Origin of the sequence: Thermodesulfatator indicus DSM 15286 (assembly GCF_000217795.1) — a bacterium.
In the GTDB taxonomy this organism is placed as follows: domain Bacteria; phylum Desulfobacterota; class Thermodesulfobacteria; order Thermodesulfobacteriales; family Thermodesulfatatoraceae; genus Thermodesulfatator; species Thermodesulfatator indicus.
The window spans coordinates 2227317-2284987 of record NC_015681.1; the positions used below are offsets into that span (position 1 = coordinate 2227317).

Annotated in this window: 50 protein-coding genes and 2 pseudogenes (2 of these 52 cut by a window edge); 15 read left to right on the forward strand and 37 right to left on the reverse strand. The window is 42.5% G+C overall.

Annotated elements, in window-relative coordinates; translation table 11 throughout:
• The 8 genes from THEIN_RS10955 to THEIN_RS10990 all read left to right on the forward strand — a co-directional run.
• Positions 1-261: the end of a divergent polysaccharide deacetylase family protein gene (locus tag THEIN_RS10955; protein ID WP_169311179.1), read on the forward strand. The gene continues 621 nt to the left of window position 1, outside the view; the window shows 261 of its 882 coding nt (coding positions 622-882); its start codon lies off the left edge, out of view; its stop codon occupies positions 259-261.
• Positions 233-1321 (forward strand): histidinol-phosphate transaminase, encoded by a 1089-nt coding sequence (hisC, locus tag THEIN_RS10960; RefSeq protein WP_013908736.1) that lies wholly within the window; start codon positions 233-235, stop codon positions 1319-1321. The genes THEIN_RS10955 and hisC overlap by 29 nt, the downstream gene beginning before the upstream one ends.
• Positions 1311-2000, forward strand: a complete 690-nt coding sequence (gene cmk, locus THEIN_RS10965) for a (d)CMP kinase (RefSeq protein ID WP_013908737.1) — start codon at positions 1311-1313, stop codon at positions 1998-2000. The genes hisC and cmk overlap by 11 nt, the downstream gene beginning before the upstream one ends.
• Positions 1987-2943 carry a glycosyltransferase family 2 protein gene (locus THEIN_RS10970; protein ID WP_013908738.1) on the forward strand — a complete coding sequence of 319 codons (957 nt, stop codon included), beginning with the start codon at positions 1987-1989 and terminating at the stop codon, positions 2941-2943. Before cmk ends, THEIN_RS10970 begins: the two co-directional genes overlap by 14 nt.
• A complete protein-coding gene (locus tag THEIN_RS10975; RefSeq protein ID WP_013908739.1) occupies positions 2940-3845 on the forward strand; it encodes a lysylphosphatidylglycerol synthase transmembrane domain-containing protein in 906 nt (301 codons plus the stop codon). Before THEIN_RS10970 ends, THEIN_RS10975 begins: the two co-directional genes overlap by 4 nt.
• A gap of 328 nt (positions 3846-4173) precedes the next feature.
• Entirely contained in the window at positions 4174-5079 is a 906-nt protein-coding gene (locus THEIN_RS10980) for a DMT family transporter (RefSeq protein ID WP_013908740.1), read from the forward strand.
• An 11-nt stretch (positions 5080-5090) separates the two neighbouring features.
• Positions 5091-6041 carry a methionyl-tRNA formyltransferase gene (gene fmt, locus THEIN_RS10985; RefSeq protein ID WP_013908741.1) on the forward strand — a complete coding sequence of 317 codons (951 nt, stop codon included), beginning with the start codon at positions 5091-5093 and terminating at the stop codon, positions 6039-6041.
• 467 nt (positions 6042-6508) lie between these two features.
• Entirely contained in the window at positions 6509-7855 is a 1347-nt protein-coding gene (locus THEIN_RS10990) for an FAD-dependent oxidoreductase (RefSeq protein ID WP_013908742.1), read from the forward strand.
• Here the strand turns inward: THEIN_RS10990 and uvrA are convergent.
• The 7 genes and pseudogenes from uvrA to THEIN_RS12580 form a co-directional block, all read right to left on the reverse strand.
• A complete protein-coding gene (gene uvrA, locus THEIN_RS10995; RefSeq protein ID WP_013908743.1) occupies positions 7852-10329 on the reverse strand; it encodes an excinuclease ABC subunit UvrA in 2478 nt (825 codons plus the stop codon). The genes THEIN_RS10990 and uvrA overlap by 4 nt on opposite strands.
• A gap of 63 nt (positions 10330-10392) precedes the next feature.
• Positions 10393-11166, reverse strand: coding sequence for an alkaline phosphatase family protein (locus THEIN_RS11000; protein WP_013908744.1), 774 nt, complete (start codon positions 11164-11166; stop codon positions 10393-10395).
• Positions 11166-12014, reverse strand: a complete 849-nt coding sequence (locus THEIN_RS11005; protein WP_013908745.1) for an ABC transporter permease — start codon at positions 12012-12014, stop codon at positions 11166-11168. The genes THEIN_RS11000 and THEIN_RS11005 overlap by 1 nt, the downstream gene beginning before the upstream one ends.
• Positions 12011-12859 (reverse strand): ABC transporter permease, encoded by an 849-nt coding sequence (locus tag THEIN_RS11010; protein WP_013908746.1) that lies wholly within the window; start codon positions 12857-12859, stop codon positions 12011-12013. Before THEIN_RS11010 ends, THEIN_RS11005 begins: the two co-directional genes overlap by 4 nt.
• Entirely contained in the window at positions 12840-13874 is a 1035-nt protein-coding gene (locus tag THEIN_RS11015) for an ABC transporter ATP-binding protein (protein ID WP_013908747.1), read from the reverse strand. Before THEIN_RS11015 ends, THEIN_RS11010 begins: the two co-directional genes overlap by 20 nt.
• 55 nt (positions 13875-13929) lie before the next feature.
• Positions 13930-14991 carry an extracellular solute-binding protein gene (locus tag THEIN_RS11020; protein ID WP_013908748.1) on the reverse strand — a complete coding sequence of 354 codons (1062 nt, stop codon included), beginning with the start codon at positions 14989-14991 and terminating at the stop codon, positions 13930-13932.
• 157 nt (positions 14992-15148) lie between these two features.
• Positions 15149-15398, reverse strand: a pseudogene (locus tag THEIN_RS12580) (transposase); the annotation flags it as partial.
• A gap of 28 nt (positions 15399-15426) precedes the next feature.
• On the opposite strand from THEIN_RS12580, the gene THEIN_RS11025 reads away from it, so the two are divergent.
• Together THEIN_RS11025 and THEIN_RS11030 are read left to right on the forward strand one after the other, a co-directional pair.
• The gene (locus tag THEIN_RS11025) at positions 15427-16188 is read left to right on the forward strand and encodes an SAM hydrolase/SAM-dependent halogenase family protein (RefSeq protein WP_013908749.1); all 762 of its coding nucleotides are present in this window, start codon (positions 15427-15429) and stop codon (positions 16186-16188) included.
• The gene (locus THEIN_RS11030; RefSeq protein WP_013908750.1) at positions 16172-16900 is read left to right on the forward strand and encodes a tRNA1(Val) (adenine(37)-N6)-methyltransferase; all 729 of its coding nucleotides are present in this window, start codon (positions 16172-16174) and stop codon (positions 16898-16900) included. Before THEIN_RS11025 ends, THEIN_RS11030 begins: the two co-directional genes overlap by 17 nt.
• On the opposite strand, the gene THEIN_RS11850 is transcribed toward THEIN_RS11030, so the two are convergent.
• The 4 genes from THEIN_RS11850 to THEIN_RS11050 form a co-directional block, all read right to left on the reverse strand.
• Positions 16864-17343, reverse strand: a complete 480-nt coding sequence (locus tag THEIN_RS11850) for a DciA family protein (RefSeq protein ID WP_013908751.1) — start codon at positions 17341-17343, stop codon at positions 16864-16866. The genes THEIN_RS11030 and THEIN_RS11850 overlap by 37 nt on opposite strands.
• Complete coding sequence (locus tag THEIN_RS11040) at positions 17343-18707, reverse strand: phosphomannomutase/phosphoglucomutase (protein WP_013908752.1); 1365 nt, start codon at positions 18705-18707, stop codon at positions 17343-17345. The genes THEIN_RS11850 and THEIN_RS11040 overlap by 1 nt, the downstream gene beginning before the upstream one ends.
• A gap of 367 nt (positions 18708-19074) precedes the next feature.
• On the reverse strand, positions 19075-20574 hold the full coding sequence (locus tag THEIN_RS11045; protein ID WP_013908753.1) for a methyl-accepting chemotaxis protein: 1500 nt from the start codon (positions 20572-20574) through the stop codon (positions 19075-19077).
• Between the two features lie 125 nt (positions 20575-20699).
• Positions 20700-20945 (reverse strand): DUF4911 domain-containing protein, encoded by a 246-nt coding sequence (locus tag THEIN_RS11050; RefSeq protein ID WP_041434740.1) that lies wholly within the window; start codon positions 20943-20945, stop codon positions 20700-20702.
• On the opposite strand from THEIN_RS11050, the gene recJ reads away from it, so the two are divergent.
• On the forward strand, positions 20944-22647 hold the full coding sequence (gene recJ / locus THEIN_RS11055) for a single-stranded-DNA-specific exonuclease RecJ (protein WP_013908755.1): 1704 nt from the start codon (positions 20944-20946) through the stop codon (positions 22645-22647). The two genes, THEIN_RS11050 and recJ, sit on opposite strands and share 2 nt — an antisense overlap.
• 40 nt (positions 22648-22687) lie before the next feature.
• Here recJ and THEIN_RS11060 read toward each other — a convergent pair whose 3' ends face one another.
• The 4 genes from THEIN_RS11060 to nrdR form a co-directional block, all read right to left on the reverse strand.
• Positions 22688-22987, reverse strand: coding sequence for an HU family DNA-binding protein (locus THEIN_RS11060; RefSeq protein ID WP_013908756.1), 300 nt, complete (start codon positions 22985-22987; stop codon positions 22688-22690).
• Positions 22988-24253, reverse strand: coding sequence for a phosphopyruvate hydratase (gene eno / locus THEIN_RS11065; protein ID WP_013908757.1), 1266 nt, complete (start codon positions 24251-24253; stop codon positions 22988-22990).
• 61 nt (positions 24254-24314) lie between these two features.
• Positions 24315-24872 (reverse strand): isochorismatase family protein, encoded by a 558-nt coding sequence (locus THEIN_RS11070; RefSeq protein WP_013908758.1) that lies wholly within the window; start codon positions 24870-24872, stop codon positions 24315-24317.
• 90 nt (positions 24873-24962) lie between these two features.
• The gene (gene nrdR / locus THEIN_RS11075; protein ID WP_041435467.1) at positions 24963-25424 is read right to left on the reverse strand and encodes a transcriptional regulator NrdR; all 462 of its coding nucleotides are present in this window, start codon (positions 25422-25424) and stop codon (positions 24963-24965) included.
• 174 nt (positions 25425-25598) lie between these two features.
• On the opposite strand from nrdR, the gene THEIN_RS11080 reads away from it, so the two are divergent.
• Positions 25599-25802, forward strand: coding sequence for a rubredoxin (locus tag THEIN_RS11080; protein WP_013908760.1), 204 nt, complete (start codon positions 25599-25601; stop codon positions 25800-25802).
• Positions 25803-25811: 9 nt separating this feature from the next.
• Entirely contained in the window at positions 25812-26129 is a 318-nt protein-coding gene (locus THEIN_RS11085; RefSeq protein ID WP_013908761.1) for a hypothetical protein, read from the forward strand.
• 92 nt (positions 26130-26221) lie between these two features.
• On the opposite strand, the gene THEIN_RS11090 is transcribed toward THEIN_RS11085, so the two are convergent.
• From THEIN_RS11090 to THEIN_RS11185, 19 genes and pseudogenes are all read right to left on the reverse strand, one after another.
• Positions 26222-27190 (reverse strand): IS110 family RNA-guided transposase, encoded by a 969-nt coding sequence (locus THEIN_RS11090; RefSeq protein ID WP_013907477.1) that lies wholly within the window; start codon positions 27188-27190, stop codon positions 26222-26224.
• 599 nt (positions 27191-27789) lie between these two features.
• Entirely contained in the window at positions 27790-30315 is a 2526-nt protein-coding gene (gene fdhF / locus THEIN_RS12395) for a formate dehydrogenase subunit alpha (protein WP_342606930.1), read from the reverse strand.
• Between the two features lie 117 nt (positions 30316-30432).
• Positions 30433-31878 (reverse strand): annotated as a pseudogene (locus tag THEIN_RS12400) (FAD-dependent oxidoreductase); the annotation flags it as partial.
• Between the two features lie 34 nt (positions 31879-31912).
• Entirely contained in the window at positions 31913-33544 is a 1632-nt protein-coding gene (gene pstS / locus THEIN_RS11855; protein WP_013908763.1) for a phosphate ABC transporter substrate-binding protein PstS, read from the reverse strand.
• Positions 33545-33747: 203 nt separating this feature from the next.
• The gene (locus tag THEIN_RS11115) at positions 33748-34644 is read right to left on the reverse strand and encodes a dihydropteroate synthase (RefSeq protein ID WP_013908042.1); all 897 of its coding nucleotides are present in this window, start codon (positions 34642-34644) and stop codon (positions 33748-33750) included.
• A gap of 2 nt (positions 34645-34646) precedes the next feature.
• Positions 34647-34742 (reverse strand): hypothetical protein, encoded by a 96-nt coding sequence (locus THEIN_RS12500; RefSeq protein WP_342606928.1) that lies wholly within the window; start codon positions 34740-34742, stop codon positions 34647-34649.
• Positions 34720-35064: a nucleotidyltransferase substrate binding protein gene (locus THEIN_RS11120; RefSeq protein WP_013908764.1), complete on the reverse strand. Its 345-nt coding sequence runs from the start codon at positions 35062-35064 to the stop codon at positions 34720-34722. The genes THEIN_RS12500 and THEIN_RS11120 overlap by 23 nt, the downstream gene beginning before the upstream one ends.
• Positions 35055-35348, reverse strand: coding sequence for a nucleotidyltransferase family protein (locus tag THEIN_RS11125; RefSeq protein WP_013908765.1), 294 nt, complete (start codon positions 35346-35348; stop codon positions 35055-35057). Before THEIN_RS11125 ends, THEIN_RS11120 begins: the two co-directional genes overlap by 10 nt.
• Positions 35349-35352: 4 nt before the next feature.
• Positions 35353-36705 carry an acetyl-CoA decarbonylase/synthase complex subunit gamma gene (acsC, locus tag THEIN_RS11130; RefSeq protein WP_013908766.1) on the reverse strand — a complete coding sequence of 451 codons (1353 nt, stop codon included), beginning with the start codon at positions 36703-36705 and terminating at the stop codon, positions 35353-35355.
• Positions 36706-36737: 32 nt separating this feature from the next.
• Positions 36738-38960, reverse strand: coding sequence for an acetyl-CoA decarbonylase/synthase complex subunit alpha/beta (gene acsB, locus THEIN_RS11135; protein ID WP_013908767.1), 2223 nt, complete (start codon positions 38958-38960; stop codon positions 36738-36740).
• A gap of 20 nt (positions 38961-38980) precedes the next feature.
• Positions 38981-41659, reverse strand: coding sequence for an acetyl-CoA decarbonylase/synthase complex subunit delta (locus THEIN_RS12405; RefSeq protein WP_013908768.1), 2679 nt, complete (start codon positions 41657-41659; stop codon positions 38981-38983).
• A 16-nt stretch (positions 41660-41675) separates the two neighbouring features.
• A complete protein-coding gene (locus THEIN_RS11145; RefSeq protein WP_013908769.1) occupies positions 41676-42353 on the reverse strand; it encodes a methylenetetrahydrofolate reductase C-terminal domain-containing protein in 678 nt (225 codons plus the stop codon).
• The gene (locus tag THEIN_RS11150; protein ID WP_013908770.1) at positions 42353-42736 is read right to left on the reverse strand and encodes a hydrogenase iron-sulfur subunit; all 384 of its coding nucleotides are present in this window, start codon (positions 42734-42736) and stop codon (positions 42353-42355) included. Before THEIN_RS11150 ends, THEIN_RS11145 begins: the two co-directional genes overlap by 1 nt.
• Positions 42729-43298, reverse strand: coding sequence for a 4Fe-4S dicluster domain-containing protein (locus THEIN_RS11155; protein WP_013908771.1), 570 nt, complete (start codon positions 43296-43298; stop codon positions 42729-42731). Before THEIN_RS11155 ends, THEIN_RS11150 begins: the two co-directional genes overlap by 8 nt.
• A 6-nt stretch (positions 43299-43304) precedes the next feature.
• On the reverse strand, positions 43305-44057 hold the full coding sequence (locus tag THEIN_RS11160; protein WP_013908772.1) for a hydrogenase iron-sulfur subunit: 753 nt from the start codon (positions 44055-44057) through the stop codon (positions 43305-43307).
• A gap of 26 nt (positions 44058-44083) precedes the next feature.
• Complete coding sequence (locus THEIN_RS11165; protein ID WP_013908773.1) at positions 44084-47149, reverse strand: CoB--CoM heterodisulfide reductase iron-sulfur subunit A family protein; 3066 nt, start codon at positions 47147-47149, stop codon at positions 44084-44086.
• Between the two features lie 16 nt (positions 47150-47165).
• Complete coding sequence (cooS, locus tag THEIN_RS11175; protein ID WP_013908774.1) at positions 47166-49190, reverse strand: anaerobic carbon-monoxide dehydrogenase catalytic subunit; 2025 nt, start codon at positions 49188-49190, stop codon at positions 47166-47168.
• Between the two features lie 69 nt (positions 49191-49259).
• Positions 49260-50162 carry a bifunctional methylenetetrahydrofolate dehydrogenase/methenyltetrahydrofolate cyclohydrolase FolD gene (gene folD / locus THEIN_RS11180; protein ID WP_013908775.1) on the reverse strand — a complete coding sequence of 301 codons (903 nt, stop codon included), beginning with the start codon at positions 50160-50162 and terminating at the stop codon, positions 49260-49262.
• Between the two features lie 179 nt (positions 50163-50341).
• Positions 50342-52105, reverse strand: a complete 1764-nt coding sequence (locus tag THEIN_RS11185; RefSeq protein WP_013908776.1) for a formate--tetrahydrofolate ligase — start codon at positions 52103-52105, stop codon at positions 50342-50344.
• A gap of 421 nt (positions 52106-52526) precedes the next feature.
• Between THEIN_RS11185 and THEIN_RS11190 the strand changes: the two genes are divergently transcribed.
• On the forward strand, positions 52527-52853 hold the full coding sequence (locus THEIN_RS11190; RefSeq protein ID WP_013908777.1) for a PilZ domain-containing protein: 327 nt from the start codon (positions 52527-52529) through the stop codon (positions 52851-52853).
• 369 nt (positions 52854-53222) lie between these two features.
• On the forward strand, positions 53223-54005 hold the full coding sequence (locus THEIN_RS11195) for a C-GCAxxG-C-C family protein (protein ID WP_013908778.1): 783 nt from the start codon (positions 53223-53225) through the stop codon (positions 54003-54005).
• A 49-nt stretch (positions 54006-54054) separates the two neighbouring features.
• Here the strand turns inward: THEIN_RS11195 and THEIN_RS11200 are convergent, their stop codons facing one another.
• The 3 genes in view from THEIN_RS11200 to glnD are tightly spaced (at most 53 nt apart) and all read right to left on the reverse strand, a layout consistent with a single transcriptional unit that may run on beyond the window.
• Positions 54055-54696 (reverse strand): class I SAM-dependent methyltransferase, encoded by a 642-nt coding sequence (locus THEIN_RS11200; RefSeq protein ID WP_013908779.1) that lies wholly within the window; start codon positions 54694-54696, stop codon positions 54055-54057.
• A gap of 53 nt (positions 54697-54749) precedes the next feature.
• Positions 54750-56162 (reverse strand): type I glutamate--ammonia ligase, encoded by a 1413-nt coding sequence (gene glnA / locus THEIN_RS11205; protein ID WP_013908780.1) that lies wholly within the window; start codon positions 56160-56162, stop codon positions 54750-54752.
• Between the two features lie 38 nt (positions 56163-56200).
• On the reverse strand, positions 56201-57671 hold the 3' portion of the coding sequence (gene glnD / locus THEIN_RS11210; RefSeq protein WP_013908781.1) for a [protein-PII] uridylyltransferase. Its footprint extends 998 nt past the window's final position; only the last 1471 of its 2469 coding nucleotides appear in the window; its start codon lies beyond the right edge, outside the window; the stop codon is at positions 56201-56203.

The window sequence follows — 57671 nt, forward strand, 5'->3', positions numbered from 1 at the left end:
GCCAAAAAATTAGGGCTTCCTTTTGCCGAAAGAAATATATTTCTGGATGATAGCACAGACTTTAAAAGTATTTGCCGTTATCTGGACAAACTTATAAAGGAAGCCCAAAAAAGGCCGGTGGTGGCCATTGGGCATCCACATCCCAACACCCTTAAAGCCCTAGAGGCTTACGAAAACAGACTAAAAACCCAGGTCAATCTGGTGCCAATAAGTGAATTTTTGAGGGAAAAATATGATAAAGCCGTACTTGAAAGATTTTAAACCCTATCCGCCAGGTAAACCCATTGAAGAACTCAGACGAGAGCTGGGAATAGAAGGCCCTATTGTTAAACTGGCCTCAAATGAAAATCCCTTTGGCCCTTCGCCCAAAGCCATAGAGGCCATAAAGGAGGCCGCTAAAGACGTTCACCGTTACCCAGATCCTTCTGGCTATGAACTAAAAAAGGCTCTGGCGCAAAAACTTGGCGTCAAACCTGAAGAAATAGTCCTGGGAAACGGCTCAAACGAAGTTATCGACCTTCTGGTAAAGGCCTTGCTCGCGCCAGGGGATACAGCCCTTATGAGTGAGCCTTCATTTTTGATGTATGAAAAATTCGTCCAGGCCGCTGGCGGAAACATCAAAAAGATTCCCCTGAAAAACTTAAGGCATGATCTCTTTGCTTTAGCCGGAGCCATAGATGAAAAAACGCGGCTTTTATTTCTTGATAATCCTCACAACCCCACAGGAAGTATTATCAAACACCATGAATTTGAAAGCTGGATTAAAGACTTACCAAAAAATATTCTGATTGTGCTTGACGAGGCTTATATCGAATTCAATGAAGACCCTGAAATAATAAATGGCCTTAAATTTAAGGACCATAAACCTCCTGTGGCCATTCTCAGGACCTTTTCAAAGGCTTACGGTCTTGCTGGTTTAAGGATTGGCTACGGAATAATGAATCAGGCGCTGGCTGATGTTTTAAACGCCATAAGACAGCCTTTCAACGTAAATAGCCTGGCCTTAACCGCAGCTAAAGTGGCCCTTGAAGACGAAAAATACTTTAAGCAAGTTTTGAATACCTTTCTTGAAGAAAGAAAGCGGCTGACCGAAGCCCTTAAGCGTTTTGGCTTGAAGCCCTACCCTTCACAGGCCAATTTCATTTTAGTAGAAGTTGGGCAAAGTGGTCAAAAGCTCTATCAGGCCCTTTTGCGAAAGGGAGTAATCATCAGAAACACTGAAGCCTACGGTTTCTCCACCTGTGTGCGCATAAGCATTGGCACACCAGAAGAAAACGACTTTTTCCTGGCCAAACTGAAGGAGGTCTTAAATGAGGCCTAGAGGCCTTCTTATTACCATAGACGGGCCTGCGGGGGCGGGGAAAAGTACCGTAGCCAAAAAGCTGGCCAAAAAACTTGGTTATCTCTATTTAGATACCGGGGCCATGTATCGGGTAGTGGCCCTGGCTGCCCAAAGATTGGGCCTTGACTTCCAGGACAAAGAAAAACTTGGAGAGCTTGCCCGAACCCTTGACTTTAAGCTGGTGCCTGCTGAAAACGGAGTAAAAGTATTTTTAGGCCACGAAGACGTTAGCGAGGCCATTCGTACGCCAGAAATAGACAGACTTTCTTCAGTAGTAGCCAGAATTCCCAGTGTACGCGAGGCTCTAAAGATAAGGCAACAGGCTATGGGAAAAGATGGCGGCGTTATAGCTGAAGGAAGAGATATGGGAAGCGTAGTCTTTCCCGATGCGGAAATTAAGTTTTTTATCACCGCAAGTTTAGAGGCCCGCGCCAAAAGACGCTATGAGGAACAAAAGCAAAGGGGCCTTAAAGTTTCTTTTGAGGAAGTGCTTTCAAATCTTCGCGAACGAGACGAAAGAGACAGCAAGCGCGAAGTGGCTCCTCTGGTTGTTCCCGAAGGGGCCCTTGTGATTGATACTTCAGGTCTCACTCCAGATCAGGTGCTAGAGATAGTCCTTAAAGAAATAGAAAAGGTGAAAAAGAATGGAAAAAGCTGATGCCCCTTATCTCTCAATCGTTATCCCGGTGTTTAACGAAGAAGAAAACATACCCCTTCTGTTGGAAAACATAGAAAAGGCCTTAAAAAACTTTAAAAAAGCTTTTGAAGTAATCATCGTTGACGATGGCTCAACGGATAATTCTTTAAAAATACTAAAAGAACTTAAACCTAAGTACCCTTGGCTAAAAATTGTGGCTTTAAGGCGTAATTTCGGTCAAAGTGCGGCCTTTACCGCGGGCATTGACCACGCCAAAGGCAAAGTCATCGTCACCATGGATGGAGACCTGCAAAATGACCCTCGCGATATCCCCAAGCTTTTAGAAAAAATAGAAGAAGGATACGACGTAGTCTCTGGCTGGCGTAAAGACCGCAAGGATCCTTTTATATCAAGACGCCTGCCTTCTATGATGGCCAACGCCCTTATTTCCCGTTTCACCCATGTAAAGCTCCATGATTATGGCTGTTCCCTTAAAGCCTATCGCGCCGAAGTAATCAAAGGGGTAACCATTTACGGCGAACTTCATCGCTTTATACCGGCTCTGGTAGGGCTATCAGGGGCCCGAGTGGCCGAAGTTGAAGTAACGCATCATCCCAGGCGTTATGGCCGTAGTAAATACGGCATTTCCCGTACTTATAGGGTTATTCTTGACCTTTTATTGATGATCTTTTTTAGAAAATTTGCCACTAAACCTTTACATATATTTGGTTTAACTGGTGGTACCCTCTTTTTACTTGGCCTGGGCATAGAACTTTATTTAAGCTTTTTGAAAATTTTTATGGGGCAAGATATTGGCCAGAGGCCCCTTTTAATTTTGGGTGTTCTTTTGATTCTTACAGGCATTAATCTTTTGGGAACCGGACTTTTGGCTGAGTTGGTAATAAGAACCTATTACGAATCATCTGGTAAAAGGATCTATAGCGTGCGTGAGGTAATTGAGTGAAAAAATATCTTTCTTTTTTTCTCAAACTGGCCGTAAGCGCAACCCTTCTCTTTTATCTTTTTAGACAGACTAATTTTGATCTCTTATTCCAGACATTTAAACAAGTCTCTCCAGAATGGCTTACTGCGTCAATAATGGTCTTTTTTGTGTTTCAGTTAGTAAGTGCTTTTAGGTGGTATGAAATTCTTAAAGTGCTTGGGTTCAAAAAGAATGTATCTTTTATTTGCCGTGTTTATTTCATAGGCATGTTTTTCAACGCCTTCTTGCCCGGCATATTTGGAGGTGACCTGGTCCGCATCTTTTATCTGGTAAAAGAAGGAAGCAGTAAAACTGTAGCCAGTTTCAGTGTGGTATATGATCGGGCCTTTGGCTTTTTAGGGGCCCTCTTTTTGTTGTTAATTTTTGTACCTTTAGAAGGAAATTTTATACCTGCTCACACCCGTCACAGTATCTTTTATTTTTCGGTGACGGTCTTAGCTCTTACCTTCGTGATAGTCCTTTTTTCCAAGTTCTGGCAGGAACGCCTGGGAAACAATTTAGCACACACTTTAACCCTAGTTCTTAAAATAAAAAATTTTCTTAAACTCTTTTATTTAGGACTAGCGGTTCAAGTTCTATACAATATCCATGTAGCTTTGTTAGGCAAAAGTCTAGGCATATCTATTCCCTGGCTCAAATACTTTTTGATTATCCCGCTTATGGGGATTCTCGCAAGCCTTCCTATAAGCCTAGGAGGCTTTGGCGTCCGCGAAGGAACCCTGGCTTATTTTCTAAACCTTTTAGGAGAACCCAAAGAAATGGGAATTGCCCTTGGTTTTTTAACTTACGGCGTGGCCCTTATCGGCGGGGCCGTAGGCGGGTACTTCTATTTACGCGGAGACAGAGCTAAAGATAACAATTAAGACCTTTACAAAACGTTTTTACTTGAGAGACTGCTTCGTCGCCTACAGCTCCTCACAGTGACTAAATGGCTAAAGGCTAAGGGCTCTCACTTTCCACTTCTTACTTATACTCACGATGAGCCCTGCAGGGCCGACAAAGTGGCCCAGGAGGGTCATTGGAAGCCATTTTCTTACACCGTCATTGTATGGGGGGTAAAAACCCCCTGGCCGCCTTGTTATCCCTCCTACCTATACAAAGGTGGTTGTAGGGTTAAGCGGGAACATTAGTTCCGCCCCGCCTTTAAAAGTTTTTGATAACCTCTGGCCTAGATGTTAGGCTTACGGATTCATGAATACCTACAAAGCTGACTTTTTACTTCTTCTGGCGGCTATCATCTGGGGTGGGGCCTTTGTTGTCCAGCGTATGGGCATGGATCACATTGGTCCTTTGTGGTTCAACGGTATAAGATTTGGCCTGGGGTGTTTAAGCCTATTGCCTCTTATATGGTACCGAAGAAAAAAGGGAATAACTCAGCCTTTTCTTTATCCAACTAATAGAAATACTTTTTTAAAAGCAGGATTTCTGGTTGGTACGCTTTTGTTTCTGGCCAGTATTCTTCAGCAGGTTGGCATAGTCTATACCACCGCTGGTAAGGCAGGCTTCATTACCGGTCTCTATGTGGTTATGGTGCCTCTTTTAGGGCTTTTCTGGAAACAAAGGCCCGGACTTGGAGTCTGGATAGGTGTTATTCTGGCGGCAACAGGTCTTTATTTCTTGTCTATCACCGAGGAATTCACCATCGCCTACGGAGATTTTTTAGTATTTCTCTGTGCCATGGTCTTTTCATTACATGTTTTAGCTATTGGCTGGTTCGCCCCTAGGGTAGATTGCATTGAACTGGCTTCTTTTCAGTTTGGGCTAACATCTATTTTGAGTTTATGGGCAGCCCTTTTTTTAGAGGATATTTCCTGGCAAGCTTTAAAGGGAGCAGTTATCCCTATTCTTTACAGTGGTTTTATGTCTGCAGGGATCGCTTTTACCTTACAGATCGTGGCCCAAAGAGATGCCCCTCCAGCGCATGCGGCTATTATCATGAGTCTTGAATCAGTATTTGCCGCCCTTGCCGGTTGGTTTATTTTGGGAGAGACTCTTAACGTACGAGAGATTTTTGGATGCATTCTTATGTTTGCCGGAATGCTTACAGCTCAACTATGGCCATTGCTTCGTAACCACCGAGCCGAAATAAGTGCTTAAAGGAGACCCTCATGAAAGATAAATTGCGTATCATTTTTATGGGAACACCGACCTTTGCTGTGCCGATACTTAAGGCCCTGCTTACCCGTGAAGACGAAGTAGTAGCTGTTGTTACCCAGCCTGATAAACCGGCTGGCCGCGGGAAGAGGCTTACCCCTCCCCCGGTAAAGCTTGTAGCTCAGGAGAAAGGAGTGCCTGTGTTTCAACCAGCCAAAATAAAAGACCAGGAATTTCTTGAAACCTTAAAAAAGCTTTTGCCAGATGTGATAGTGGTAGCTGCATACGGAAAAATCTTGCCTAAAGAAGTCTTAGAGATTCCCCGTTTTGGTTGTATAAACGTGCACGCCTCGCTTCTTCCCAAGTTTCGCGGAGCCGCTCCCATTAACTGGGCCATCATCGCCGGAGAAAAAGAAACCGGTATCACCATTATGCAGATGGACGAAGGTATGGACACAGGAGATATCCTTCTCATGGAAAAAATTCCTATCCTTCCTGAGGATACTGCGGGAACTTTGCATGACAAGCTAGCTCAACTTGGGGCTAAGCTTATAAACGAGGCCTTAGATAGGCTCAAAGAAGGAAAGCTCTTTCCTCAAAAGCAACCTGATGAAGGCGTGAGTTACGCCCCTATGCTTCGCAAAGAAGATGGGTTAATAGATTTTAACAAGCCTGCCAGAGAGCTTGCCAATCTTATAAGAGGCCTTGATCCCTGGCCCACAGCTTATGCCTATTTTCGCGGAAAGCTGGTCAAATTTTTTAGTCCTGAGTTCGATGAAAGAGATTATGGCCCACCAGGAGAAATTCTCGGTTTATCTCAGGGAAAACTTTTAGTAGGGACAGGCAAAGGCCTTTTAAAGATCGGAGAGCTTCAGCTTGAAGGTAAAAAAAGGATAACAGCTCAAGAGTTTTGGCGGGGTTATCGCCCTAAACCAGGCGAAAGATTTGAGGCCCAAAAGAGTTAGATATTAGAGACCTTTGCTAGCACTAGGGACAGGGATTGCTTCGCCACTTCGTGGCTCGCAATGACGGTGTAAGAAAATGGTTCGCAATGACATCACCTCTGTCACTGCGAGGAGGCCCATAGGGCCACGAAGCAGTCCCTGGGATTGCTTCGGCCTCTAGCGAGGCCTCGCAATGACAGGGTTAAATTAAAACCATACAATGACGGGATAAAGGGTCGAGGCTCCCAATGACCCTGCTGGGCCACTTTGTCGGCCCTGCGGGGGCTTCTCGTAAATATAAGTGAGAAGTGAGAGCCATCTACCATCAGCCATCTGCCATCTACCATTTAGTTACTGCGAGCCCGGATGGGCGAAGCAGTCTCTCAAGTAAAAACGTCTTGCAAAGGTCTCATGGAAATATATGCTTTGTTAACTTCCTATGATATCTTTTTGAGACATAACAAACTAAAAATAAAAGCGAGGTAAATATGAAAAAGGCTGAAATAGTAATTGTTGGAGGAGGTCCCGCAGGTATTACCGCGGCGGTTACAGCTAGAAGGCACTATCCGGATAAAAAAGTCCTTTTAATAAGAAATGCGGAAAAGTCTATTGTTCCCTGTGGCATTCCTTATATGTTTGGTACTCTTAAAGATCCCACTCAAAACATAAATCCTGACTCTATGCTTCTTAGCCGGGGGATTGATCTGATTATTGACCAGGTGAATTCTGTTGACCGGAAAGCCAAAAAAGTATTTCTGGAAAAGGGCGAAGAAATCACTTACGAAAAGCTTATCTTAGCCACTGGTTCTATTCCGAAACCGCCAGAAATTCCGGGAATTAATCTCGATAATGTTTATCTTGTAAAAAAAGAATGGAAGTATCTTTTAAACCTTCGTCGCGCTATTGAAACATCTGAAAAAATTGTAATTATTGGGGGAGGCTTTGTAGGGGTTGAAATAGCTGAGGAAATCAAAATCCACCACCGAAAAGACGTCTCTATTGTAGAAGTTCTTCCCTACCCTCTTTATAACTCTTTTGATGAAACTTTTTGTTTTGAAGCAGCACAAGAACTCGAAGCCATGGGTATTAAATTTTATACCGATGTAAAAGTTGAAAGAATCATCGGTACAAATGGAAAAGTAAAAGAAGTTGAGCTTTCCGATGGTACGGTCCTTCCTGCCGATCTGGTAATAGTTTCTATTGGGGTGGCTCCCTTGGTTGATCTTGCTAAAAGCATAGGCTTAGAAATAGGCCCACTAGGCGGTATTCTTGCTGACCGCACTATGACCACTTCTGACCCTGACATTTTTGTTTGTGGTGATTGTGCCGAAAAGTTTTCTTTCTTCAATGGTCGGCCTGTACCGGTAAAATTGGCTTCGGTGGCAGCTACCGAAGCTAGAATTGCGGGGGCTAACCTTTATTCCAAACGAAGAGCTATTCTCGGAACAATCGGTGTCTTTTCCACCAAAATAGGAAAAAAAGTTTTTGCGGTCGCAGGTCTTACCGAACGTCATGCCGAAGAAGAAGGATTTGAAGTCATTGTGGGAGAAACTTCTGCTCCTAATCGGCACCCATCTGTTCTTCCTGGGGTGCAAGATGTCCATGTCATACTCATTTTTGATAAACACACAGAAACACTCTTAGGCGGAGAAGTAAGCGGTGGTGAAAGCGTAGCCGAACTCATTAATTTAATAAGCGCCTGTCTCCTACACCGAATGACAGCAACCAATATGGCTGCTTTTCAAATGGGAACTCATCCTATGCTAACCTCCTCACCTGGTGGTTATCCTTTGGTAGTAGCGGCTGAACTAGCGGTGGTTCAAAAGTATTCTTAAGAGACTGGGGGAGAAGGGCTAATTTTGAGGAATTCTTTCAGGGCATAGGCGGTATGAGTATTTCCTTTTAGGAGATCTTTTACCGGCCCTGAAAAAAGAAGCCTTCCTCCCCTTGGGCCACCCTCTGGGCCGAGATCAATGACCCAGTCGGCCTCTTTTATAATTTCCAGGTTGTGTTCAATTACTAGCACAGTGTGCCCCTTTTCAATAAGCCCGTGGAAAAGATTCAAAAGCTTTTTAACATCAGCAGGGTGTAGCCCGGTGCTCGGTTCATCAAGGATAAAAAGAGTACCGCCGCGTTTACCTTTGATAAACTCGCTAGCCAGCTTTAGGCGCTGGGCCTCCCCTCCAGAAAGAGACGGGCTTGGCTGACCAAGAGTCAAATAATCAAGGCCGAGATCACAAAGGGTTTTAAGCGGCTCTGCCAAGTTAGGCACGGCCTTGAAAAACTCATAGGCCTCGGCCATAGTCATAGAGAGCACCTCGGCAATGTTTTTACCCTTGTAACGCACTGTCAACGTCTCTTCGTTGTATCTAGCGCCACGACAGACACTACAGGGTATATAAACTTCAGGTAAAAACTTCATCTCTACCTTGAGTTGCCCTTGGCCTTTACAGTGTGGGCATCGGCCTTCGGAAAGATTGAAAGAAAAGCGGCTGGCGTCAAAGCCTTTGGCTCTGGCTCGAGGAGTAGCAGCAAAAAGTTTTCTTATATGATCCATGATCCCCACGTAGGTTGCCGGAGTAGAGCGCGGAGTGCGGCCAATAGGAGTATGGTCCACCACTACGGTGCGCCGCAAGTTTTTAGTCCCTTTTAATTCGCGAAGATGAAGCAGGGGCAAACCCTTTTCTAAGCGCTTTAAGTTCTCAAAGAGAACCTCCATCACTAGAGAAGATTTCCCTGCCCCTGAAACCCCGGTAACCACTACTAGAGCTCCTAAAGGAATATCCACATCTATGTTTTTAAGATTGCGGGCTGAAGCTCCCTTAAGATGCAAAAATAGTGATGGTTTCCTTTCCCGGCTGGTCAGGCGATATCTTTCGGGATCTTTAAGGGCTTTGGCTGTGAGAGACCCTTCAACTTTAAAAATTTCAGGAAAAGGCCCAGCAAAAAGCACCTGCCCTCCCCTTTTCCCTCCTCCAGGGCCCAAGTCTATTATCCAGTCCGCCGCTCTCATGGTTTCTTCGTCATGTTCTACCACAATGACGGTATTTCCTTTTTCCTTTAGCCGGTAAAGGGCTTTCACCAGCAGAGCATTATCCCGTGGATGGAGCCCGATGGTAGGTTCATCAAGTACGTAACAAACGCCGGTAAGGTTTGAACCCAGTTGGGCGGCCAGACGCACCCGCTGGGCTTCACCTCCTGAAAGGGTATCACCGCTCCGGTTTAGGCTCAGATAAGAAAGGCCAACTTCAGCTAGAAAACCGAGTTTGGCCACAATTTCTCTGACAATGGGACGGGCTATCATTTCCTTTTTGCCGGAAAATTTAAGCCCTTCTAAAAAGGCTATGGCTTCTTTTATGGAAAGTTCGCCAAGGCTTCCCAGATCAAGGCCATGCAAACGAAAGGCCCTGGCTGTTTTATTTAAACGAGTGCCCTGACAAAAAGGGCAAGTTTCTTCGTCTATTTTGCCTAACCCTCCGCAATGGGGACAAGCACCGGCCTTAGTGTTAAAGGAAAAAAGTAACGGATCAGGTTCAGGGAGGCTTAAGCGACATCTTTCGCAAAAAGCCTTCTCATTTAAAATGATCTCTTCGTCTTCTACAAGCAACACCGCTTCGCCTTGGCCTTCGCTAAAGGCCTCTTTTAGCAAAACTTCCAATTGGCCTTTAGCTGTTTTAGAAATAACTACTTCCCCTATTACTACTTCAATGGTGTGTTCCCTGTAGCGAGAAAGGTCTGGAACCGGAGGGATTTCTCGCAGGTGGCCATCTATCCGCACCAGCGCCTTCCCGGCTTTTAAGGCCCTTTCAATTACCGGCCGGTGAAAGCCTTTTCTTCTCCTCACTTTTGGAGCTAAGACCAGAGCTTGTTTTCCGGTATAGCGTTCAAGTAATTTAGCTAAAATGGTTTCAAGGTGAGCAAAACCCAGTTTTTCTCCACACTCTGGACAAAAAGGTTCACTTGCTCGGGCATAAAGCAAACGTAGGTAGTGGAAAATCTCAGTAAGAGTTCCTACTGTGGTGCGCGGGCCGGCCTGGCTGGTTCGCTGCTCAATGGCCACTGTAGGCGGAAGGCCCGCCACCAAATCAACTTCGGGCTGTTCGTAAAGTTTAAGAAACTGGCGAATGTAAGACGGAAGGCTCTCCAGATAACGTCTTTGACCTTCTACAAAAATTATATCAAAGGCAAGGGTTGATTTGCCCGAGCCTGAAACACCAGTAATTACGGTAAAAGACCGTCGCGGTATTTTGACGGTAATATTTTTCAAATTGTGGTGCCTGGCTCCGATGACTTCAATGTAAGTGCTCATTAAAAAAGAAAAGATTCCACAATTTGGACGTGTTAACAATAGAATTGTTTAGGATTACTTATCTTATTTTGTAATAAAAGGCGTTCCTTCCCAGTTAATAGGTATATTAATGCCAAAATAATTTAAAATTGTTGGAGCAATATCAATAATACCTACTTTTTTATTAAATTCTATATTATTGGAATTTCGAGAAATGAAAAGTAGCGGAACAGTCATAATTTCTTTCATTAAAACATAATGTCCATACTCATAGCCACCGTGGTCACTGTGTATGATGAAATCGTATGTTTCACCTAAGCTTTCAATCAAAATTTTTACAAGTTTGTCAACGGTTTTGGCTGTTTCAATGTACTCTTTTGACATCCATTTATATTTATGTCCAACTTCATCAAGGGCTCCCAGGTATAGGAAAATAAAGTCTGGTAAGTGACTTTTTATATTTTCTAAAAGAAGAGAAACCATCTTTATGTCGCCGTTGATTGTTAAATCATCTATAAAATATTTGACAAGATTATTGTTGTGTCCAAAAGCTTTTTCAAGAGTTTTCCAGTTAAAATAGGCAGAACAGGAAAAATTATTTTTTGAAAGTATTTCAAATAAATTTGGTGAGTTAACTTTGTAGTCGTCGTGGATAATATTGTAAAAAACTCCGTGAGTTAGTGGATTGACACCAAAGAATATAGAATAAAAGCAAGGTAAGGTTATTGGAGGGATAACAGATTGTACATTATTTGAATAGTAGCTATTTTTAGATAAGCTGTGTAAAAATTGGCAGTATTTTTTATCTATAAGTTCCGGTCTGAAACCGTCTATACTTATTAAAATTAACTTTTTCACTATTTTCTCCTGAAACCAAGATTTATAAGAGAAAGCACTGTAATCGTGATAATAATAAGAAAAGAAACTGCATTTACAATAGGGGTAAGGTTGTATTTAACTTGAGAGTAAAGATAGATTGGTAAAGTTGGATCTGAACCGACTAAAAATACGGTTGTATTGAAGTTTGAGAAGCTTATCAGAAATCCAGCTAAAAAAGCTTTTATAAGTGATGGTCGTAAAAAGGGTATTATTATGTATCTTAGTACATCAAAACGTGAAGCTTTTAGACTCAAAGCTGCTTCTTCAAAAGTTTTATCAAATTTTTTCATCTGTGCTTGAATTATAAGCATACTGTATGAAGTAACAAAGGATATTTGTCCTATTACTACCAACCAGAATCCTGGTGATAGGTAGTTTTCTAAATTGATGGAAGTATGGTCTTCTAAAAAGTAAAGTATTGTAGTGGCAAATGTGAGAATTGCTATTCCAAGAATTACTCCTGGGATAATTAAAGGAGAGATTGAAAGGTAATAAAGGATATTTTTTGCTTTAGATTTTGATTTTTCAAAATATAGTGATGCGGCAAGGGCAATTATCAGAGAAATCAGGGAAACAATAAAAGCTGTCTTTAAACTAACAAAAAGAGCGTGCAAAAGGTCTTGATTGTGAAAAACTCCTATTCTTTGTCCATTACCTACAAACCAATCTAAAGTAAAACCTTTAAAAGGAAAGCCTATGTAATCTGCATTATTAAAAGCTAAAATAGAAATTACAACAAGGGGGACAGTCCAGAAAATAAAGAAAAGACATATATATATCCAGACAAAGAAGTTATAACTTTTAGATGTTTTGATTGACCTAATCATTTTACTACCTTCCTATAGCTTTGACCGGTGAGTTTTATAAGTGTCCATATAGACAGAACAGCTCCTGTTAAAAGCAAAAATCCAAAAGCTGAGCCTAAATTCCAATTCATTGTTGTTAAAAAGTTGTCATAAATAATTTCTGTAAACCATAAGGCACTTTTTCCACCTAAAATGTTTGGAACCAAGAAATCGCCGATTACAAGTGTGAAAACCATTATGGCACCAGATACAATTCCCGGCATTGCAAAAGGAATAATAATCTCTTTAAAGATGCTGAATTTAGAAGCTCCTAAATCCAGGGCTGCTTCTATAAGAGAGTCATCCATATTTTCAATCGCCTGCATAATAGGAAGCAAGATAAAAACAAAAGAGACATATAAAAATCCTAAAGTCATACTAAAATGCGTATTAAGGAGCCTTGGGAAATTATGTATTCCAATAGAATTTAAAATGTACTTAATGAGTCCAGTATCTGAAAGAGTTACCATCCATCCATAAACGACTATGAGTTCACCAACACCTAAAGGAATAAGAATTATTGTTATTAAGAAATCTGACAATTTTTTTGGTAAATTCTTAACTAAGAAGAAAGCTAAAGGTGTTGCGAATAAAAAGGATAAGAAGGCAATGAAAAAGCCGTTTAAAAAAGTAAAAATGAAAGTTTTATAGTATATCTGTTGTTTAAAGAATTTTAGATAATTTTGAAAAGTGAATTTTCCTTCTTCTGTTGTAAATGAAGAATAGATAAGCCCTATATGTGGAAGGATAATTAAAACAAACACCCAGAGAAAAACAATAACAGCGTAATATTTAACAAGTTTGTCTTTAGAAAACTCTGACTTCATCTAATTTTATCCCTAATTTTATTTTTTCTCCTGCTTTTGGAATTTGAGATCTTTCTTTTACAGTTATAAGCAAATCATCGTTGTATTCACTTTTTACAAGTAATTTTGTTTGAGGGCCGTCAAATAGAACTGTTTCAACTATTCCAGTAAAAGTAAATTCATTCTTGTCAGGATTTAAGATAAAACTTTCAGGACGTATAAATATTTCTTTTATATTCTCATTTTTAATTGAATTGACTGGAATTTTCATACCACTTTCAGTTATAAGAGTTCCATTATTAAAAGCTTTTACCTTAAATCTGTTATTTTCACCTATAAAAGAAGCTACAAAATGAGTTTTCGGATAGTTATATAGGTTGAAAGGCTTATCTATCTGCTCAATTTTTCCTTCATTTATTACGGCAATTCTGTCGCTCATAACCATTGCTTCACTTTGGTCGTGTGTAATGTAGATAAATGTTGTCTTAAACTCCTTTTGTAAAAGTTTTAGTTCTATCATCATATGTTCTTTAAGTTTTTTGTCTAGTGCACTTAATGGTTCATCAAGTAAAAGAATTTTTGGTTTCATAATTAGACTTCTTGCTATTGCAACTCGTTGCTTTTGTCCGCCGCTTAGCTCGCTTATCTTTCTATTTTCAAATCCCTTAAGGCCAACTTTTTCAAGCATTTTTAAAACTTTTTCTCTTATCTCTTTTTTGGGGAGCTTTTTCATTTTTAGTCCAAAGGCTACATTTTCATAAACGTTCATCATTGGAAATAAAGCTAAGCTTTGAAAAACTATATTTACTTCTCTTTTCTCTGGCGGAAGGTTATTGATAATTTTGTTGTTTATTTTTATTGTGCCTTCATTAGGTATAAGAAAACCAGCTATTAATCTTAAGATTGTTGTTTTACCAGAACCAGAAGGGCCAAGTATAGAAAAAAATTCTCCTTCTTTAATAGAAATATTGATATCCTCTAAAACTTTTACTTCACCAAAACTTTTTGAAACGTTTTCTATCCTAAGGATGTTCATTAGTTATTACCTCTAAGGAAGTGACTGTGGCAGGAAATTTCCTGCCACAGTATTTTTATTTGCTTGCTGCTGCTTTAATTCTTTCAAGAGCTTCAGACTCAATTTTTTCACATGCTGCAGGCAGTGCTGGATACCATTTTATGTTTTCAAGATTTTTCTTATCAAATGTTCTCTGCCAATCTTCTTTAATCTCTTTTTTGACGTATTTTTCTACTCCATTGGATGCACTTTGGTATCTTTCATGATTTACAAAGACAGCTGCATTTTCAGGTTTAAGCATAAAGTTAATAAACTTGTAAGCTCCTTCTACGTTTCTACTTCTTCTTGGAATAGCAAATGTATCAATCCAACCAAGAGCACCACTTTTAGGAGCTATAAAGTCAATATCAGGATTTTCTTTGTGAAGGTTCCAGCCGATACCGTCCCAGCCTGTTTCAACCCATACCTTTCCGCTTCTTGCAAATTCTCTCTGCTGATCGCCACTGTTCCAGTAAGCATAAACGTAGCTTTTTGTCTCTATAAGCTTTTGTGCTACTTTATCTATCATTTTCTTATATTCTGGAATATTATGGTAAAGTTTGAAAGGATTGTATCCCATACTAAACGCAACACCTATAAGAAGAGGTCTTTTAAGTCTGTATGCAATGTGTCCTTTATATTTAGGGTTGTAAAGATCACTCCAGTCATTTGCATCTGGTGCATACTTTTTGTTTATAATAAGTCCTGTTGTTCCGAAACAGTAAGGAACTGCATAGCCACCAGAAATTTCTTTTGTGGCTTTTAAAAGTGTAGGTTTTATGTTTTTTGTTTCTATTTTTGAGTAGTCAAGAGGCTGATAGATTTTATATTTTTTGGCGGCAAATAGGATTCTGTCTGCTGAAGGCTGAGCAAGGTCAAATCCGCCACCCCTTGTTGCTCTTAGCTTTGCGAGCATTTCTTCGTTGTTTGAGTAGGTGATTTTAAGTTTGATTCCTGTTTCTTTTTCAAATTTTTCCTGCAACTCTTTCGGAATGTAGCCTTTCCATGTAATGATTCTTAAAACTTCTTGAGCATTAACCGAACTTACTAAAATTGTTAAAAAAAAGCCTACCAATAAAAAGTTGAAAAATTTCTTCATTTTTTACCTCCCTAATTATTTGTATTTGTAGGCGAAAAGTTAATGATAGTTTTTGACGATATGGTTACAAAATTAAGTAGATTTTTAGAATATATAACCAATTTTTATAAATTTTTTTAATAGTAATGCTAACTAAAACAAAAAAATATCATAAAAGAGGACGTCTAGCCGCTTTAACCAGACGAGCATCAATGATTTTGCCAGAACGAAATTCAAAACCCTCTTGAGCGGGCTGCCGTTTAAGTTCTTCAAAGCACCTACGATAAAGGTTCAATTGAGATCAGAACGGAAACGAGATATAGTAGAGTAGTCAGTAAAGGGGTCAATAGCAGAGAGGCAAGGAAACAACGGTAGAAGAGATTAGCTTTGAGCATGAGTTCCATTTCCGGGTCAGAGTGGCCGTAGATTTATTATCAACAAGAAATTAAGATAAAAATGCCAATTATCCTTTTAACAGATTTCGGCTTAAAGGATCATTATGTAGGTGTAATGAAAGGGGTAATTAAAACCATTGCCCCTCAAGAAGATATTATTGACTTAACCCATGAAGTCCCGCCGCAGGACATAAAAGCCGGAGCGTTTCTTCTAGGTGTTTCTTATCGTTATTTTCCTGATGGAAGCATCTTTGTGGCCGTGGTTGACCCGGGTGTGGGTACTGAAAGAAAAGGCATTCTTGTTTCTACTGGAAAATACTTCTTCGTAGGCCCTGATAACGGCCTTTTTTCTTTTGTCCTTGAACAAGAAAAGACTTTTTTCGCCTGGGAGTTAAAAAACAACTTTTACTTCCGCCGGGAGATAAGTATCACTTTTCACGGAAGAGATATCTTTGCACCTGTAGCCGCCCATTTAGCCAGAGGCGTCTCTCCTAAAGAGTTCGGCCCGTCTTTAAAAGAAATTAAAAGGCTTCCCTGGCCAAAAGTTATAAAAGATAATAACTCGCTAAAAGGGGCCGTAATTTATGTGGACCGCTTTGGCAACTTAATAACCAATATTCACATAAGAGACATTACTGGAGAAATAAAAAAAGTAACTTACCAGGGCCTTGAAATCCCTTTTCTTAAAACCTACGGGCTAGCTCCACCGGGAAACCTTCTCGCTCTCATCGGTAGTGAAGGTTATCTTGAAATTGCCGCCTCCCAGGGAAGTGCCGCTCAAAAACTTGGCTCTCAAGGCGAAGTCCATGTGGAACTTGCCTGAACACACCACTGAACACTTGCTTGACGGCTCTCTAAAGGTCTTTCAACCCCGCACAGGCTATCGGTTTTCCCTTGAAGTCTTTTTACTAGCAGGTTTTATATCACCGCGGCCCCAAGAAAAGCTCCTTGAACTAGGGGCTGGCTGTGGCGTAATTTCCCTCATAGTCGCTTTCAGGTATAAGTTTAAATTTCTGGTTGGCCTTGAAATACAAAAAGAACTGCTCAAATTTTTCGCCCACAACATAAAAATCAGTAAATTTTCCGAAAAAGTTTATCCCTTACTGGGTGATGTAAAGAAGCCACCTTTTAAGGCCGGCTCTTTTGAAGTGGTATTTACCAACCCGCCATACTATCCCGTTGGCAGCGGACGGCTTTCACCTGACCTTCAGGAAAGGCTTGCCCGGCACGAAATTCTTGCTTCATTACAAGATTTTATAAGCTGCGCCGCCTGCACTCTCAAAAACAAAGGGCGGTTTTACCTGGTGCATTCGGCCAGACGCCTTCCAGAAATTATAAATACCTGTCTCAAAAAACGGCTTATGCCCAAAACCTTGCGCCTAGTTTATTCCTATCCAGGCTCTGAAGGAAAGCTTGTACTTTTGGAAGCAGTTAAAAACGGCGGTGCCGAACTTAAGGTGCTCCCTCCGCTTTTTGTTTACGAAAATCGCGGGGGAGATTACAGCGAAGAGATGAAACGCCTCTTTGCCCTGTGAGAATGCCTTTTGGCCAGTAATGTAAGCCGCAATTTAAGAAAGGCCTTTCTTATTTCTTCGTCTTCAATTAGGGCTAATTCTTTTTCCAGGCGAGTTATTAAGGCCTTTGAGGGGGAAACTTTTTGTAACCTTCGTTTAGGTTTGTCTTTCTTGAAATAATTTTGTTTTAAAACCAGGCGAATTTTTTTAAAAACTGCTTCCCCTGCCCTTTCGTTTAAACGGGCAAGTAGCCGTTTTTCTTCAAAACGCAGGCGCTGGAGCCAGATGTTATCACTCACTTCAAGGGTAAGCACTCCTCGGGCAAAACCTAAAGGCCTAACCGCGCTGGCTATCTGCGGCCCTACTATATCTTCCCAGGTGTCAAGCACCTGGGCGGCGACAAGGCTCTTACTCCAGGCCGGCGCCGCCCATAAATTTTTTAAAACCCGATCAATTTTTTCCATTAAACTTCTTGCTTTACCTGCTCAAGCCTTTCTTCAATGAAGCGCCTGATTTCTTCAAGTCGTTTTTCATCTTTGGCCTCAAAACGAAGCACTAACACCGGCTGGGTATTTGAAGCTCGCACAAGCCCCCAGCCGTCTTCAAAAATCACCCTGGCACCGTCAATATCAATAACATTTAGGCCTTCGGCCTTAAGTTTTTCCGTTAAACGACGCACAATCTCAAACTTTTTATCATCAGGGCATTCAACCCTTATTTCAGGGGTAGAAACCATCTTGGGAAGGTCCTTTAGCATCTCTGAGAGAGGAACATCTGATTTGGCTACAATCTCAGCCAGCCGTAAAGAGGCGTAAACTGCATCATCAAAACCGAAGAACCTGTCAGCAAAAAAGAGATGCCCACTCATTTCACCAGCCAAAACGGCTTTTTCTTCTTTCATTTTGCCTTTAATAAGCGAATGGCCGGTTTTCCACATAATAGGTTTCCCGCCAAGGCGAGCTATTTCGTCATACATAACCTGTGAACACTTGACCTCGCCAATGATGGTGGCTCCGGGCCTTTCTTTCAAAATCTCACGGGCAAAGATTATGAGAAGCTGGTCTCCCCAGAGGATCTTTCCTTTATCATCAACCACGCCAATGCGGTCCCCATCACCATCGTAGCCCACACCGAAATCAGCACCAATTTCAAGCACCTTCTCACGCAAGTCTTTGATGTTTTCTTCAACCGTAGGATCAGGAAAGTGATTAGGAAAAGTGCCATCTACTTCACAATAAAGAGAAGTAACTTCACAACCCTGATCCCGAAAGGCATACGGCGCCGTAAGGGCTGTTACCCCGTTGCCGCAATCAAGCACCACTTTAAGAGAGCGGGAAACTTTAATGTTTTCCTTTAAGTATTTAAGATAACTAGGTAAAATATCGTACTCTTCTAAATTTCCAGTTCCGGTTTCGAAGTCTTCTTTTTCTATTAATTTTCTAATTTTCTGAATTTTAGGGCCATAAAGGGTTTCTTTACCGAGGCAGATTTTAAAACCGTTAAACTCTGGTGGGTTGTGAGAGCCGGTTACCTGAATACCTCCGTCTATCCCTTCAAGCGTAAAAAGCGAAAAATACATAACCGGTGTGGGAGTTACACCGATGTTGACTACATTTATACCGGTGGAAAGGATACCGCGGATAAGGGCCTCCTGGAGTTTTGGGCCAGAAAGACGACCGTCACGGCCAGAGACGACCTTTTTGCCGCCAGCGCGTTTTACCATAGTGCCGTAGGCCTTGCCAATGGCTTCAGCCACTTCTACGGTTAAGTCTTCATCAACCCGGCCGCGTATGTCATATTCCCTAAACATGAGCGGATTTACCTTCATGCCCCCCTCCTCTTTTTGAAGATAGCTATTTTTTAGCACAAATTTATTTTAAACCAAAATTTATTTTTGATTTTCTTAATCCCAGTTTTTAGGTAACAATTATCATCGCTAACATAATCGCTAAAGCGAAGTAACCCTTGCCGTCACTGCTTCGCTCATGGTGACAATTGGATGGGCATTGCGAGTCCTCGCGAGCCCCATCGAGGGAGAAGCGATCCCAAAAAATCCCTTCGCTCGCAACGGCAGTAATTTGTCATTTATTTAATGAGCCCATAAGTGTTTATTTTCAAAAATTGGAAGAGTTGAAGAGTGGAAAGGATTTATTGGAGAGGAGGACACACACAATTGGTCCTCCTCTTTTGATAATTTAAACTTTAAACTTTGAAGCTAGTTCTTTAAGACGGCCGGCAAGAGTTATCATTTCTTCCGATAGCGCCTTGCTCTTAAGGCCTTTTTCCGCGGTCTCTTGAATGGCTACAGACATTTTTTCAACTTTTTCTTTGATTTGATCAGCACTTTCAGCAGACATGTTAGCTGCCTGGCTTATTTCGCCCATCATGGCCGTCTGTTCTTCTACGGCGCTAGCAATCATATTAGAAATATCATTTATGCGGCTGATGATTTCGGTAATCTCTTCAATAGCTTTAACCGAAGCCCGGGCATCTGTCTGGATGGCCTGAATCTTTCGCGTAATCTTTTCGGTAGCCTGGGTGGTCTGGCGGGAAAGCTCTTTTACTTCTCCGGCCACTACGGCAAAACCTTTGCCAGCCTCTCCTGCACGAGCCGCTTCAATGGTAGCGTTTAAAGCCAACAAATTAGTTTGTTCCGCAATACTTTGAATGAGATTTACCACCTCACCGATTTCTTCTGAAGAAATACTAAGTTTATTTACGATTTCATTTGTTTCCTGAGCTTTTATGACGGCATCGTTAGCAATGTGGGCTGCTTCGGAGGTATTTTTAGATATTTCGGTAATAGCTTCTACCATCTGATCTGAAGCTGCCGAAACAGCTTTAATGTTTTTATTAATTACTTCTTCGGCCTCTTTTACTGCCTTTCCTTCTTGGGCAAGATTTTGGGTGTGTTCTGCTACTTCCTCCCCTGCTCTATAAATTTCTTGAGAGGCGTTATATACTCTGTCAGAAGATTCTATTACGCTGCCAATGGTAACTCTTAAACGATCCGTCATTCCTTTAAGAGATGATAAGAGGCGTCCAATTTCATCGTTAGTTAGCTTTGGAAACTTAACGGTAAAGTCTCCTTCTGAAATCCGTGTTACCAAGGCTACGGCCTGCTCAATAGGAGTGATTATCTTAGTTTTAGCCAGCCACCATATAATCATAAGCATAACTATACTGATTCCAGAAATGATTATCTGATAAACGCGAAGTCTTTTAAGCCCAGCCACTGCCCTTTCTTCTAATTTATTAGTCAAGTCGTTAGCCAAAGAAAGGATTTCAAGATTATGGTCCATAATATATTTAAGGGCATTTGGATCTTTAGTTTTTAAGTAAAGATCAAGCGAGCTTTTAAATTTTTGCCAAGCCTGGTTTAGCTTTTCCCAGCTGGCCAAAACTTTAGGATCTTCCATAGGAGCAAGGCCAAAATCTGGATCTCCATTTTTGATAGCCTTGAGATGCTTGTCAAACGAATCAGCCTTTTTTTTAGCACCAATAAAATCCTGACTTAATAAATCTTTGACTATCTGTTGACAGAGGGTTCTCTGGAAACCGGATACGTTTACGTAAAGTGCGTCACTATGGTTTTTTTGAATGACTACGAAAACCACCAGTGCGTTCAAAATACTTAAAACGAACATAATTACAATAATGGCTTGCACCCGTGCCTTAATGGTATTTAACTTCATGTTATCCCTCCACAGCTTTAATTAAATGTCTATCTTTTTTTTCGGTAAAGAAAAAAAATACTTAAATTTTTCAGCAAAGAAAAATACTCTCAAAAAATTTATTATTATATAAAAGTTTTTATAATTTATGTTAAGGAATGTAAATTGATAAGGATAGGTAGATGCTTGAGTAATTCCTGTACCTTCTCTTGTTCTTCTCTATCAAAACGAAGAATTATACGGCCACCGGGTTTGATAGTCATGAAAGCCAGATGTCCAGAGGCTTCAATTACAAACTTAACAAAATAGACCTTCTCTTTAGGGACCTCTATCAATAAACACATCTCTTTTCTTGACAGCTCATTATTTAGCCCGTTACTTTTCTTGTCCATGAAAAAAGACCCCTTCTGGGTGGTAGCTCCACTTAATCGAGAACTCACTTTAAAATTGGCCAGCGAACTCGAGTTACCCCCCCTTTTAATTCATATCCTGCTAACACGCGGATTAAATGACCCGCATGAAATTTATCGTCATTTAAATCCCAAACTTTCAGACTTTCCAGATCCTTTCCTTCTAGAGGACATGGAAATAGCGGTAAAAAGATTAATCAAGGCTATCCAAACCCGGGAAAACATTGCTATTTACGGTGACTATGATGTAGACGGCACTACTGGTGCTGCCATTGTTTATCTTTTTTTGAAAGAACTTGGACTTGAGCCGCAGGTCATTTTCCCTCATCGCGAAAGAGATGGTTATGGACTCCACCCTCACCTGGTAGCTTCCCTCAAAGAAAAAGGTATAACCCTTTTAATCTCAGTTGATTGTGGCATCAGTGCCTACGAAGCCTGTCAGGTTGCCCGGGAAAAAGGGCTTGATGTTATTATTACCGACCACCACGAAGTTCCAGAAAAACTGCCAGAAGCCTTAGCGGTTATTAACCCCAAAAGAAGAGAAAATCGCTATCCCTTTAAAGAGCTTGCCGGAGTAGGCGTGGCCTTTGCCCTTTTACGGGCCCTTAGACAAAGGCTCTACGAAGAGGGATTTTTCTCCAAGAGCCCACCGAAGCTTAAAAGTTATCTTGACCTGGTAGCTTTGGGTACTGTCGCCGATATCGTACCCTTGTTTGGTGAAAATCGTCTAATTGCCTGGTTTGGACTGGAAGAACTAAAACAAAGCAAACGACCGGGGATTAAAGCCCTTAAAAAACTAACGGGCCTTGAAAACGGCCGCTTAGATACCAACAGCATTATGTTTCGCCTGGCCCCGCGAATAAACGCTGCTGGTCGTTTAAAAGAGGCTATGCTTGCTTTTAAACTTTTTATTACGGAGGATGAAGAAGAGGCCCAAAATATTGCTGAAGAACTCCACCAATTGAACACCAAAAGACAGCAAATAGAAGATCGCATTTTAAAAGAGGCCCTTTCCCAAATAGAAAAAAATCTCGGTTTTGACCGCTTATCTTATGTGCTTGCCAGTGAAGACTGGCCACCCGGCGTAATTGGTATTGTGGCTTCAAGGCTTCAGGAAACTTTCTATCGACCAGTAATTTTGCTTTCATTGAAAGACGGACTTGCCCGAGGTTCTGGCCGAAGTATACCAGAAATAAACCTTTATCAGTGCTTGGCAGACTGCTGTCAGCATTTAAAAGCCTTTGGCGGGCATCCCGCAGCCGCTGGCCTTAAAATACTTGAAAAAGACATAGAAGCCTTTGCCAAAGAGTTTGAAGAAATAGTCAAAGCGAGACTTGATGGAAAAATTCCCAAACCCCGTCTCCAATTGGACGCTTGGGTCAGAGTAAAACATATTCTTGATCCCTGTTTTTTAGAAAATTTTATGAAGCTCGAACCTTTTGGTCCGGGATACCCTGAACCTCTATTCGGTTTGAGAAACTTTCAAGTAAGGAATATATCCCTTGTCAAAGAAAAACACTTAAAATTTTTTATATGGCAGGAAGGCGTTGGCCTTGAAGCAGTAGCTTTTCGTTTTGGGAATTCCATCCCTGAAACCATAAAAGCCCTTGCGGGAAACCTTGAAATTACAAGCTTTCAAGGGAGAAATTATTTGCAATTAAGGATTAAAGACCTGAAAAATTAATACTTTTGGCGACAGTTTTTCTTACTTATAGAAATCTAGGTTAGTTTAATTCTTTTAAAAATTTGGCCGAGGCTTTGAAAACAATTCTTTTTTTAGGAAGGCTTTTTTTAGTTCCGCCAGAAGAAAAATCTCGTACCAGCTTAGACTTACCTTTTTTTATCTCAAAAGTGCCAAAGCCAGAAATTTTTATATTTTCTTCCTCTAAAAAGGCTTCTTCCAATATAGCCAAAATTGCTTCTACCGCCTCTCTTGTTTGAAAGCGAGAGGGCCGTAAACGTTTATATCGCTTACCAGCCCTCTCGTAAACACGCTCTAAAAATTCTTTTCGTCCGCGGCTCATCTAAAATGCCCGTGGCCCGGCGAATTCCGCCGCTCCCCCAAGGTCATCTTCGATACGCAAAAGCTGGTTGTACTTAGCCACGCGTTCACTGCGGCAGGGAGCTCCGGTTTTGATCTGACCGCTGTTCACCGCTACGGCAAGGTCAGCAATAAAAGTGTCTTCGGTTTCTCCAGAACGATGAGAGACTACTGTGCGCCAGCCAGAAGTCTGGGCCAACCTGATGGCATCAAGGGTTTCTGAAACCGTACCAATTTGGTTCAGCTTTATCAAAATAGCGTTGGCTACATTTTCAGAGATCCCTCGAGAAAGGCGTTTTATGTTAGTGACAAAGATGTCATCTCCTACCAGTTGTACACGGTGGCCAAGGCGTTCGTTGAGAAGTTTCCATCCGTCCCAGTCATCTTCAGCAAAGCCATCTTCAATAGAAACAATAGGAAATTCTTTAACCAGTTCTTCGTAAAAAGCTACCAGCTCATCCGCGTTGAGTTCTTTCCCTTCCAGGTGATACTTTCCGTCTTTAAAAAATTCACTAGCTGCCGCATCAAGGGCTAACGCTATATCTTTCCCAGGACGATAACCAGCTTTTTCAATAGCGGTAACTAATATTTCCAGGGCTTCTTTGGTACTATTTATTTCTGGGGCAAAACCACCTTCATCACCTACAGAAGTTCTATATCCCTTTTCTTTGAGTAATTTTTTGAGAACATGATAAGTCTCGGCACCGTAACGCAAGGCCTCAGCAAAACTTGGTGCTCCCAAAGGCACTATCATAAATTCCTGTATATCAAGGGCGTTATCCGCATGGACTCCGCCATTTATCACGTTCATAAGAGGAACAGGAAGGATCTTGGCCCCTACCCCTCCAAGGTAGGCATAAAGAGGAAGGCCTACCTCTTGAGCTGAGGCCTGAGCTATGGCCATGGAAACCCCAAGAATAGCGTTGGCCCCAAGGCGTCTTTTGTTTTCTGTGCCATCAAGTTCGATAAGATACTGGTCTATTTCAGCCTGGGCCGTAGATTCCATGCCTACAAGCTCTGGAGCAATAACGTTATTTACATTGTCAACCGCCCTCAAAACACCTTTGCCAAAGTAACGGCTATCGTCTTTATCGCGAAGTTCAAGGGCCTCGTAAGTGCCTGTGGAAGCCCCTGAAGGTACCGCGGCCCGGCCATAAGCACCACCTTCAAGCCATACTTCTACTTCTATGGTGGGGTTTCCGCGTGAATCTAAAATTTCTCGGGCTGATATTTGAACGATTTCTCCCATAATTCCTCCTCAAGTCTTTTTTTATTATGATGGCGGAAATAGACAAAAATTACAACCAAAATTATTTTAAGTAGGGTAGCATGGCCTTAAATTGAGGAGTGCCGGCCTTTTCAAGGAATTCGTAAATAATCATCTCGGTAGACATTATCTGAGCGCCAATGTCTCTTAAAAAGGCAAGACCGTATTCCATGTTAGCAGCGGTACGGGAAGAAGTAGCGTCAGCGGCCACTACTACTTCAAGACCCTCAAGAAGAGCTGAAAGAGCTGTCTGATAAACACATATATGCGTTTCTACCCCACAGAGAATAATAGTGTCACGTGTTGGCCTGAGGTTATCTACCGCTGCATGTATATCTTTGTTTTTCAAGGCGCTAAATTCGGTTTTGTCATAAAAATTCATTCCTTCAAAAAGAGGAGCCAAATCTGATACATAAGGCCCCAAGCCTTTAGCGTATTGAGTGGCTGGAATAATTGGCATTTCAAATGTTTTGGCCAAGTGGACCAATAGCGAGATGTTCTTAACTACACGGTCAGCCTCGTTGATAACGGCCATAAGTTTTTCTTGAGGATCTATGACCATGAGAAAAGTGCTTTCTGGTTTTAAAAATTTCTTCTCCATAAAGACCTCCTTAATTGTTGTGATGAAAATTAAAAAACAAAAACCCCTTATACAAGGCTTTAGAGGCTATTAACTCATAAGTTAAAGGAATTAGGTCTTTTTATTTTTTAAAAGTTGTTGGATTTGGTCAATAAATTCGTTAACATCCTGGAACTGACGGTAAACAGAAGCAAAGCGCACGTACGCAACTTCATCCCATTCGTGGAGTTTGGCCATTACTTTCTCACCAATGAAAGTAGAAGGAATCTCTTTTTCTCCTGATTCTAAAAGTTCTCTTTCAAGTTCGTTTACAAAGCTTTCTATCTCTTCCATACTGATGGGCCTTTTTTGACAGGCCTTTTTGATACCTTCAATAACTTTTTCTCTGACAAATGGCTCTCGACGGCCATCACGCTTGATTATCATAGGAAGTTGCATTTCCACTCGCTCATAGGTGGTGAAACGATACCCACAAGCAAGACATTCTCTTCTCCGTCTTATGGTAGCTCCGTCTTTACTCATGCGGCTATCAATTACTTTTGTTTCCATATGTTCACAGGAAGGACATTTCATAAACTCAAATTTAATTCTAAAAAAAACTAAGGTAAAGAAATTATTTTTTTGATTTACCTTACAAAGCATATAAAACAAATATTCAGCGTGTTAAAAATTTGAATTAAAAATTATTCTTGACTAAGAAATTATATTTTTTTAAATTAATTATCAAATAAAAATAGGAGGGTGGCCATGAGCAATAACATATATGAAGGAGCTTATATTTGTTCTACTACTAATTGTGGATACATATATGTTCCCTCAAAAGGCGACCGTAAAGGGAAAATCCCACCAGGAACCCCTTTTGAAGAACTCCCTGAAGACTGGAAGTGCCCTGTTTGTGGGGCTTCAAAAAAAGCGTTTAAGCCCATGCAAGAAGTTGAATCCTCAAAATAAGGAGGCTACATGCAGATAGAAATAGAAAAACAAGTTGTCAAATTTATTCCTGAAAATGAGCAGGAAGCCCAGGAGCTCAACAAGCTCTGGCAGTATATTGTAGCCTGTGAGGGTGAAAGCTTTAAGCTTGTGCCTATCGGCATGTTCGTTCCCGCCACGTCTAAAGAGGCCATGTTCCAGGTTGAGGGTGTAAAAGTAGAAACAGTTCAGGCTACGGTTCACAAGAAGAAAGTACGTTACGTCTGTATGGAATGCAACCGCATGGAAGAATTTCCTGAAGGGGAAGCACCTATTTGCTGTGGTCAACCCATGCACGCTATGGATTAAAAAATGAGGTAGATCGCCACGGGGCCACCGGCCCCTCACGACAGAGATTGCTTCGGCTGCTGGCGCACCCTCGCAAGATACTGTGGTTTTTGTCAAGCACTTTGAGCTTCCATTTGCCATTTTTTGTAATTATAGAAAGCAAATATCAATAATTTTCTGGCACAGGCTATTATGGCCACTTTCTTCGGTTTTCCTCTCTTTATCAAACTTTCGTAATACTCTTTTAGTCCCCCTTCTTTACATCTTATGGCACTAAGCGCCCCCATAAAAAGCAAACTCCTTAACCTATTATCCCCTTTCTTGCTTATCCTGGTTACCAGCTTCCTCTTACCAGATTCCTTTACTTCCGGGTCCAATCCTGCTAGAGCTACTACCTCCCGCCGGTTTCTTATCCGCCTCTTCCGAAAAAAGATGTAACAATATGTCGCTATCATCTTCCCTATACCTTTAACTTTCTCTATCTCTCTAACCCCTCTGTTTATGTCGTCATCTTTATTTACTAATTCCTCCATCTCTTTCTTTATCTTCTGAAGCCTCTGCCTTGTTTCTTCTAAGTTTTTCTGTATGTATTTTTTGCTTTCTTTACTATCTACTGGTACTCTATCTAAATACTCTAGAAAATTAGATAACTTGTTTTCTATATTTTGAAGTAATTGATACTCACTTAACAATAAAGATAATTTCTCTAAATTTTCGTTATATTCTATTTCTTTGATCTCTTCTTCGCTAACTATCTTGTGATATTCGTATAACAGTTTCGCATCAAGATTATCTGTTTTTGCTCTATGACCTAATACTTCTCTTAAACGGGGGACTTTTCTGGGGTTAAGGGATACTACTTTTATCATATTCGTAGCACAGAACTCCTCCAGAAATGCCGAATATGGCCCTGTGGGCTCGTATATCACCACCCTTTTCTTCCTGTCTTCTTTCTTCTTAAAAAACTTCCTCTTAAATTTCTTTAAACCCCTTTCATTTTGAAACTCGTAAACCTTCTGGCCATCAAAAATAACCAATGTATCCTTGGCCACATCCACCCCAAGAAAAGATAAATTTTTCATAGGTCTTCAATTCTCCTTTCTTTGAGATAAAATAAAGATTGTTGGTAGGGAGGTCCTTCCAGGTTTAGCCTTGTATACGGACAGTTTCCGTAATTGGAAACGTCCCGGATACTGTTCAAACACAGGGAAGGACGGCTAATCTTGCGATCGAACAGTTTGCTAAAAAGCAAACGTTCCATGACTCAACAGCCTGTCCCTCCCTACCAACTTTTTTTACTTTAATGCTTTTGCCCTTTACTTAAAACCATACAATGACATCACATCTGTCACTGCGAGGAGGCCCGTAGGGAGATCCCTTCGCTGGCGCTCGGGACAGGCGAAGCAGTCCCTGAGATTGCTTCGGCCTCTAGCGAGGCCTCGCAATGACAGGGTTAAATTAAAACCATACAATGACGGGATAAAAGGTCTGGGCTCCCAGTGGCCCTGCTGGGCCACTTCGTCGTCCCTGTGGGGCTTCTCGTAAATATAAGTGGAAAGTGAGAGCCATCTACCATCAGCCATCTGTCCTCTACTATTTAGTCACTGCGAGCCCGTAGGGCGAAGCAGTCTCTTTAATAAGATTTTTCAAAGGTCCAGGTATAACTCTCTGTACCTTCTTTTTAGACTATCTTTTCAATTCTAGCGCTGGCGACCTTATACTCCGGTGTATGAACTTCTGTATCTATCCCAGCACTGGTTATAATGTTGGTTAGCGGTTCTTCAAAGTGAAAATCCATAAAAATAGTGCCAGGACGCACTCTGGTGGTAACATGGGCTCTGGCTAGTACTTCTCCGCGAGGGGTAATCACTTTAACGGGATCTCGTTCTCTAATCCGTAGCTTGCGGGCGTCTTTAGGGTTAATTTCAACGAGTTCTTCAGGTAATGCTTCCCATAAAGCTTCCACTCGTCTGGTCATGGAACCACAATTGTAATGATAAAGGCGGCGGCCTGTTATTAGGATTAAAGGATATTCGGCTTCGGTTTTATCTGAGGAACCGTAGTATTTAGGCAAGGCAAAAAAGGCCTTACCTGATGGTCTGGCAAATTTTTCCTGGAACATCAATTCTGTACCGGGATGATCTTCTGTAGGTACAGGCCAACAAAGGGTTTCTCTTTCTAAGCGCTCGTAAGTAATGCCCGCAAACGAAGGCATTATTCGGCGCATTTCGTTAAAAATATCTTCGGCGGACTCATAACCCATCTCATAACCTAATCTTTTGGAGACCTCGGCAATAATCTTCCAGTCAGGCCAGGATTCCCCGGGTGGTTCTATAAGCTTTCTAACCCGCTGAACGCGGCGTTCACCATTATCAATGGTGCCATCTTTTTCAAAAAGACAGGCCGCTGGTAATACCACGTGGGCAAAGTCAGCGGTTTTAGGCCAGAAAATGTCTTGCACCACCAGAAGATCCACTGCAGACAAAGCCTCATGAACCCGCTTGAGATTTCCGTGGGTCATGGCTACGTCATAACCCACCACGTAAAAAGCCTTGATTCGGCCTTTTATAGCCTCCCGATACATCATGGTTTCGGTAAGGCCGGGCTTTTCTGGTAAAGGAACACCCCAAATGTCTTGAAACTTTTTGCGGGTAAGGGGATCGTTTATTTTTTGATACGCTGGCAATACATAAGGCAAGGCCCCCATATCACAAGCACCCTGAACATTGTTCTGGCCACGAAGAGGCATGGCCCCGGTTCCCGGCCTGCCCACATGGCCGCACAACATAGCCAAGTCGGCTAAGGCCATAGTGCCCTGGCTTCCGCTCCGGTGCTCACTTACACCTAGCCCCCAGAAAATAAGGGCTTTTTCTGTAGTTGCGTAAAGTCTGGCAAGCTGAATAACTTGTTCTCTCCGTATACCTGTTAAACGCTCTACTTTTTCAAGGGGCCACTCGGCGAGAATATAATTTTTGTAAGCCTCAAAGTTTTCCGTTCTTTTTTCAATAAAATTTTTATTGTAAAGCCCTTCTTTGATAATCACATAAGCCAGCCCGTTAGCTAAAGGAACATTGCTTCCAGGCCTTAGTGGCAACCATAGATAGGCCTTTTCCGCTAATTCGGTTTTTCTAGGATCAATTACTACAAGCTTAAGCCCCTGTTGCAGGGCCTTAAGGATTCGGCCCCCTATTACGGGATGGGCCTCGGTAGTGTTAGCACCCCAGAGCAAAAGAAGGTCTGTTCTTTCTAGCTCGTCGAAAGGCCCAGTAGCTGCTCCTGAACCAAAGGTGGCCGCAAGCCCTGCGACCGAAGGCGCGTGTCAGACCCGAGCCGGATTGTCAACGTTATGTGTGCCAATTACTGCTCTAGCAAATTTTTGAGCTACGTAAGTGTCTTCATTGGTAGTCCGTGCCGAACAAAGAACACCTATAGAATCAGGGCCGTATTTTTCTTTAATTTCCTTTAACTTTTCAGCAACAAAATCAAGGGCCTCATCCCAGGAAACCTCTCTGAAAGGCTCATCCCGAGATAGCCGCATTAGAGGTTTTTTGAGTCTTTCTGGATGGCGGTAAAACTGGTAGCCAAAACGGCCCTTTACACAAAGTTCTCCATAATTAGGTGGCCCTTTAGCGGCGTTCACTTCCAGTATGCTATCATTTTTCACCTGCGCCAGTAGATTACAACCTGTTCCGCAATACGGACAAACCGTGCGAATTTCTTTAGCTTCTTTTTTGGTGTAAGGAACCGTAGAATCTTTACGCGAAAGAGCTCCAGTGGGACAAACATCTACACAGGAACCACAGGACACACATTCTTCCGTAAAGGTAAAGTGTATTTCTTCGTCAGGGGTCCCCTGGGCATAAATAGTTAATTCTATTCCGCCGTAGTTACAAACTCTAACACAACGATAACAGCCCACGCATTTATTAGAATCAACGTCTATGAAGAAGTGGTCTGTTTCAAGTTTATATTTAGACCTCTGGCGACCTTTAGCCGGCACACCTTCTGAGATAAGAAGATCCCTAAACGTGCATTTATGAAAGCCAAGACATCCACACTTAAGACACCGGTTAGCTTCATCTCTGGCCTGTTCTTCCGTAAAAGAATTGTATACTTCCTTAAAAGTGTGCTTGCGTTCTTCTAAGGGGAGCTCTTCGGGTTTTTCTCTGGGAATCATGGGAAAATCTTCGTAAAAATCTAGATCCATTTCTTCAAGACGCCGCCCCCGATTAAAGTCATACCTAACAGTAAGAGACGTTTTTTCTTTCTTTAAGCCGGCCAAATATTGGTGGATACTTTCTGCGGCCTTTCTCCCAGAGGCCACGGCCTGAATAACTGTTTTGGGACCAGTAACAAAATCTCCTCCTGCCCAAACCCCAGGGACACTGGTAGAAAAATCTTTTCCGACTTTGATTATTCCTTTCGGGTTTACGGCCAGTTTTTCTTCTATTTCGCCATAATTTTTAAAAGAAACATCTGGCTCCTCGCCCCAAGCCCTTATTACTAAATCAAATTCATACCATTTCTCCGTACCTTCAACAGGAACAACTTTACGAGATTTATCCTTCCCAGGAGAAGTGAGTTTAGTTCTAGCAATAAGAAGCTCGTAAATTTGCCCCCTTTTAATAAGCTTTAGCGGCTGGGCCATAAGTAAAAAGTTTACTCCTTCTTTTTCCGCCTCAATTATTTGCCTCTGATGGGCCGGCATTTCCATACGTGAGCGCGGGTAAACCACCGTGACATCTGTTCCTAAACGTAAAAGACTTCGCGCCACATCTATGGCCGTGTAGCCTCCGCCTAAAACCAATGCTTTCTGGCCAACTTTGGGTATGTCGCCACTATTCAATTGGTAAAGAAAAGAAAGGCCAGTTACCGTATGTTCTTCTCCAGGGAAATTAGTACTACGGCACTTATAAGAACCAATAGCCAGAAAAACTGCATCATAACCTTCATCTAATAAATCTTTGATAGAGAAGTCATAACCCCACCGCTTACCTGTTTTAAGATCTATTCCCAGCTCTAAAATCTGATCTATCTCTTCGCGTAAAATATCTTTGGAAATTTTAAAACCCGGATAAGCCCAACGAGGCATACCGCCTGGCTCATCCCGAGCTTCAAAAATGGTTACTTCGTGCCCTTTTAAACGTAAAAAATAAGCCGCTGAAAGCCCAGCGGGCCCAGAACCGACAATAGCTACTTTCTTACCAGTAGAAGGAAGAAATTCCGGTTTAAAAGCTTTTGTTTTTAGACCCCAATCAGCCACAAATCGTTTCAAATTATTTATAGCCACCGGTACATCTACCAGCGCACGGCGACAACGTGGCTCACAAAAACGCGGGCAAACCCGCCCTACAAGGGCAGGTAAAGGCAGCTTTTCTTTGATAAGACTTAGAGCCGAGGCGTATTCCCCTCTGGCAATAAAGGCAATGTAGCCCTGAATATTAAGCCCGCCAGGACAAGGGCCGTGACACGGAGCTTTACAATCTCCAAAGTGATTGGCTACCAGAGATTCAAGTTTTTGCTTGCGCGCTTTTTTGATTTCTTCAGTATCAGTGCGGATTTTGAGCCCTTCTTCAGGTTCGGTGACGCAGGATCTAACTAGACCCTTACCTTCTATTTCAACTAAACACAGGCCACAGGGAAATGGAGGTTCAGAAACTCCAGGCAAATGACAAAGGCTTGGTATTTCAAAACCCGCCTCTTTCAAGGTAGTTAGTAAATTATCAGCTGGTTTGACCACCACCTCCTGGCCATTCACCCAAAGTTTCATCTATTATTACCTCCGGGCTTTTTATATTGCCGATTCAAGCGGCTTTTTTGGCAGCTTTTATTTCCCTCACCGCTTGATATAACTTTTCAAGAACCTCTGGAGTTACATCTCTAAGGGTAATAATGGCGTCTTTGTGGCCAGCATGCGCACAAAGGGCAATGGTGTAACAATCTGTTTCTTCCCTTAAAATTTTGAGACCTACATCAGCATAAGGACAGGGAACCCCTACAAAAACACAAACATCTATACGATTAAACCAAATATTATCCGTCCAGAACCTGCGAGCCTCTTCTTCTACCAGAGGGTTTTCAACCGGGGGTTTCCAGTACTTAGGCATGGGGATAATATTGGCACCTACTTCTTCAACTATTTTTCTTATGATGGCCGTAGCCTTCTTAGCCCTTTCTTCTGTCTTCCAGATAACTGTAGGACCGGGGAAAAATACCGGATACTTTGCCGCCAGAAGTTTTTCTGCTATTTTTTCCAAGGCTTCATCAACAGAAACCATCTCTCCTTCTACTAAAGCTTTATCTTTTTCAGGCAATTTATAAGCATCTGATTCGTAATAACCTCCAGGCCCCCGTAAAATTAAAAAGTCTTTTTTTATACCTAAACTTTTAATCCCCTTTTCACCAAGAATACGATGGCCATCATAAGTCATATTTCTTACAAAAGATTCTGCTTTAGCTCTAAGTTCTTTAGTAATAGCACCATAACCTAACTCTTCATTAAACTTTTGCCCATCTGTTATGCACCACCAGAGAAGTTTGACCAGCTCTTTGGCTCGTTCATAAGAACGGTTATGATATCTTTGTTCTTGATAGGTAATAAACCACACTATTGTAGATAAAGGATAAGCGTCTTCCATCTGGGAGTTGATAATAGTAGCTCTGGCGTCATCGGGTATAAAAGCGTCTTTAGTAGCCGCATAAATAGCTTTTATACTTGGAGCCACAAACTCTCCTGCCTGGTTGCGTATAAGAGCCACAGGTAAGTTTTCTTTTAAAGCATAAGTTAATCCTAAATATCCTATTGTCCCTTCGTTTTCTTTTATAAATTGGGCTACTTTCTCGCTACCTTTTACCTCTTCACCTACCGGCCAATCAATTGTTTTTCCCTTGCCTATATTTTCTTCCCATTCTTCACTTATCTTGCTCAAATATTCAGAAAAGATATAAGAAGTACCAGAAGAATCAAAACGACAAACTACTTTTATAGGCATATCAGGTAATGTTATTTCTTTATTTAATTCGGCAATAGCAGGATCATTCCATTTAGATATTTTACCCAAATAAATATCAACTAATACTTCAGGTGTAAGTTTAAGTTTGTTAACTTTAGGTAAATTATAAGCTAAAGTTACAGCTCCCAGAGCTATGGGGATATGCAAAACTAGATCAGGGGCTTTGAAACGTTCTCTGTCATTTAAAGGAGCTTCTGTAACCCCAAAGTCAATAACTCGAGCTAAAACTTCGCGAATGTTACTACCAGAGTTAACATAACGATAGTTGATTCTAGTGTTCGTTTCTTTTCCATAAGTATCAAACCAGCGCGAATAAAGGGGATAAGAGAAAGTAGCTCCAAACGCCAGAAAAAGAAAATCGCCATCTATTAGACCAATCTTTTTACAAACAAGAAATATTAAAATAAGCAAAATTCTTTTCATGCTTACCTCCAACTAAATTTTTGGAGAAATAATGAAATATTAAAAAATAATAAACGTTAAGTTAAAAAAAATCAAAGATTTTACCTGCCTACAAACCAAAAATTTGGTTCATATTCGGCTAATTACGACAATAATACCCCCTATAACCGGAATAGCTTTCAGTTTTCTTTCAATAATTACTATTTCAAAGTTAACTTAAGCAATTAAAGTTCAAGCCAGGATTCAGAAAAGATGGTCTTCCCAAGAAGCACCCTCGCCGTCTTGTATATCTCAAGCTCCTTGGGCGAAAGCTTGCTCGGATCCGGCTCGTCTCCGTCCATCATATCATGCACCAACTTTACCCAATCTGGATGCTTGCCTTTGGCTATCTCCACCAGCTCTTTGTCGTAAATGTTCAAAATCGCCGAGTAAATGTTGTACTTCATGAGCATCATCAAATACACCCGGTCAAGATAACAGCGCAGGTGATGCGGTACTCCGTTTGATACGTTTGAAAGCCCTATGGTGCTCTTACACCCAGGCGCAATATCTGGAAGCATGGCAAGGAAATTAAGACCTTCAAGAATCTGGTCGGCCCCAAGGGTAATGGGGGTGCCGATGGGGTCAACCCAGATTTTTTCGTTGGGGATACCGGCCTCGTTTAAGGCCATGATAAGGTCAACGGCCATGGCCGCCCGCTCGTTGGCGTCTCGTGGCATACCCTCTGGCCCCCAGAGAAGGGCTACGACATCGCAACCTACTTCCGCAGCAAAGGGAATTAGCTTTTCCATACGCTCAGGCTGGGCCGAGATAGAGTTCATGAGCACGCGCGAGGGATTCTTTGAGGCCTTAATGCCGGCGATCATGGCCTCAGGGTTGGTGGTGTCAAGGGAAATGGGAGTGTCAACCACTTCTTCTACCACTTTGACAATCCAGGCGGCGAGGTCCGGGCCGTCTTTTTTGGCCGGGCCGATGTTTAAGTCAAGGTAATCGGCGCCTAGTTCGGTTTCTTCCTTGGCCATCTCCTGGATAGGGCCGGGGTTTCTATCTCGCATGGCCTGGCCGGTACGTTTCCCCATGATGTTGATAGACTCTGCAATACAAACTACCGTCTGACTCATATTTAAGCCTCCTCATCAAGTTTATCTTCAATGCGCCTTAAAATATTTCGCATAAGTTCTGCATATTTGGGCAAATCACGGTAAATCAGCCTGGCCACTTCCTCCCTGTAAGTGTGCGAGGTGGCATTCCTGGCATCTACCATTTTTAAAGGCCAGTTCTGTCTCTTCCGGCGAAAGAAGCCCTACTTGTCCGGCAGTCCGAAAACAACTTTTCGGTGAATAACATTCTAACTTCTCAATTTCCCAGAGAAATTGCTTGAGCACCTTCCAGACTACCTCAAAAGTATATTCAAATCTTTGAATAGAAGCGTCTCTAAAAATTACATAAAATTCGCTAGTTAACTCAACTTTTTTATCTAACAGTTCAGATAAAGTCTCAAGGGCCTTGTAAGCTGTGTTAAGCCGGATCTTTAAATCCACTTTTCTCCCTCGGTTAGTATCTTCTGGCGCAGTTCATCTGATAGTTCTTCCCACAAGACCACATCTACCTCGTATGGGAAGGTACTTTCTTCAAGAAACTCCCTAAGCAAGGAAGCAAGCTGACTTTGCCCTTTTACTACCAGATCGAAGTCTGACGCCCTCATCGGTCTGCCCCAGGCCCTTGAACCAAATAAAAAAATTTCCACTTCTTTAAGATTGTTTTTCTTACAAAACTCATTGAGCAAGTCTTTTAATTTTTGTGCCCATTTATCAGTATCAGCCATAAACCTAAGCCGCTTTCCATTCTTTCAGAAATGGCGGAAGACCGCTTGCTTCTCTCGGGCCAATTACGATTTCCCAGTCTGGTAATTCTTCTTCAAGCTCACCTTTAATACCCGCCAGATACCCGGGAATAATAAGTTTGCGGTGCTTTACCTTATCAGCAATACCGCACTTTTTTACGAACTCGGCAATGGTATCCGCCCCGAATTTCCCTGCGGCCCAGGCCGTAAGTACAGACAAACCTTCCGTGTCTTTTATAAGTAGCCAGGTAGGTACTCGGCTACCTTCTATCTCGCCCGAGACGATAAAATAAGTAAGGGCGAAGTTACAGGTGATACAGACTGGTGAGTTTTCGTCTGGGCCGTTTAGCGGATAAATGCCCTCTTCCACCACCAGCGGCCGCTGGGGGTCGGTAAAGATGTTCATGCGTTCAACCATAAGGGGATAGAGCAGATCGGCCCTAAAATCAGAAAGCACTATCATGCCCGCATACTTGGCCACCAGCACCGAAGCGATCATATACTCGGTTACAAGATTCTCTGTAAATCGAAAGGGAAAGGTAATGCTAGGAAACCCAAAAGGCTTAAAGCGTTTTTTTATAGCGGCTCGGCGCATAATAACCTGGTCTTCATAGAGCTCACGAAGCCCTCTCGGGCCGGTATCAAGAACAATATCTTTGATACCTGCTTTTATTAACTCTTCCGAGATGCGAGCCGCCTCTCCTAGAGAATCAGCCTTAACCCCCAAAGGAAAGCCAGTTTCTTTGGCAAGCTCGGCCATATCTTTAAGATTTTCTAAAGTGACCCCATAAAGAAGGGCTTTATGTTCACCACACTCTTGGGCCCCAGCGGCCAGGACATCTTTTTTCTCACTCATGAGGACGAGAACCGCTTCTGGCACTTCTTCCCGCACTTTTTTTACCAGGTCAGCCATCTTTTGAGCATCACCGCCCACATCTTCAATAGCGATAACTTCAGGCTCAAGTTTTACCCCTACTCTTTCCCAGCGAAGTTTTTTAAACTTGGCAAGCCTTTCACTTATTTCGTCTTCAGCCATATCTGTGCGCAGTAAGAGACCAATGGCCGTTGGGTGTTCAAAGCGCTTTTCGTGGCGAAATAAAACCGTCTCACCACCAACAGCTAAAGTGTGATCCCCACTTCCAAGTTTTATAGTCCTTATAGGTGGAGCTGAGGCCTCGGAAATTTTTTCTTTGGCTTCTTCTGAAACATAAGGGCAAGCAGCAATATCAGCCTGGCCAGCCGCTACTTTCATGGCGAAGGCCAAACACGTAGGAAACCCGCACTCCTTACAGTTTTTCTTAGGAAGCATGCCCAAAATCTGAATTCCAGTAAGACCCATCTCTTAACCCCTTTTCTCTCAATTTTTGGTAGCTACATAAGCGGCGGCATATCCTTAACCGGATGACCTACCTTTTCAATCCAGGCCGCCACCTCTTCTTCAGTATTGGCCACTGTTTCGTCAGCGATCTTTTCAATCAAATCAGGCACGCCTATTTCTTCTGCTCGTGCCTTGAGTTTGTCCATCAATTCTTCTTTTAAATTTTTGGGCATCCAGACCACCCGTTTAAGCCCACCTTCAGCAGTAAGGAACTTACGCGAAGTAATATAGTGTTTGGAAACCCCCATAAACCCTGGTGTCACTTGGCCACCACCCACCATACCCGCCATGGTGGTAAACTTCATTCCCGTGGGCGTAAGACCCATATAATCACGGTTGACTATCATGATACCGTTACAGGTAGGCAGTACAGCGGCGATACACTCAAAGCAACCACAGGCGGTCATTGGATCCACCATTATGCTATAAAGACTTACCCTTTCTACTTTTCCGCGGGAAGCCTGTTTAACGAATTCGTTTATTCCACTATATTGGCCAAGAGTTTCGTCAATAAGCTCGCCTTTAGGGATAGGCTGATTAGGTCCGGTAGGATTGATTTCGTAACAGGCCTTACCATCAAGCCAGTTGTAGGCACCACACATGCCGATTCGTTCAGGCGTAATCACGCACACATGGCTTGGCGCAAAACTCTGACAAAGCGTACAGGAGTAGTAAACATCAACACTTTCGTCAGTCATACCGGCAATCTTTTCGTCACGACGGGCATAAACCTGCTTGGCCAGCTCAAGTATCTCTTTTACCTTTTCCTCTTCGGTGTAGATTTTTACCTGGCACTTATCCACAATAGCACCGTACTCCTGGCGGAGCTTGGCATAAAGAATTTCACCTATGTGACGAAATAAAAAGCCTTTCTCAACAGCGGCTTTGCTAATACGAAGCCACATGATATTACGCTGCCCTACGTGCATAATGCCCTGGGCATAGTTAATAAGGTGGTGAAACTGGCGCTCTAAAATGGCCTCAAAGTCTTCCTGCATATTGGCTCCGGCCACTTCTACCAGCACAGCAAAAGGTAAGCGATATGGCGGACCTTCCAGACCAAGCTTTTCCACCTCATTTATTTCAGGGCCTATTACTTCAATTTTTCCGTCTTCCACCTCGTCAAGTTCCTTAGCCATCAGTAGCTCGACCGCAGGGGTACGCCCACCTCCACATTCAAGATAAAGGTCTCCTTTCCGTACCCTCTCTCCCTCAAAAGCTGGGGCGTAAGCGACCGGTATATCGAGCTTAACCGCCGTGACCTTAAGCCCTCTGACTTCAAGGGCCCGGTCAACCAGCTCTTCATAAGGGACCCTGGCTACTATGTGCTCGTATGTACATATGCCCCACGGCCTTATTTCCGTGAGATTCCAGTCAGCAATAGTGGGAAACCCCCAGTTAATGGCACCAGCGGCATTAGCCGCCCATTCGTCAGTCACCGGGCCAAAGGCTATAACAAAGGAAAATGTCCTTTCTTTGTTGTAAAGAAGGTTTCCGATATAGTCACCCGGTTTAATACCACCAAATGACATGGCCACCCTGCAGGCAAAGCCTATGGCAAACACTACAGAAGTGTAGTCGGGCCCAAAAGGAATAAGGCGCGTTGGCCAGCCGAGCTGAACACCAAGCTCTTTTAGCTGCTCGGCCATGCGCACACCGCCACTGTCAGAGTGCATAAATACATAAAGGTTTTTTTGCTGGAGTTCTTCAGCTATCTTTCTGGCTACTTCCTTGTCATAAGGGGCTCCAAGGCAAGCAGCAAAACCTGGCGCTGTTCCGTCAACAAATTCCACTCCACGTTTACGAAAGATAACGTCGTCAGCAGCCCCAAGCCACAAATTATCTTCAGTAGGTTCTTCGGTCTTGGTGTAAATATTCGGGTTTTCAAGATACTTGATAGCTTCTATGACTTCTTCGGCAAAAAAAGTGGCCATACCAGCGTCAAGGGCCGAACCCAAATAAGGAAGCCAGATATTTTCTGAAGGAACTGGAGGTAGAAGCTTTTCCGCTTCTTCCAGTACTTCTTTACAGTCTCCAAGTTTTTTTACAGGGTACCCGAGCATGGCATAAATAATAGGCAGGTAATAAGCAGTGTTAGGAAACCCTACAGGTTGTTCTTTTCCAAACTTATCAACTGCTTCTTCATACTTAGCCCAAGCTCTATCAACGATCTTGTGTGCTCCTTTTATGGCCACATACGCCACACTTCTTGACACAGCTCTCCCTCCCTAAGGAATTATACAGCCATCAAGCCTTTGATAATCTTTTGGGTCACTTCTATAGCTTTAGGGTGCCTCATAATTAGAAAGTCTCCTCCAGCCATAAGAAGAGATATCGCCGTAATAGCCTCAAGGGCTATGCCCCTAATCTCCTGTTCTCCAAGCATTTCATCAGATGGAAGCCCGGCTTCTTTTGTTTTCCAGACTTCTCTCCCTACATTTATGACAAAGGGCACCTGAAGCTTATCATCTCCGGCATATAGGGCGGCAAGCCTTATACGCTCCATCACTGAATAGGTATATTCGAGTCCGTAACCAACTGCTCCCACTGAAGGATCCATACCAATACGATCAAGAGGAACTCCTATATTTTCAAGCAAGATGTTCAGTTGTTTGGCCAGGTTTACGTCTATCGGGCTTGAAGCGATAAGGGCATAACCATAACCCATAGCTGTAGCTCCAAGCGCCTGGTGGTTAGTATCTACTACCGGGCCAACCATTACATTTTTGGCCCCAAGTACGTTGGCCACTTCTCTTATGACCTCTACGTCTTTTTCCGGTGAGCCAGAACCCCAGATAACTAAAGGCACATCTACCGCATTAGCTACTTTTTCCACCACTTTGGCCGCGTGGGCTGGTTCAAGATTCATGAAATTAGGATCAGTCCCCACCAGGTACACGTTTATAGCCTCAGCCCCATAAACCTCTACACACTTTTTGGCCCAGTCTCCTGGATCAGCGAAAACGTCTTCAAAATACTTGGCTATAGATTCGGGCCAGTCCTCAGGCTTGACATCAAGTACCTCCATGGCCACCCGCGGCGGGTTCTTCATCTCTCCTTCAAAGAGATGAAATGGCAAGACATTTGTACCGCCAAAGGCTATCTTTTTATCGCCTTCACCAATAGTGACTTCTTTAATCCAAGCAGTACCTGGTTCTTTATAAACATCTTCGGGAATACCCGCTGCCCTTTCTGATACATCACGATATTCACTAGAAAGATCTGAAAAGACAAGAATCTCGGAAACTTCAGGCGCCTCAGCGGTAACAGTCGGTTTTTCTTCAGGTTTTTCCATTGGCTTTTCTTCAACTGGAGGTGCCTCTTCAGCTGGCGGTTTCTCTTCTACCGGTGGTTTCTCTTTGGCGCGTAGTTCTTCTATTTTGACAAGGCCTGCCTTGGCCTCCTCTTGTTCTGGTATTACGTCTAACACTTCCTTGAAAAGCTTTTCAGCCTCGTCCAGCTCTTTGGCCTCAAGTTTTTCTTTAGCTTTGTTTAGTAACTCAGCTATTTTTTGTTCTTTTTTGATGACTTCTATAGCGTTTTTGGCCGGTTCGTTTTCCGGCTCAAGCTTAAGTACTTGTTCGTAAAGAGACAAAGCCTTATCATAATCAACAGCTTCCTGAGCTGCTTTGGCCGCAGAAAGAAGGTCAGCTATCTGTTTGGCCTTTTCTTCTTCCTCTCTGGTTATAGAAGGAACTTCAGGCTTTGGCGACACCTCTTCAATAGAAGGTCTTTCCTCAATAGGCGGTACTTCACCACCAAGTAAAGTTTTTTCTAGACTAGCTAGACCTTCATGAAGCATATTTATACCTTCCCGTAGGGCATCCATGCTTGAACGCAAAGAAGAAAATACGGATTTTAAAGCCTCAACCGGCACATCAACCTTAGGTGGCACGATCTCTTCTGGTGCTTTCTCCTCTGGTTTTTCTTCAGGTAGGGCAACCTCAGGGACTCTTTCCTCTTTGACCAATGGTTTGACTTCTTCGGCAAAAGGTCTAGCCTCAAGACCTGCTCTTTTTACTATTTCAGGAACAGCTTCTTCCCACTCAATAGCCATAATGTGAACGCCAGCTACCCCTGGGATTTCACGCACTTGCTCTATAATTTCTACGACTATCTTTATGCCTTCTTCTTTTTTGTCTTTCGCGTCTTTTAAGCGGGAAAGAATTTCATCTGGCACATCAAGCCCGGGCACGAAATACTTCATATATTTTGCCATGCCAAAGGATTTAGGCGGCGTAACCCCGGCGAGAATAAAAAGCTTTTCAGTAAGGCCGAGGTCTCTCGCCATCTCCATAAACTTACGGAAACGCTCAAGGTTATATATGATCTGAGTTTGAATAAACTGAGCCCCGGCTGCCGCTTTTTTGGCCATCCGGTGAACGCGAAATTCAAATGGATCGGCAAACGGATTTTCTGCTGCTCCCAGAAAAAACTCCGGGGCTTTACCTCTTATCTCTTCGCCGCATTGAAATTTCTTTTCATCGCGCATGCGGCGGACCATGTCTAGCAGCTGAATAGAATCAAGGTCAAAGACCCCTTTGGCCTCAGGATGATTACCAAACTTTGGGTGGTCTCCGGTAAGACATAAGAGATTTCTCATACCAAGAGCAGCGGCTCCGAGGAGGTCAGCCTGAATGGCTATGCGATTGCGGTCACGACAGGTCATTTGAATAACCGGCTCAACCCCTTCTTCGCGCACCAGCACTCCAGAGGCGATAGAAGACATACGAACAATAGCCGTTTGACAATCGGTAATGTTGGCGGCATCAACATAACCCCTGATAATGCGGGCCTTTTCCCGTACCACTTCTGGATCTGCACTTTTAGGAGGGCCTATTTCACAGGTAACGGCAAAGTGGCCTTCTTTGAGAACCCTTTCTAGATGACTGAAATATTTTTTCTCTTCGCTCACTTAGTGCCTCCTAAATTCAGTTTTTGTTAAGTTCGAGATCAGAACGCTCTCTTTTTCTCGGGCCTCCGTATCCGGCTGGGATCCAATTTTTGGGAGCCCATATCTGAGCAAGTTTTTCAAGCTCGCCTCTTGCCTTTAAGCGGTCATAAATTAACTGCCAAACACATGGAGTATCAGGAGATATTTCACACTTCCCGTTTTGGGAGCCACCGCAGGGACCGTTTAAGAGATTTTTGGCACAGCGGGCAATAGGGCATATTCCACCGGTAAGATCAAGAATACAATCACCACAACCCCGACACATCTCCTCCCACTTACCCAGAGCTGGGTTAGCTCCATAAAAGGTAGTGTTTACTCCTGGATATATCTTTAAGTCAGGATAAAGCTCTGAAGCCAGGTTAACCCCTACCCCGCAGGCCAAAGAAATCACTGCCTCAACTTCTTCTTTTAATTCTGCAAGAGGAGTCAAGTACTCAGGGTCACACTGGCGGGTGAAGGTCTTTTCTACTGTTTCTAGTGGTTTTCCGTTATTTTTCCGGGCAAGCCTTAAAGCCGAAGCTAAAATTTCTACCTCTCTGTCTCCTCCAGCCGAACAAATAGCCACACAACCACGACACCCAACTATCGCCACTTTGGCGTAGGGTTCTATCATTTCAAGAATCTGTTTTATGGGTTTTCTTTCTGCTACTATCATTAGGCTTCCTCTTTAATCTCAAGTAGTTTTTCAAAGGTGTCTTTAACGGCTGCCACAAAGGCCCCGGTATCAAGCCTTGGCACAAAGGCCATACGCACTCTTTCGGGGTTCATATCAATCTCTGAAAGGATTTCTCTGGCAAGTTCTACTTTTTTTTCTGCTCTAGCGCTACCTGTTCGATTGTGACAGACTCCCTTTTCACAGCCTGCTACCAGCACGGCTTCTGCTCCATCTTCAAAAGCTTTAAGGATATCTACGACTTCGATTCTCCCTGAACAGGGATAACGTTTAATTTCAATTTCTGCTGGTATGTCCGATAAATCTTGAGAAGTAGCCTCGTTTGTATAGTGACAGCAAAGAACCGTAAGCTTACTCTTAAGCATCTACCCCCTCGCTTTTTAGAACAGTCATCTCTGGTGGCGAGTTAAGTACAATGGCTCTAGCTGGGCATTCCACCACACATATGCCACAGGCTCTACACTTGTCAGGTTGAATTACGGCATAACCTTCTTCGGTAATATACGGAGCTTTAAAGGGGCAATCCCTTACACAGGTGAGACAAGCAATACATTTATCAGCTATAACACGAGCCAAACGCCCCACCTTAAAGCGCATTTCTAAAGCACACTCTGGATCTCTCTCTTCCACCACCGCTTTGAGGGCCTTGATAACTTCCATGGGCTTAACTTCCATAGGGCAAACAGGCACACATGAACCACAACCAGAACACTTCCAAATAGTCTCAGTCTTTAAAAACCTATCCTTTAACCCCAGAAGTACTCCGTGAACGATGACCCGTGGATCAAAGTCATCTTGGACCTTTTCTACTGGGCATATCCCCGAACAGGCTCCACAACGAAAACATTGGGCCAGTGTAGCCGGTGCTTGATATTTTTCTTTTAATTCAAAGACAAATCCTGGGTCCCTCTTTTCCAGTTCAATCATGCTATTCTATCTCCTGGGCTCCAGAGTATCTCCCTTTCTTTCAATCTTACCCTTCTTCTGCAACGTCTCAAGGATATTAACGATATCATCAGAGGTTGCGCCTGTTTTTTTAAGTAAAGTATCAACAGAAATAGGCCCTTTTGAAAGAAGATCTTTGACTTCTTCTTCAAAAAGAATTTTCTTCATAACAGGCACGACTTTTTCTTCTATTTTCTGGCTAATGTTTTCAGGGCTATAGTCGCCAAGCTTTTTAATCTGTCTCGCCACATTGCCAAGCGCTGTACGAAAACGCGCATTTTTAGCCACTTTACAGGCGGCATTAAGTCTGAAATTAAGGGTCTCTTTATCAAGCCCTTCGGGCTCGCCAAGAGGTCCAAGCTCTTTTATCTGTTCGTTAAACTTGGTAAGAAGCTGCACAAAGAGAAGGGCCTCTGCCGCTGAAGCCCACTCAAGGTCAAGTCGCTCAATTTTAAGACCTACCAAGTCCAAAAGCCTTCTAACGGCCTCAACCTGCACCATGGCCTCGTAATTGCCAGTCTGATAATGACATTCTCCCAGGTGGCAACCGCCGACGAGCACACCATCAGCCCCGGCACGAAAAGCCTCTAGGATAAAGAGCGGATCAATCCGCCCTGTACACATAACCCTTATTACCCGGTTGTTAGGGGGATATTTATATCTTGCGACACCTGCCGCGTCTGCTGCCCCGTAACATCACCAGTGGCATAAAAAAGATATTATCCTGGGTTCAAAACTCATAACCCAACTCTCTCCTAAACTATTTTTTAAGCAGCCTCTTCAGAGGCCTCCTCATGAGATTCTTCTACAAATTTGCCAAAAGCCTCTATCTGAGCAAGAATGGCCTCGTCTGAAAAACCTCCCATCTCAATGGCAAACACTGGACAATGCGAGGCACACACTCCACAACCTTTACAAGATGCCGTAATAACCCTGGCCTTTTTGCGTTTGCCTTCTTTTATCATTTCAATAGACCCATACGGACAAAGCTCTACACAAATACTACAACCAATACATTTCTCAGTTATAACCCTAGCTACAATGGGTGGTACTTCCACATAACCGCTAGCCATGGGTTCCACCGCTTTAGCCGCTGCTGCCCGAGCCTGAGCAAGCGTTTCTTCAAGGGGTTTAGGCCCATGAGCCAGTCCACACACATAAATACCGTCAACGGCAAGCTCAACCGGCATCAACTTTACGTGCGCCTCAAGGAAAAAACCGTCTTTAGTAAGAGGGGCCTTAATTATCTTTGAAAGATCTTCGTTTTCTCCAGGAGCAATACCTACAGAAAGGACTAAAACGTCAGCAGGAATAAGCAAATCCTCACCTAAAAGAGAATCATAATGTTTGACGTAAAGTCTGTCTCCTTTTTTGGCCAGCTCGGGTCTTTTATCAGGAGAAAAACGCAAGAATATCACTCCAGCCTCGCGTGCTTCGCGATAAGCATCTTCATAAAAGCCATAAGTCCTCATGTTACCGTATAAAATGTAAATATCTTTTTCGGGAAAACGCTTCTTCAGGCGAAGGGCATTCTTTACTGCCTGCTGGCAGCAAACTTTACTACAATAATTGAGATCCTCACCGCGAGAGCCCACACACTGAATCATGACAATACTTTGGGCCTTAATAATTTTTTCTGCCCGCCCGGCCAGTTCAGCCTCAAGGTCAAGCTGGGTAATAACGTTTTCTTCTTGCCCAAGACCCCATAGAGAAGGCCTATGCTCCTTACCACCAGTGGCTAAAATTACCACTCCATGATTTACAATATCTGAACCCTTTTTATTCTTTAACGTGGAAGTGAAGTTACCAACGTAACCAGAGATGTTTTCTACAGTAGTCTCTTTATAAACTTTTATGCGCTCGTGACTCTCCACCTGTTTTACAAGATTGGCCAGTATTTCTTGTGGATCTTCACCAGAAATGAGACCTGTTAAACGACGAAGATTGCCCCCTAATTCTTTTTCGCGCTCTACCAGATAAACTTCATAGCCCTGTTCCGCCACCGAGAGCGCAGCCTGAAGCCCTGCAGGGCCACCACCTATTACTAAAGCCGAAGGCGTTACTTTAACTTTTTGAGTTTCAAGGGGCTTAAGCCGCAAAGCCTTGGCTACGGCCATTCTTACCTGGTCTTTAGCTTTTAGGGTAGCTTTTTCAGGATCAAAGTAATGCACCCAGGAACACTGGTCACGAATATTGGCCATTTCAATAAGAGCGGGATTGAGCCCCGCTTCTTTCAAAGTCTCTTGAAAAAGAGGTTCATGGGTTTTAGGGGTGCAGGCAGCAATCACTATGCGGTTCAAACGATATTCTTTTATTTTCTTAATTAAATCATTAAGGGCATCTTGAGCACAGGAATAAAGGACATCTTCAGTGTACACCACTCCAGGAAGAGTTGAGGCATAACGGGCTACTTCTTTAACATCTACTACGCCTCCAATGTTTACTCCGCAGTGGCATACAAAGACCCCCACCCTTGGCTCTTCACTTTGAAGTTCTTTATCTTCTGGAGGAAATTCTTTGGTTATACTGTCTTTTCCCCTGGCCTCGGCCAGTATTTCGGAACATCTGGCGGCTACCCCGTGAGCCTGAACCACGCTCTCTGGAATATCTTTTGGCCCCTGAAAAGCACCAGCTACCAATATTCCAGGAACATTAGTTTCAATAGATGCCGAAGTTTTAGTTTTGGCAAAATCGTAGTGGTTAAGCTCTATTCCCAAGATAGAAGCCAATTTGCGGGCATCTTTAGGAGCATCGAGTCCAACCGATAAAACTACCATGTCGTAAAGTTCGCGGTGACTTTTCCCATCGTCAGTAACGTAAGTGAGGGCTAGCTTCCTTCCTACCTGATCTATCCTGGGAACACGGGCGTAAATTATACCGAAACCGTATTTTTCAACAGCCCGGTTAAAGGCATCGTCAAAACCTTTTCCCTGTGTCCTGATATCCATAAAAAAGAGGTCTATTTCTGCTTCTGGCAAATGTTCCTTAACTATTGAGGCCTCTTTCATGGCGTACATACAACAAACCGAAGAACAATAACCATTCCCGCAAGTAACATCACGTGAGCCAATACATTGCAAGAACGCAATCTTATGGGGATGGGTAAAGTCTGAGGGCCTTATAATTTCACCTTCAGTAGGCCCTGAAGCACAGGTCATTCTTTCTATCTCCATACTGGTCATAACGTCCGGGTATTTCCCATAACCATATTTTTCAAGTACTTCGCGAGGAATCTGGCCAAAACCCAGCGCTAAAACCACTGCTCCTACCTCAAGTTCGCGTTCTTCTGGTTTCTGATCAAAGTCAATAGCATTAGGCCCGCAAACGTTAGCACAAAGCTGACAATGTTCATGGTTAAGCCTTATACAGGTCTTAGGATCAATGTAATAAGTAGTTGGTACAGCCTGAGGATAATCAATCCTGATGGCCTTGGTAAAAACAAGGCCTTCATTGTATTCATCTATAGCCTCCTTCGGGCAATAAGTAGTACAAAGTCCGCAAGCTGTACACTTTTGCGGATCCACATACCGCGGCTCAATCAGAAGCTTGGCCTTAAAATGGCCAGCCTCTCCAGAAAGTTCTTTAAGTTCAGCAAGCGTTATGATTTCTATATTCGGAGACCGCCCGGCCTCCACCAGCTTCGGCGCCAGTATTCAGATGCTGCAGTCATTGGTGGGGAAGGTTTTATCAAGCTGAGCCATAACCCCACCAATGGAGGCCTTCTTTTCTACTAAATAGACATAAAACCCAAGGCCTGCTAAATCTAGTGCAGCCTGAACACCGGTAATGCCTCCACCAATAACCATAACCTTGCCACTTTTGGCTTTCCCCATACTGAAAACCCCAACTTTATTGAGTTTGCTCTTCTGGTTCTACCCTTAAATGGGTAGGCCCAAAACAGCCGAGACCATGAAACGGAGAAATAGTCGGTGCTCCTAAAGCCCGCCTCATGGCCATGTCGTAAAGTACTCTTGGCTTAGGTTTATCAATACCTAAGTTTTCTCGTTTTTTGCGAATATGGTCAATCATTATAGAAACAAATTCACTGGCGTTTCTCGCAATACGCCAGGAAGCGCCAAACATTTGGTTAAAATCTTCTCGCAGATAATTAGTGGCTATTTTACTGTTTTCTGTAGGAAAAGTTGGTCCAAAAACTACAGTTGTCCCGCTGCCTACAAAATAGTTACCTATAGCTATAGCCTTTTCACTCATCCATTCTGGAGCAGAACCTACTACCGGAAGTTCGTCTATATCGTCACCTAGGCCGCCCGTGTGAACCATTTCCGTCAAAGCAATAAGAATACGAGAGTTGTCTACACAAGACCCCATATGAAGCACTGGTGGACAGCCAATAGCTTCAAGTACCTCTCTATAACTTTCACCAGCGAGATCGAGCGCATCAGGAGAAAGTAAACCATCGCGCCCAATGGCTGAAGCAGCACAACCGGTAACCACTACCAGCACATTATTGGCTATAAGTTCTTTGGCTATTTCTATGTGTAATTTTTCTTTGACGCGAAAATTATCACACCCTATAATGGCCGCTACACCTAAGATTCTTCCGTTTATGATGTTTTCATTAAGAGGCTTATAGGATGCTCTAAAACGCCCTCCTAGCATGTAAAGAATGGTTTCGTGGCTAAAACCCGCCACTACGTCCATTTTTTTCTTGGGGATATAGACGTCTTTTTTATCGCGCTTAGGAAAACGTGCTATAGCTTCTCTCAAAATATTTTTGGCTGATTCAATAGGCTTGTGGTGGTCAAAAGCTATATGAATAGCACCTTCTATTTTGGCCTTATCGCTGGTAGTTATAATGGCCGTGTGATAAGCCTCCGCTACAGTGGTAACATTTTGCATAATACATTGCACGTCAACTACCATGGCCTCAACCGCCCCGGTAGCTAGGGCAATTTCCTGCTGGACAAAACTTCCAGCTATAGGTATTCCGCGTCTCATTAAAACTTCATTTCCAGTACAACAAATACCGGCTAAATTTATGCCCTTAGCGCCGACTTTTTGGGCTTCTTTAATCATTTCTGGAAGTTGAGCGGCAATAGCCAAAGCTTCAGCTACTTCAGGTTCGTGACCGTGAACAGTAATGTTAACCATGTCTTCTTTCAAAACACCAAGATTTACCACTGACTTAATAGGCTGAGGGATACCAAAAAGGATATCCTGTAGTTCAGTAGCAAGCATTGAGCCTCCCCAGCCATCAGCCAGGGCACAACGGATAGAGGCCTTTAAAAGGCTACGATAATCCTGGTCAACTCCCACTGTGGTACGATGAATTAGTTCTACTACTTCTCTGTCGACACCTCTTGATTCAACTCCCAGTTCACGCCACTTTTCCTGACGTTTTTCTGGTGCTCTACTGAGAAAGGCTAATCTTCCATGCTGTTTGCCAAATTCTTCAAGGGCTTTAACGGCTACCTCTTTAGCCAGTTCCTTGATAGGCTTTTTGCGATCAAGCCCTAAGTAATGGGCCACCATACGAAGTTTGGCTTTTTCTTTTATTTCAAAATCTTCAGCCTCATTGTGAACTACAGAGTAAAAGGCTTCTGCTATGCCTCTACCGTGGTCAGAGTGAGTAGCGGTGCCTGCGGCTACCATACGACAGAAATTCCTGGCCGCTACGGTGGAAGCGGTAGCACCACAAACACCTCGCATTTCTTCTACGCCTTCTATTATCTGGCAAGGCCCCATGTGACATACGTTGCAACAGGTACCACCTTTACCAAATAAACAGGGCTTCATGCCCCTCTTATTTACTCGCTCTGGAGCAGTTAGGACTTTTCCTTTGATGCGCTCATAAACATCCTGATTGATAAGACATTTTCCACAGTCTTGTCTGGCCTTTAGCCGAGGCTCCATCTAGCTAGTCCCCCCGATTATTTTCTTCAATTTTACTGATTTTATCATAATTTTAAAATCATATCAATTCTAACCAACTTCGTTTGGAAGCCCTGCCCACATCTTGGCTGATTCTACGGTGTTTTTCATGAGCATGGTAATAGTCATAGGCCCAACGCCCCCTGGCACCGGGGTAATAGCGGCAGCCTTTTCTTTTACGGAATCAAAATCAACATCACCACAAAGAATGGCTTTGCCTTCTGGCGTGGTGCCAATACGGTTTACACCAACATCAATAACCACCACTCCTTCTTTTACCATATCCCCGGTAATGACCTTAGGCCGGCCAGCGGCTACTATCAGTATGTCAGCACGTTTAGTATGAAAAAGCATATCCCTAGTACCAGTATGACACACCGTGACCGTAGCGTTACCTACCGGTTTTCTCTTTTGCATCAGAAGGATTGCCACAGGTTTGCCTACAATATTGCTTCTCCCAACAACTACCACTTCGGCCCCTGAAACTTCTACATCAGCTCTAGCAAGCATCTCAAGGATTCCCGCCGGGGTACAGGGAATAAAGCAGGGCTCACCAATGACCATTTTGCCGACGTTTACCGGATGAAAACCATCAACATCTTTGCGTGGATCTATGGCATAAATCACTTTTTGCTCGGAAATGTGTTTGGGCAAAGGAAGCTGCACTAAAATGCCGTGAATTGATGGGTCTTCATTATATTTTTTTATAAGGTTGAGGAGATTTTCCTCAGATACATCTTCGGGTAAATTCTCTTGTACTGAATGAAACCCGAGGTCGTGGGCAGTGCGCTGCTTGGCGGTAACATAAGACACCGAAGCTGGATTCTCTCCTACTAAGATAGTAACCAACCCTGGTGTAACTCCGTGTTTTTCTTTGAGTTCCTGAACCTCTTTTTTAAGCTCGTTGCGAATTTCTTGAGATATTTCTTTCCCGCTTATAATTTTGGCTCCCATTCACACATACCTCCCCTACAATTTGTTTTGGTTTAAAAGCAAAAGATATGCCAAATATTTTGAACAAAAACTAATATTTTTCTGAAAATTTTTGGGGTAAAAATGTTTGATTTTCGTTTCCCTAAAAACATGATGAGGAGAAACACCCCGTAGTGGGGTATTTCTCCTCACAAGAATTATTAAAATAGACCTTTGACTTTACCTGTTTCTACATCGACGTCTATACGGCGGTAAGCCGGGTCAGAACCCGTACCTGGCATAAGGCTAATATCTCCAGCCACAGGAACAATGAAGCCAGAGCCCCGGTAAATGAGAACATCACGTACTCTTAGTTGCCAGCCTTTAGGGACACCTTTTAAGGCCGGATTATCAGAAAGAGAAAGGTGGGTCTTGACCATACAGATGGGCATGCGGCGCAATTCCTCATCGGCCTCAATGAGTTTGATCTTGGCTTCGGCGTCAGGGAGATAAATTACCCCGTCAGCCCCATAAACTTCTTTGGCAATTTTTTCTATACGATCTTTTACGGGTTCATCTAGTTCATAGAGGAAGCGGAAGTTAGTGGGCTCGTTGCAAGCGTCCATGACGGCGTCAGCCAGCTCAAGGGCTCCCTCGCCTCCTTTAAGCCAGTGTTCAGAAACCGCAGCCCTGATACCGTGCTCTTCACAAATCTTTTTCACCAGTTCAATCTCGGCCTTGGAATCAGTATAAAAAGCGTTTATACAGACCACTGGAGTAACACCACTCTTTTTCACGATGTTTACACAGTGAAGCAGGTTTTCACAGCCTTTTTCTACCCATTCCAAGTTCTCTTCAAAATATTCTTTAGGGATGGGACGCCCTGGAAGGGGGATAGGAGCTCCACCATGGCACTTAAGCGCCCTGATAGTAGCCACTACCACTACACAGTCAGGAGTTAGGCCAGAAAGACGGCACTTTATGTTCCAGAACTTTTCATAGCCGATATCGGCGGCAAAGCCAGACTCAGTAACTACATAATCAGCTAACTTAAGGCCAACGTAATCGGCAATAATGGAAGATTGGCCAATGGCTATATTGGCAAAGGGGCCGGCGTGAATCAAAACCGGCTGGCCTTCTATAGTTTGAATCATATTAGGATTTATGGCGTCAACCATCCAGGCACACATAGCCCCGGCTACTTCAAGGTCTTCGGTGGTGATGGGTTTTCCAGAGCGATCAAAAGCAATAACAATTTTACCAATTCTTTCGCGAAAGTCTTTCAAATCTCTGGCTACCGCAAGAATGGCCATAACTTCAGAGGCCACAGCAATCCAAAACTTGCTTTCCATAGGATAGCCGTCTTTTTTACCACCAAGGCCGATAACTATGTGGCGTAAGGCCTGGGCACAGAAGTCAATTACCCAGCCCATCTCCACCCTTTTGGGATCAATATCTAGACGCTTTAAACCTCTTTTGGCCAGAGTTTCGTCGTCATAGTTAAATTCGTGTTGCATACGGGCGGTAAGGGCTACCATGGCCAGATTGTGGGCATTCATAATGGCGTTAATATCACCTGTAAGCCCAAGGGAAAACTTGTCTAAAGGGATTATTTGAGCTAACCCACCACCAGCAGCTGAGCCTTTAATATTCATGGTAGGGCCACCAGAAGGTTGCCTCAAAGCCCCGATAACGTTTTGCTTTCTCTTTCCTAACCCCTCAACTAAACCAATAGAAGTGGTGGACTTTCCTTCTCCCAGTGGAGTTGGAGTTATAGCAGTAACGTCAATGTACTTACCATTTGGCCGATCTTTCAAACGCTCAAGAACTTTTTTGTAATCAATTTTGGCTACGTAATGGCCGTAAGGCAACAATTCTTCCTGTTCAAGACCTAACTCTTCAGCCAGTTGATAAACGGTTTTCATGTGTTTTTCGGCTTCAGCGGCTATTTCCCAATCTTTCATTTTGGTAGGATCTAGCTTCATAAGACCTCCCCCCTTTAGATTTTTTTGAGACCTTTGCAAAATGTTTTGCTTAAGAGACTGTTTCGCCCTTAAAGGCTGCAATGCCACCTGAAAGAGTCATTTGGCAAAGGTCTCATTTTTAACTAAAAAGAAAAACTTATATAATAATTTAATAAATTTGATGAAGGAAAATTTTATTATACAAAAGTTATCCTACAAGAAAAGTTTTTATTCTATTTTTTTGATATAAATTTTTTTGATATTTACGTTTCGATAAAATCAAAAAATTATTTTTGGGAATATTCTGTATATAACCAAATCCTTACAACTAGGTTTATCGCAGGGAAAAAGAGTCATCATGATAATCTCTTCCGAAAATTTAATTTCTACTTGTTAAAGAATAGTTTTTCTTTTTCCGAAAAGTTAAAAAGGAGGTGACGTTATGATTGCTCAACCAAAACCCGAAGAAAAAAGAAGGCACATAAGGATAAGATTAAACGGCTCAAAAGTTATTCTTTCCAATGGCCAAACCGGAGAACTAGCTAATGCCAGTATTAGCGGAATCGGCTTTTGGAAACCTAGAGATTTGGAAATAAATCCTGGAGATAACATTTTCGTTACCATTTTTTATCAAGGCGAGGAAATAACAGGGCAAGCCCGTGTAATTCACGTAAATAATAGATTAGTGGGCTGCGAATGGATCAATTTTAATGATGAAAAACAACGAATGGCTTATTATTCGTGGCTTTTAGAGCCTGAGTTTGAATAATAAAGTGGCACATTGCCCTATTCCAAAACGCCCTAAAAAGTAAAATATTTAATGTGCCTTTGAACTCTCAAAGGTAAGGAATCTTTCATGAATTTTGCAAAAACTTTACAAATTTTTTTAAATATAAGTTTGTATTCACTTAATATTCCAAAAACTGTCAAAAAATTTTCTCCCGGAGACTTTTAACTCCTATATAAAATCAATCAAAAATACAGATTAAAAACACAACTTTTTAAAATCATTATAAAAATACTAGAAAATCCCCAATAAACTTTTTTTAAAGGCCCACAAACTATTTCATTAACCTTGATCAAAATCTTTAGTTTTAGTGTATATAAAATAAGAAAAATTTTTATAAGGGGTGTTTTTATGAGTGATAAAAAATTAACAGCGCTTGGTACTACCAGAAGAGATCTTTTAAAGAGTACAGGAGCTTTACTTTTAGGGCTTACTGCTGGCAAATTGCTGTTACCAGGTAGTCCGGCTCAAGCCAAAGCCATAACTGAAAAATGGCCATGGCCTTATGAAAAACTTGACCCTGTTGAAACAGCAGAATTGGCGTATCGTGGATGGTATAAGCTCTTTTGCGGTGGTTCGGTAGTATGTAGTATTTTTTCTCAATTACGTAAAAAAGTAGGAGGCCCGTATAATCTTGTTCCTATTGAAGCCTTTATCTTCGCCGAAGGTGGCGTGGCTGGCTGGGGAACCATATGTGGTTCTCTTTTAGGCGCAAATGTAGTTACTAATTTTATTTTAGGGCCAAGAACAGCTGGAACTCATCTTGGAGCACTTATGGGTAGCGAAATAATGGACTGGTATTGTGAGGCTGAAATGCCTGTATATGTCCCTAAAAACCCCAAAGTTGATCCCAAAAAAATACCTCACACCGTTAGTGACTCGCCATTGTGTCACATATCTGTTGGAAAATGGATGAAAAAGGCCAATAAATCCTTAAAAAGTCCGGAAAGAAGAGATCGTTGTGCCAGAGTAACTGCCAGTGTTGCTTATCATCTTGTAGTACTACTAAATAAATGGAAAGATGGAAAATATGAACCTGAAGGCGAATTTCCTTCTGGTGAATATGGCATTCCAGCTCAGCATAACTGTGACGGATGTCACGGAGACGATGTCCCTGAACCGCCAGAATCTTAAGTTTAATAGTTAGAACATAAAAAGAGGTAGTTTTGGGCTAGGCCTGAAACTACCTCTTTTCAAATAAAACAGCCCAAAAGCCAGCCTTATTATCTAAACCTTTATGAGGTTTTTCGTGTGAAGGCTTAATTGAAGGAAAATTAAAAAGAGTAGAAAAACCTTTTAAAAAAGAAAATCCATGCCTTTCAAAAAGATTTAAAACTTCATCTCCTCTTCTAAAACGGGCAAATTTATAAAGAGGATGCCCTGCCTGAGCCTTTTCTTGGTAAAATTTGCCTAAAGGAGACTCCGCAGGAACAAAACCTAAAAAAAGTTTTCCTTTTGGTTGAAGGATTCTATAACATTCCCGCAGAGCCTTTTCTGGTTCAGCCAAAAAACAAAAGGTAAAAAATAATCCACATGAAGCTATGCTTTCACTTTTAAAAGGAAGAGCCTCGGCTAAACCAGCTACCACTTTTATTCCTTTCTCCTGCGCTTTTGAAAGCATTTCTAATGAAGGATCTAGGCCAAAATTAAAGCCAAGGGCCTTGGCAAAGGCACCTGTACCTACACCTATTTCCAGAGAGGGATACGCAGGTTTCCCTAAAAGCTTTAAGGCTTCAAGCTCAGAACAAAACAGAGGATTTTTTTCATACCATTGATCGTATTCTTGGGCAACTTGCCCAAAACTCTGGCTAATTTTGCGCCACATCAAGAAAAATTTAACAGAATAAAAGGGAGGGGATAACCCCCTCCCCTTCTAATTTAGATATCAAAATAGAGGAAGAACTCGTAAGGATGCGGACGTAGACGTACCTGGTCAGCTTCATTTTCGCGCTTATACTCAATCCATTTGCTAATAAGGTCTTCAGTAAAGACATCGCCTTTCATCAAGAACTCATGGTCTTCTTCAAGGGCCTGAAGAGCCTCTTCTAGAGTAGCAGGGGTGGTTGGGATATCCTTCAACTCCTCTGGTGGGAGGCTGTAAAGGTCCTTATCCATGGGTTCACCAGGATCAATGCGGTTTTCAATACCATCAAGAGCAGCCATAAGCATAGCAGCAAAGGCAAGATAGCCGTTACAAGACGGATCAGGGGTACGGAATTCAATACGCTTGGCCTTGGGGCTTGGGCTATACATGGGAATACGAATAGCCGCTGAACGGTTTCGGCTGGAGTAACAGAGGTTAACCGGTGCTTCGAAACCAGGAGTCAAACGTTTATAAGAGTTAGTGGTGGGGTTGGTAAAGGCGCACACTGCCTTACAGTGTTTAAGGATACCACCAATGGCGTAAAGGGCAGTTTCAGAAAGACCGGCATAACGATCACCAGCAAAAAGCGGGGTATCACCCTTCCAAATACTCATGTGGGTATGCATACCAGAACCATTGTCCTCAAAAAGAGGTTTGGGCATAAAGGTAACGGTTTTACCGTGTTTGTAAGCTACGTTTTTGAGAACATACTTGAACCACATTAGCTGGTCACCCATTTTGAGAAGCGGGGCAAAGCGCATGTCAATCTCGGCTTGACCAGCAGTAGCTACTTCGTGGTGCTGACATTCTACCTTGATTCCAATCTGCTGAAGCACCATAACCATTTCGGTACGGAGATCCTGAAACTTATCAGACGGAGGCACTGGGAAATAACCTTCTTTGTGACGAGGTTTATAACCAAGGTTAGGACATTCTTCTCTACCTGTATTCCAAGTACCTTCTATAGAATCTACAAAATAGAAGGAGTAGTTAGAACCGGTGTCATAACGAATGTCATCAAAGATAAAGAATTCCGCTTCAGGGCCAAAATAGGCAACATCACCTAAACCAGTGCTCTTGAGGTACTCTTCTGCCTTCTGGGCCACATAACGCGGGTCACGGCTGTAAGGTTCTTTGGTAATAGGATCATAAACATTACAAAGCAATACTAAAGTAGGAACTTCAAAGAAAGGATCCATTACCGCGGTGTTGGGGTCGGGAATAATTATCATGTCACTTTCGTGGATTTCCTGCCAACCACGAATAGAAGACCCGTCAAAACCATAACCAGCTTCAAAGCTTTCTTCTGTCAACTCTTCAATGGGCACGGAAAAGTGCTGCCACATACCTGGAAAGTCAGTAAACCTCAGGTCAACCATTTTAGCGCCATTTTTTTTGGCAAATTCAAGAACTTCTTTGGGTGTCATAGAAACCTCCTTTATTTAGTTTTTTTATCTAAGTTAGCTTATTGGAAAAATTCTTTTAGTTTATTTCTTAAATATTTTTCAAGAGACTTTGTTTCTTCATCACTTAATTTTTCTCCCTCTGGCGTTCTCACGTAAAAAACATCTGAGACAAGATCTTCTTTATTAGAAATAAAAGCCCGTTCTATATTTAATGGCCAGATAGAAATGGCTTTAGCTAAATAATATAAAAGCCCCCTTTTATCAGGAGCATATACTTCAATTATGGTAAAAAAGTCTGAATGAACATTATTAATTGAGACCTGAAAATTTGCTGCTTTAGAAGGCTTTTTTATAGAAGAAAAAAGAGGTCTTGTCTCTTTTAATCTAGTTTCTAAGTCTAAATTTTGTAAGATTACGTCTTTAAAAGTCTTTTCTAACTCGTCCTTAATTATCTCTCCACAGGGTGAATGCACCTCAAAGATATCTAACACGGTATCATCTTCGAGGGTAAAAATGCGGGCTAACCGTACATCTAAATGATGCAAAGTAAAAATACCTGTCAGGCGCACAAAAAGCTCAGGCCTATCTTTGGTGATGACTAAAATTTTGAAAAGGTCTTTTCGCTTGGAAATATCCAGTAAAAAAGGGAGAGATTTTTCTTTAAAAGTTTTCAGTTTATTAATTTCTGGCTTAAGTTCTTCAAGGGGAGCATACAAGAGATAACAGGAAGGAAGAATATCCACCAAAGAACCAAATTCTTTTTTTAAGGTCTTTTCTTTAGCCTCAAGTTCTGAAATAGCTTGTTTTTCTGCTAAAAAACCTTCAGTAAAAATTTTAGCTGTTTTTAGATAAAGTTCATCAATCAAGGCGGCTTTCCAGGAATTCCAGGCATTGGGGCCAGTAGCGCGAGAATCAGCTATAGTTAAATAATACAGTCTAGTTAAATGACCCAAATCTTTCATCTTTTTGGCGAAATCAACAATAACTTTCTCTTCGGTTAGGTCTCTTCTAAAAGCAGTCTCTACCATCGAAAGATGATCTCTAACCAAACGGGATACATTTTGAGCTTCCTCTTTAGAAAAGCCAAATTTCATCGCTATCTCGTAAGCCATCTCTGCTCCGACCTCTTCGTGCCTTCCAGGTAGTCCTTTAGCAATATCATGCAATAATCCTGCCAAAAAAAGGACTTCTTCGTTTTCCACTCTATCCCAATAAATAGACCGTTCCTTCCGTAAACGGCTTAGTTCTTGAACTGTTAACAATAAATGTTCGTCTAAGGGATGAACATGATAGACATCAAACTGGGTAAGCCCTAAAACCCTTTGGAACTCTGGCAAAATGAGAGAAAGGAAACCTGTTTCCCGCATACTTTTTAATGCTAAATAGGCATGAGGTTTAACTAACAATTTTGTAAAAAAACTGCCCTCTATATTGACAATATTGAAAGTTTTAGAAGATATAAGATTCTCTTTCAAAAAGAGGCGGGTAAGATGGTGTAATTTAAGCCCTGTTTCTGCTTGAAGCATAAAG

Excerpts from the sequence above, each read along its gene's own strand:
- hisC (WP_013908736.1), top strand. The coding sequence starts at position 233 with ATGATAAAGCCGTACTTGAAAGATTTTAAACCCTATCCGCCAGGTAAA.
- cmk (WP_013908737.1), top strand. The coding sequence starts at position 1,311 with ATGAGGCCTAGAGGCCTTCTTATTACCATAGACGGGCCTGCGGGGGCG.
- THEIN_RS10970 (WP_013908738.1), top strand. The coding sequence starts at position 1,987 with ATGGAAAAAGCTGATGCCCCTTATCTCTCAATCGTTATCCCGGTGTTT.
- THEIN_RS10980 (WP_013908740.1), top strand. The coding sequence starts at position 4,174 with ATGAATACCTACAAAGCTGACTTTTTACTTCTTCTGGCGGCTATCATC.
- fmt (WP_013908741.1), top strand. The coding sequence starts at position 5,091 with ATGAAAGATAAATTGCGTATCATTTTTATGGGAACACCGACCTTTGCT.
- THEIN_RS10990 (WP_013908742.1), top strand. The coding sequence starts at position 6,509 with ATGAAAAAGGCTGAAATAGTAATTGTTGGAGGAGGTCCCGCAGGTATT.
- uvrA (WP_013908743.1), bottom strand. The coding sequence starts at position 10,329 with ATGAGCACTTACATTGAAGTCATCGGAGCCAGGCACCACAATTTGAAA.
- THEIN_RS11005 (WP_013908745.1), bottom strand. The coding sequence starts at position 12,014 with ATGATTAGGTCAATCAAAACATCTAAAAGTTATAACTTCTTTGTCTGG.
- THEIN_RS11010 (WP_013908746.1), bottom strand. The coding sequence starts at position 12,859 with ATGAAGTCAGAGTTTTCTAAAGACAAACTTGTTAAATATTACGCTGTT.
- THEIN_RS11015 (WP_013908747.1), bottom strand. The coding sequence starts at position 13,874 with ATGAACATCCTTAGGATAGAAAACGTTTCAAAAAGTTTTGGTGAAGTA.
- THEIN_RS11020 (WP_013908748.1), bottom strand. The coding sequence starts at position 14,991 with ATGAAGAAATTTTTCAACTTTTTATTGGTAGGCTTTTTTTTAACAATT.
- THEIN_RS11025 (WP_013908749.1), top strand. The coding sequence starts at position 15,427 with ATGCCAATTATCCTTTTAACAGATTTCGGCTTAAAGGATCATTATGTA.
- THEIN_RS11030 (WP_013908750.1), top strand. The coding sequence starts at position 16,172 with ATGTGGAACTTGCCTGAACACACCACTGAACACTTGCTTGACGGCTCT.
- THEIN_RS11850 (WP_013908751.1), bottom strand. The coding sequence starts at position 17,343 with ATGGAAAAAATTGATCGGGTTTTAAAAAATTTATGGGCGGCGCCGGCC.
- THEIN_RS11040 (WP_013908752.1), bottom strand. The coding sequence starts at position 18,707 with ATGAAGGTAAATCCGCTCATGTTTAGGGAATATGACATACGCGGCCGG.
- THEIN_RS11045 (WP_013908753.1), bottom strand. The coding sequence starts at position 20,574 with ATGAAGTTAAATACCATTAAGGCACGGGTGCAAGCCATTATTGTAATT.
- recJ (WP_013908755.1), top strand. The coding sequence starts at position 20,944 with ATGAAAAAAGACCCCTTCTGGGTGGTAGCTCCACTTAATCGAGAACTC.
- THEIN_RS11050 (WP_041434740.1), bottom strand. The coding sequence starts at position 20,945 with ATGGACAAGAAAAGTAACGGGCTAAATAATGAGCTGTCAAGAAAAGAG.
- THEIN_RS11060 (WP_013908756.1), bottom strand. The coding sequence starts at position 22,987 with ATGAGCCGCGGACGAAAAGAATTTTTAGAGCGTGTTTACGAGAGGGCT.
- eno (WP_013908757.1), bottom strand. The coding sequence starts at position 24,253 with ATGGGAGAAATCGTTCAAATATCAGCCCGAGAAATTTTAGATTCACGC.
- THEIN_RS11070 (WP_013908758.1), bottom strand. The coding sequence starts at position 24,872 with ATGGAGAAGAAATTTTTAAAACCAGAAAGCACTTTTCTCATGGTCATA.
- nrdR (WP_041435467.1), bottom strand. The coding sequence starts at position 25,424 with ATGAAATGTCCTTCCTGTGAACATATGGAAACAAAAGTAATTGATAGC.
- THEIN_RS11080 (WP_013908760.1), top strand. The coding sequence starts at position 25,599 with ATGAGCAATAACATATATGAAGGAGCTTATATTTGTTCTACTACTAAT.
- THEIN_RS11085 (WP_013908761.1), top strand. The coding sequence starts at position 25,812 with ATGCAGATAGAAATAGAAAAACAAGTTGTCAAATTTATTCCTGAAAAT.
- THEIN_RS11090 (WP_013907477.1), bottom strand. The coding sequence starts at position 27,190 with ATGAAAAATTTATCTTTTCTTGGGGTGGATGTGGCCAAGGATACATTG.
- pstS (WP_013908763.1), bottom strand. The coding sequence starts at position 33,544 with ATGAAAAGAATTTTGCTTATTTTAATATTTCTTGTTTGTAAAAAGATT.
- THEIN_RS11115 (WP_013908042.1), bottom strand. The coding sequence starts at position 34,644 with ATGAGTCAGACGGTAGTTTGTATTGCAGAGTCTATCAACATCATGGGG.
- THEIN_RS11125 (WP_013908765.1), bottom strand. The coding sequence starts at position 35,348 with ATGGCTGATACTGATAAATGGGCACAAAAATTAAAAGACTTGCTCAAT.
- acsC (WP_013908766.1), bottom strand. The coding sequence starts at position 36,705 with ATGGGTCTTACTGGAATTCAGATTTTGGGCATGCTTCCTAAGAAAAAC.
- THEIN_RS11145 (WP_013908769.1), bottom strand. The coding sequence starts at position 42,353 with ATGATAGTAGCAGAAAGAAAACCCATAAAACAGATTCTTGAAATGATA.
- THEIN_RS11150 (WP_013908770.1), bottom strand. The coding sequence starts at position 42,736 with ATGCTTAAGAGTAAGCTTACGGTTCTTTGCTGTCACTATACAAACGAG.
- THEIN_RS11155 (WP_013908771.1), bottom strand. The coding sequence starts at position 43,298 with ATGATTGAACTGGAAAAGAGGGACCCAGGATTTGTCTTTGAATTAAAA.
- cooS (WP_013908774.1), bottom strand. The coding sequence starts at position 49,190 with ATGGAGCCTCGGCTAAAGGCCAGACAAGACTGTGGAAAATGTCTTATC.
- folD (WP_013908775.1), bottom strand. The coding sequence starts at position 50,162 with ATGGGAGCCAAAATTATAAGCGGGAAAGAAATATCTCAAGAAATTCGC.
- THEIN_RS11185 (WP_013908776.1), bottom strand. The coding sequence starts at position 52,105 with ATGAAGCTAGATCCTACCAAAATGAAAGATTGGGAAATAGCCGCTGAA.
- THEIN_RS11190 (WP_013908777.1), top strand. The coding sequence starts at position 52,527 with ATGATTGCTCAACCAAAACCCGAAGAAAAAAGAAGGCACATAAGGATA.
- THEIN_RS11195 (WP_013908778.1), top strand. The coding sequence starts at position 53,223 with ATGAGTGATAAAAAATTAACAGCGCTTGGTACTACCAGAAGAGATCTT.
- THEIN_RS11200 (WP_013908779.1), bottom strand. The coding sequence starts at position 54,696 with ATGTGGCGCAAAATTAGCCAGAGTTTTGGGCAAGTTGCCCAAGAATAC.
- glnA (WP_013908780.1), bottom strand. The coding sequence starts at position 56,162 with ATGACACCCAAAGAAGTTCTTGAATTTGCCAAAAAAAATGGCGCTAAA.